The organism is Streptococcus parasanguinis CC87K (assembly GCF_000507765.1).
Classification (GTDB): Bacteria; Bacillota; Bacilli; order Lactobacillales; family Streptococcaceae; genus Streptococcus; species Streptococcus parasanguinis_J.
Genome location: NZ_KI669402.1, coordinates 1 through 57671, shown reverse-complemented (window position 1 = coordinate 57671; position 57671 = coordinate 1). Strand labels below are relative to the sequence as shown.

General features: G+C 42.7%; 52 protein-coding genes, 3 tRNA genes and 2 rRNA genes (1 of these 57 running past the window's edge). 54 read left to right on the top strand and 3 right to left on the bottom strand.

The window, feature by feature from the left end:
* The 37 genes from HMPREF1195_RS06800 to HMPREF1195_RS06615 all read left to right on the top strand — a co-directional run.
* On the top strand, nt 1-2855 hold the 3' portion of the coding sequence (locus HMPREF1195_RS06800) for a family 20 glycosylhydrolase (protein WP_023919344.1). The gene continues 673 nt to the left of window position 1, outside the view; only the last 2855 of its 3528 coding nucleotides appear in the window; the start codon falls outside the window, past its left edge; it ends in the stop codon at nt 2853-2855.
* Nucleotides 2856-3144: 289 nt separating this feature from the next.
* Complete coding sequence (gene truA / locus HMPREF1195_RS06795; RefSeq protein WP_023919343.1) at nt 3145-3891, top strand: tRNA pseudouridine(38-40) synthase TruA; 747 nt, start codon at nt 3145-3147, stop codon at nt 3889-3891.
* Complete coding sequence (locus HMPREF1195_RS06790; protein ID WP_023919342.1) at nt 3884-4645, top strand: bifunctional hydroxymethylpyrimidine kinase/phosphomethylpyrimidine kinase; 762 nt, start codon at nt 3884-3886, stop codon at nt 4643-4645. Before truA ends, HMPREF1195_RS06790 begins: the two co-directional genes overlap by 8 nt.
* Entirely contained in the window at nt 4635-5105 is a 471-nt protein-coding gene (locus tag HMPREF1195_RS06785; protein ID WP_003010175.1) for an ECF transporter S component, read from the top strand. Before HMPREF1195_RS06790 ends, HMPREF1195_RS06785 begins: the two co-directional genes overlap by 11 nt.
* Before the next feature lie 3 nt (nt 5106-5108).
* Nucleotides 5109-5672, top strand: coding sequence for a TIGR01440 family protein (locus HMPREF1195_RS06780; protein WP_023919341.1), 564 nt, complete (start codon nt 5109-5111; stop codon nt 5670-5672).
* 128 nt (nt 5673-5800) lie between these two features.
* Complete coding sequence (gene tig, locus HMPREF1195_RS06775; RefSeq protein ID WP_003004508.1) at nt 5801-7084, top strand: trigger factor; 1284 nt, start codon at nt 5801-5803, stop codon at nt 7082-7084.
* A gap of 226 nt (nt 7085-7310) precedes the next feature.
* Complete coding sequence (gene rpoE / locus HMPREF1195_RS06770) at nt 7311-7895, top strand: DNA-directed RNA polymerase subunit delta (RefSeq protein WP_021154455.1); 585 nt, start codon at nt 7311-7313, stop codon at nt 7893-7895.
* Nucleotides 7896-8156: 261 nt separating this feature from the next.
* A complete protein-coding gene (locus HMPREF1195_RS06765; protein WP_023919339.1) occupies nt 8157-8852 on the top strand; it encodes a B3/B4 domain-containing protein in 696 nt (231 codons plus the stop codon).
* A gap of 173 nt (nt 8853-9025) precedes the next feature.
* Nucleotides 9026-10639 carry a CTP synthase gene (locus HMPREF1195_RS06760; RefSeq protein WP_023919338.1) on the top strand — a complete coding sequence of 538 codons (1614 nt, stop codon included), beginning with the start codon at nt 9026-9028 and terminating at the stop codon, nt 10637-10639.
* A 266-nt stretch (nt 10640-10905) separates the two neighbouring features.
* Nucleotides 10906-10991 (top strand) — tRNA-Leu (locus tag HMPREF1195_RS06755).
* Between the two features lie 83 nt (nt 10992-11074).
* Nucleotides 11075-11527 carry a hypothetical protein gene (locus HMPREF1195_RS06750; protein ID WP_023919337.1) on the top strand — a complete coding sequence of 151 codons (453 nt, stop codon included), beginning with the start codon at nt 11075-11077 and terminating at the stop codon, nt 11525-11527.
* 191 nt (nt 11528-11718) lie between these two features.
* Nucleotides 11719-12600: a class II fructose-bisphosphate aldolase gene (locus HMPREF1195_RS06745; RefSeq protein ID WP_003013955.1), complete on the top strand. Its 882-nt coding sequence runs from the start codon at nt 11719-11721 to the stop codon at nt 12598-12600.
* Between the two features lie 84 nt (nt 12601-12684).
* Nucleotides 12685-13623: an alpha/beta fold hydrolase gene (locus HMPREF1195_RS06740; RefSeq protein ID WP_037599653.1), complete on the top strand. Its 939-nt coding sequence runs from the start codon at nt 12685-12687 to the stop codon at nt 13621-13623.
* Nucleotides 13624-13982: 359 nt separating this feature from the next.
* Nucleotides 13983-14975: an ABC transporter ATP-binding protein gene (locus HMPREF1195_RS06735; protein WP_023919335.1), complete on the top strand. Its 993-nt coding sequence runs from the start codon at nt 13983-13985 to the stop codon at nt 14973-14975.
* 1 nt (nt 14976) lies between these two features.
* Nucleotides 14977-15795 (top strand): ABC transporter permease, encoded by an 819-nt coding sequence (locus HMPREF1195_RS06730; RefSeq protein ID WP_023919334.1) that lies wholly within the window; start codon nt 14977-14979, stop codon nt 15793-15795.
* A 1-nt stretch (nt 15796) separates the two neighbouring features.
* Nucleotides 15797-16582, top strand: a complete 786-nt coding sequence (locus tag HMPREF1195_RS06725; RefSeq protein ID WP_023919332.1) for an ABC transporter permease — start codon at nt 15797-15799, stop codon at nt 16580-16582.
* Between the two features lie 38 nt (nt 16583-16620).
* Nucleotides 16621-17082, top strand: coding sequence for a GNAT family N-acetyltransferase (locus HMPREF1195_RS06720; protein ID WP_023919330.1), 462 nt, complete (start codon nt 16621-16623; stop codon nt 17080-17082).
* 46 nt (nt 17083-17128) lie between these two features.
* A tRNA-Thr gene (locus HMPREF1195_RS06715) sits at nt 17129-17201 on the top strand.
* A 200-nt stretch (nt 17202-17401) separates the two neighbouring features.
* Nucleotides 17402-17713, top strand: coding sequence for a LiaF transmembrane domain-containing protein (locus HMPREF1195_RS06710; protein WP_023919329.1), 312 nt, complete (start codon nt 17402-17404; stop codon nt 17711-17713).
* 299 nt (nt 17714-18012) lie between these two features.
* Nucleotides 18013-18459: a LytTR family DNA-binding domain-containing protein gene (locus tag HMPREF1195_RS06705; RefSeq protein WP_003004160.1), complete on the top strand. Its 447-nt coding sequence runs from the start codon at nt 18013-18015 to the stop codon at nt 18457-18459.
* Between the two features lie 4 nt (nt 18460-18463).
* Nucleotides 18464-19159, top strand: a complete 696-nt coding sequence (locus HMPREF1195_RS06700; RefSeq protein WP_023919328.1) for a LiaF transmembrane domain-containing protein — start codon at nt 18464-18466, stop codon at nt 19157-19159.
* A gap of 118 nt (nt 19160-19277) precedes the next feature.
* Nucleotides 19278-19466: a 50S ribosomal protein L28 gene (rpmB, locus tag HMPREF1195_RS06695; RefSeq protein ID WP_001140948.1), complete on the top strand. Its 189-nt coding sequence runs from the start codon at nt 19278-19280 to the stop codon at nt 19464-19466.
* A 311-nt stretch (nt 19467-19777) separates the two neighbouring features.
* Nucleotides 19778-20143: an Asp23/Gls24 family envelope stress response protein gene (locus HMPREF1195_RS06685; RefSeq protein ID WP_003004393.1), complete on the top strand. Its 366-nt coding sequence runs from the start codon at nt 19778-19780 to the stop codon at nt 20141-20143.
* Between the two features lie 2 nt (nt 20144-20145).
* A complete protein-coding gene (locus HMPREF1195_RS06680; protein ID WP_014712937.1) occupies nt 20146-21810 on the top strand; it encodes a DAK2 domain-containing protein in 1665 nt (554 codons plus the stop codon).
* Between the two features lie 284 nt (nt 21811-22094).
* Nucleotides 22095-22649, top strand: a complete 555-nt coding sequence (locus HMPREF1195_RS06675) for an SP0191 family lipoprotein (RefSeq protein WP_023919327.1) — start codon at nt 22095-22097, stop codon at nt 22647-22649.
* A 134-nt stretch (nt 22650-22783) separates the two neighbouring features.
* Entirely contained in the window at nt 22784-22975 is a 192-nt protein-coding gene (locus tag HMPREF1195_RS06670; RefSeq protein ID WP_023919326.1) for a hypothetical protein, read from the top strand.
* Nucleotides 22972-23169 (top strand): hypothetical protein, encoded by a 198-nt coding sequence (locus HMPREF1195_RS06665; protein ID WP_023919325.1) that lies wholly within the window; start codon nt 22972-22974, stop codon nt 23167-23169. Before HMPREF1195_RS06670 ends, HMPREF1195_RS06665 begins: the two co-directional genes overlap by 4 nt.
* A complete protein-coding gene (locus tag HMPREF1195_RS06660) occupies nt 23156-24073 on the top strand; it encodes an ABC transporter ATP-binding protein (protein ID WP_023919323.1) in 918 nt (305 codons plus the stop codon). Before HMPREF1195_RS06665 ends, HMPREF1195_RS06660 begins: the two co-directional genes overlap by 14 nt.
* Nucleotides 24042-24782, top strand: a complete 741-nt coding sequence (locus tag HMPREF1195_RS06655; RefSeq protein ID WP_023919321.1) for an ABC transporter permease — start codon at nt 24042-24044, stop codon at nt 24780-24782. Before HMPREF1195_RS06660 ends, HMPREF1195_RS06655 begins: the two co-directional genes overlap by 32 nt.
* On the top strand, nt 24779-25876 hold the full coding sequence (locus tag HMPREF1195_RS06650; RefSeq protein ID WP_023919319.1) for a sensor histidine kinase: 1098 nt from the start codon (nt 24779-24781) through the stop codon (nt 25874-25876). Before HMPREF1195_RS06655 ends, HMPREF1195_RS06650 begins: the two co-directional genes overlap by 4 nt.
* 1 nt (nt 25877) lies before the next feature.
* Nucleotides 25878-26477, top strand: coding sequence for a response regulator transcription factor (locus tag HMPREF1195_RS06645; RefSeq protein ID WP_023919318.1), 600 nt, complete (start codon nt 25878-25880; stop codon nt 26475-26477).
* A gap of 341 nt (nt 26478-26818) precedes the next feature.
* The gene (locus tag HMPREF1195_RS06640) at nt 26819-28519 is read left to right on the top strand and encodes an acetolactate synthase large subunit (protein ID WP_023919317.1); all 1701 of its coding nucleotides are present in this window, start codon (nt 26819-26821) and stop codon (nt 28517-28519) included.
* Entirely contained in the window at nt 28512-28988 is a 477-nt protein-coding gene (ilvN, locus tag HMPREF1195_RS06635) for an acetolactate synthase small subunit (protein ID WP_023919316.1), read from the top strand. The genes HMPREF1195_RS06640 and ilvN overlap by 8 nt, the downstream gene beginning before the upstream one ends.
* A 68-nt stretch (nt 28989-29056) precedes the next feature.
* Nucleotides 29057-30079 carry a ketol-acid reductoisomerase gene (ilvC, locus tag HMPREF1195_RS06630; protein WP_003004157.1) on the top strand — a complete coding sequence of 341 codons (1023 nt, stop codon included), beginning with the start codon at nt 29057-29059 and terminating at the stop codon, nt 30077-30079.
* A gap of 76 nt (nt 30080-30155) precedes the next feature.
* Nucleotides 30156-31406, top strand: a complete 1251-nt coding sequence (gene ilvA / locus HMPREF1195_RS06625) for a threonine ammonia-lyase IlvA (RefSeq protein WP_023919315.1) — start codon at nt 30156-30158, stop codon at nt 31404-31406.
* A 110-nt stretch (nt 31407-31516) separates the two neighbouring features.
* Entirely contained in the window at nt 31517-32410 is an 894-nt protein-coding gene (locus HMPREF1195_RS06620) for an SPFH domain-containing protein (protein WP_003010253.1), read from the top strand.
* A 108-nt stretch (nt 32411-32518) separates the two neighbouring features.
* Complete coding sequence (locus tag HMPREF1195_RS06615) at nt 32519-32734, top strand: capsule biosynthesis transcriptional regulator (protein ID WP_003004771.1); 216 nt, start codon at nt 32519-32521, stop codon at nt 32732-32734.
* 120 nt (nt 32735-32854) lie between these two features.
* Here HMPREF1195_RS06615 and HMPREF1195_RS06610 read toward each other — a convergent pair whose 3' ends face one another.
* Both HMPREF1195_RS06610 and HMPREF1195_RS06605 read right to left on the bottom strand, forming a co-directional pair.
* Nucleotides 32855-33595, bottom strand: coding sequence for an amino acid ABC transporter ATP-binding protein (locus HMPREF1195_RS06610; protein ID WP_023919314.1), 741 nt, complete (start codon nt 33593-33595; stop codon nt 32855-32857).
* Nucleotides 33595-35157 (bottom strand): ABC transporter substrate-binding protein/permease, encoded by a 1563-nt coding sequence (locus HMPREF1195_RS06605; RefSeq protein WP_023919313.1) that lies wholly within the window; start codon nt 35155-35157, stop codon nt 33595-33597. Before HMPREF1195_RS06605 ends, HMPREF1195_RS06610 begins: the two co-directional genes overlap by 1 nt.
* A 116-nt stretch (nt 35158-35273) precedes the next feature.
* Between HMPREF1195_RS06605 and HMPREF1195_RS06600 the strand changes: the two genes are divergently transcribed.
* The 9 genes from HMPREF1195_RS06600 to sufB all read left to right on the top strand — a co-directional run bounded on the left by HMPREF1195_RS06600 (nt 35274) and on the right by sufB (nt 45489).
* The gene (locus tag HMPREF1195_RS06600; RefSeq protein WP_023919311.1) at nt 35274-37181 is read left to right on the top strand and encodes a DUF2207 domain-containing protein; all 1908 of its coding nucleotides are present in this window, start codon (nt 35274-35276) and stop codon (nt 37179-37181) included.
* 108 nt (nt 37182-37289) lie between these two features.
* Nucleotides 37290-38126: an undecaprenyl-diphosphate phosphatase gene (locus HMPREF1195_RS06595; RefSeq protein WP_013904699.1), complete on the top strand. Its 837-nt coding sequence runs from the start codon at nt 37290-37292 to the stop codon at nt 38124-38126.
* 135 nt (nt 38127-38261) lie between these two features.
* Nucleotides 38262-38999 (top strand): adaptor protein MecA, encoded by a 738-nt coding sequence (gene mecA / locus HMPREF1195_RS06590; protein WP_003013950.1) that lies wholly within the window; start codon nt 38262-38264, stop codon nt 38997-38999.
* On the top strand, nt 38996-40153 hold the full coding sequence (locus tag HMPREF1195_RS06585) for a glycosyltransferase family 4 protein (protein ID WP_023919310.1): 1158 nt from the start codon (nt 38996-38998) through the stop codon (nt 40151-40153). The genes mecA and HMPREF1195_RS06585 overlap by 4 nt, the downstream gene beginning before the upstream one ends.
* Before the next feature lie 134 nt (nt 40154-40287).
* A complete protein-coding gene (gene sufC / locus HMPREF1195_RS06580; protein WP_023919309.1) occupies nt 40288-41058 on the top strand; it encodes a Fe-S cluster assembly ATPase SufC in 771 nt (256 codons plus the stop codon).
* Nucleotides 41059-41124: 66 nt separating this feature from the next.
* Nucleotides 41125-42387 carry a Fe-S cluster assembly protein SufD gene (sufD, locus tag HMPREF1195_RS06575; RefSeq protein WP_023919308.1) on the top strand — a complete coding sequence of 421 codons (1263 nt, stop codon included), beginning with the start codon at nt 41125-41127 and terminating at the stop codon, nt 42385-42387.
* 9 nt (nt 42388-42396) lie between these two features.
* Nucleotides 42397-43623, top strand: coding sequence for a cysteine desulfurase (locus HMPREF1195_RS06570; protein WP_023919307.1), 1227 nt, complete (start codon nt 42397-42399; stop codon nt 43621-43623).
* Nucleotides 43610-44044, top strand: coding sequence for a Fe-S cluster assembly sulfur transfer protein SufU (sufU, locus tag HMPREF1195_RS06565; RefSeq protein ID WP_023919306.1), 435 nt, complete (start codon nt 43610-43612; stop codon nt 44042-44044). The genes HMPREF1195_RS06570 and sufU overlap by 14 nt, the downstream gene beginning before the upstream one ends.
* Before the next feature lie 32 nt (nt 44045-44076).
* Nucleotides 44077-45489: a Fe-S cluster assembly protein SufB gene (gene sufB, locus HMPREF1195_RS06560; RefSeq protein WP_003010279.1), complete on the top strand. Its 1413-nt coding sequence runs from the start codon at nt 44077-44079 to the stop codon at nt 45487-45489.
* 56 nt (nt 45490-45545) lie between these two features.
* Here sufB and HMPREF1195_RS06555 read toward each other — a convergent pair whose 3' ends face one another.
* Nucleotides 45546-46787, bottom strand: a complete 1242-nt coding sequence (locus tag HMPREF1195_RS06555; RefSeq protein WP_023919305.1) for a serine hydrolase — start codon at nt 46785-46787, stop codon at nt 45546-45548.
* Between the two features lie 205 nt (nt 46788-46992).
* Here HMPREF1195_RS06555 and HMPREF1195_RS06550 point away from each other — a divergent pair, with 205 nt between their 5' ends.
* From HMPREF1195_RS06550 to HMPREF1195_RS06515, 8 genes are all read left to right on the top strand, one after another.
* Nucleotides 46993-48978, top strand: a complete 1986-nt coding sequence (locus tag HMPREF1195_RS06550; RefSeq protein ID WP_023919304.1) for a peptide ABC transporter substrate-binding protein — start codon at nt 46993-46995, stop codon at nt 48976-48978.
* Nucleotides 48979-49050: 72 nt separating this feature from the next.
* Nucleotides 49051-50550 (top strand): ABC transporter permease, encoded by a 1500-nt coding sequence (locus HMPREF1195_RS06545; protein ID WP_023919303.1) that lies wholly within the window; start codon nt 49051-49053, stop codon nt 50548-50550.
* The gene (gene oppC, locus HMPREF1195_RS06540; RefSeq protein WP_023919302.1) at nt 50550-51476 is read left to right on the top strand and encodes an oligopeptide ABC transporter permease OppC; all 927 of its coding nucleotides are present in this window, start codon (nt 50550-50552) and stop codon (nt 51474-51476) included. The genes HMPREF1195_RS06545 and oppC overlap by 1 nt, the downstream gene beginning before the upstream one ends.
* Nucleotides 51477-51487: 11 nt before the next feature.
* On the top strand, nt 51488-52555 hold the full coding sequence (locus HMPREF1195_RS06535; protein ID WP_003004369.1) for an ABC transporter ATP-binding protein: 1068 nt from the start codon (nt 51488-51490) through the stop codon (nt 52553-52555).
* Nucleotides 52556-52565: 10 nt separating this feature from the next.
* On the top strand, nt 52566-53492 hold the full coding sequence (locus HMPREF1195_RS06530) for an ATP-binding cassette domain-containing protein (RefSeq protein ID WP_003010296.1): 927 nt from the start codon (nt 52566-52568) through the stop codon (nt 53490-53492).
* Nucleotides 53493-53742: 250 nt separating this feature from the next.
* Nucleotides 53743-55290 (top strand): 16S ribosomal RNA (locus tag HMPREF1195_RS06525).
* Nucleotides 55291-55343: 53 nt separating this feature from the next.
* A tRNA-Ala gene (locus HMPREF1195_RS06520) sits at nt 55344-55416 on the top strand.
* A gap of 124 nt (nt 55417-55540) precedes the next feature.
* Nucleotides 55541-57671: ribosomal RNA gene (locus tag HMPREF1195_RS06515) — 23S ribosomal RNA — on the top strand; the annotation flags it as partial.

The following is a 57671-nucleotide window of genomic DNA, read 5'->3' as shown; positions in this document are numbered from 1 at the left end:
CTTACGCCAAATCGAAGAAAGTAGGTGTCATCCCAACCATTAATAGTCCAGGTCACATGGATGCGATTCTGACGGCCATGGAACAATTGGGTATCGAAAACCCTCACTTTAATTATTTTGGTACAAAGAAATCAGCTCGGACAGTTGATTTGGACAACCAAAAAGCCATAGACTTTACTAAGGCTTTGGTAGACAAGTATGTGGCTTATTTCAGCGGCAAGGCAGACATTTTTAACATCGGTTTGGATGAATATGCCAACGATGCCACAGATGCCCATGGTTGGCAGGTTCTCCAAGCCAGCAAGCATTGGCCAGGTGAAGGCTATCCAGAAAAAGGCTATGAAAAATTCATCCAATATGCTAATGATCTAGCAGCTATTGTGAAAAAACACAAGATGAAACCAATGGCCTTTAATGACGGAATCTACTACAATGGCGATACTTCCTATGGTACTTTTGACAAGGATATCATTGTCTCCTACTGGACAGGTGGCTGGAACGGCTATGATGTCGCATCTTCAAAACTCTTGTCTGAACTAGGTCATCAGATTCTTAATACCAATGATGCTTGGTATTATGTGCTTGGACGGGACAAGGCTGGATCTGGTTGGTACAACCTGGATCAAGGTCTCGAAGGAATTTCCAAGTCAGCGATTGATGTGGTTCAAAAAAATGATGGAGCTAAGGTACCCTTCATCGGTGGCATGGTAGCTGCTTGGGCAGATACGCCATCCGCAACCTACAAAAAAGACCTTCTCTTTAAGCTCATGCATGCCTTCGCGGACAAGAATGCGGACTACTTTGTAGCAGATCCTGAAGTCGTTGAAAAAGCTCTTTCGGAAGCTCCAACTGATTTGGACCACTATACAAAGGAATCTCTAGTAGCCTTTACGGCAGCTAAAAAAGCTTTAGAAGGGGCAGGAGCAAACACCACTCGAGCAGAGGCCAAAACTTTGATCGATCATCTCAAAGCAGCTCAAGATGCTTTGGTGTATACGGAAAGCTACGCGAAAGAAGTTGCTGCAAAAGAAGCAGCGGAAAAACTTACCATGAAGAAGGTCATCTCGATCGATGCGGGCCGCAAATACTTCTCACTGGATCAGTTGAAACGGATCGTCGACAAGGCCAGTGAGCTGGGTTATTCTGACTTGCACCTCCTGGTCGGAAACGATGGTATGCGCTTCGTCCTCGATGATATGACGGTGGAAGCCAATGGAAAAACCTATGCTAGTGATGATGTGAAAAAGGCCATTTTAGAAGGCACCAAGGCCTATTACGATGATCCAAATGGTCAAGCATTGACCCAAGCGGAAATGGATGAACTCCACGCTTATGCGACTGCGAAAGGAATCGGCTTGATTGCGGCAGTCAATAGTCCTGGACACATGGATGCTTTGTTGGTGGCCATGGAAAAATTGGGCATTGAAAATCCACAAGCCAGCTTTGATACGGTTTCAAAAACAACCATGGATTTGACCAATGAAGCAGCAGTCAACTTTACCAAAGCCTTGATTGGCAAGTACATGGACTACTTCAAAGACAAGTCTAAGATCTTTAACTATGGAACAGATGAATATGCCAATGACGCTACCAGTGCGCAAGGTTGGTACTACCTCAAGTGGTATGACCTCTATGGTAAATTTGCGGAGTATTCCAATAGTCTTGCAGCTATGGCGCGTGAAAAAGGCTTGCAACCAATGGCCTTTAACGATGGCTTCTATTATGGAGATGAAGATGATGTTGCCTTTGACAAGGACGTCTTGATTTCATACTGGTCCAAAGGATGGTGGGGCTATAACCTCGCATCTCCACAGTATTTGACAGATAAGGGGTATAAATTCCTTAATACCAACGGTGACTGGTACTATGTTTTGGGCCATAGAGGAGAGCAAAGCTATCCACTCGATAAAGCTCTTCAACATTCAGAAACCGTTCCATTTGAACAATTAGCTTCAACCAAATATCCTGATGTCAAGATACCGACATCCGGAAGTATGTTGGGAATTTGGGCTGATGAGCCGGCCAATGAATACAAGGAAGAAGAAGTCTTCCAGGTCATGGAAGCTTTTGCCAACCACAACAAGGACTATTTCAAGGCGGACTTCACTGCTCTTAGAAAAGCAGTTGCTACGGTGCCAACAGATCTAGCTATTTACACACCAGAATCGCGCGCAGCACTTGCGAAAGTCTTAGATAGCTTGAATTGGAATGTGAGCCGTGCTCATCAAGATCAGGTGGATCAAGAAGTGGCTGCTCTAACCCAAGCCCTTGCGGGGCTCAAGCCAATCACGCAAGTAGGTAGCTTGGCTGAAAATGACGTCAAAGCCCTAGTGGAAGACAAACCAAGTCTTGAAATCGTAGAAAAAGAACTTGACTTTGACCTTGTGGAACGGACTAATCCAGATCTCGCTAAAGGAGAACGCAGAGTGATCCAGGCTGGAGTTAAAGGGCAAGGCCTTGAGTATGTAGAGGTTTCGACACTTGATCAAAGTCGAAAAGTGATCACTACAGAAGTTGCCACAGAGCCGGTTGCAGAAATTGTTGAAGTCGGTACCAAAGAAGTCGTGATCCCAACAAGCCCTTCAGTAGAAGCACCAGTGAAGTCAGACGTGCTTGTTAACAAAGTGGTTTCAGATCCTTCAACACCTCAAGTGATCGCGAAGGCTCAACCTGTAGCACCAGTAAATACCCCAACGCCAATTCCAGCAGCTGTGGAAAAAGAGGTTCGTTCAGAAACAGTAAACTCTAACAAGCAACTTCCAGAAACAGGAGTGGAATCTGCACTTGGACTCGCTTTACTAGGAGCGATCTTGGGAGCAACAGGAATGGACTTGAAAAATAAAAAAAGAGACTGAGACCTAGTTGACTTGTAACAGGTCGAAGTTAGGAGAGTGGGACAGAAATCGGTAATTCGTTAGAATTCGATTTCGTCGTCCCACCTCCGCACAGTTGAGTAGGGCTGTAAAAGCTGATGAAATCAGCGTAGTAGAGCCCACTCAACCACTGCGTCTTGCTCGACAATCCAAAAATAATTGAGAGGCTAGGACTTTTGTCCCAGCCTCTTTTTGTGTTTACAAAACTGTACCCGGACAGTTTGGATTTTTCACTCTTGTAACCCCTTCTATATCCTGCTAAAATAAAACCATGACACGATACAAAGCAACCATTTCATATGACGGGACCTTGTTTGCAGGGTTTCAACGCCAACCGCATGCCCGTAGTGTGCAAGAGGAAATCGAGAAGACCTTGACGCGCCTCAATCAAGGAACCCCTGTCACCGTTCATGGAGCGGGGCGAACGGATTCAGGTGTCCATGCTCTTGGCCAGGTGATTCATTTTGATCTCCCCCAAGCGCGAGACGAGGAAAAGCTTCGCTTTGCCCTCGATACCCAAACCCCAGAGGATATTGATTTCATCCGAGTGGAGCAAGTAGCAGATGACTTTCACTCACGCTACCAGAAGCACAGCAAAACCTACGAATTCATCGTGGATTATGGTCGTCCCAAGAACCCCATGATGCGCCACTATGCCACCCACTATCCTTATCCTTTGGATGTGGAAAAGATGCAAGCGGCCATCCAAAAGTTGGAGGGAACCCATGATTTCACCGGTTTCACAGCTTCAGGAACCAGTGTGGAAGACAAGGTTCGCACGATTACAGAGGCTCGCTTGGTCGAGGATGCAGAACATCATCGCCTTGTCTTTACCTTTTCGGGCAATGGTTTTCTCTACAAGCAAATCCGCAATATGGTGGGAACTTTGTTGAAGATCGGAAATGATCGGATGCCAATCGAGCAGATCGATCTGATTTTGGAAAAGAAGGACCGCAATCTAGCAGGTCCTACAGCAGCGCCAAATGGCTTATATTTAAAGGAGATCCGTTATGAGTAATGAATTGATTCTAGCTATTTCAGGAAATGATATTTTTAGTGGGGGAGGTCTTCACGCAGACCTTGCAACTTATACGACTAATAAACAGCATGGTTTTGTAGCGGTAACTTGTTTGACCGCTATGACGGAGAACGGTTTTGAAGTGATTCCGGTGGATCCAACGACCTTTGCGCAACAGCTCAACTCTCTCAAGGATGTTCCTTTTTCTGCTATTAAACTCGGTCTTTTGCCAAATGTCGAAGTGGCAGACTTAGCCTTGGACTATGTCAAAGCCCATGCGGAGATCCCTGTAGTACTAGATCCTGTATTGGTCTGCAAGGAAAGCCATGATGTGGAAGTCTCAGCTCTTCGAGACGAATTGATCAAGTTCTTCCCTTATGTGACCATCATCACGCCAAACTTACCAGAAGCTGAGATCTTGACCCAAAGCAAGATTCAATCGCTCGACGATATGAAGGCGGCAGCGCGCAAGCTCCACGAATTAGGAGCAGCGAATGTCGTGGTCAAAGGAGGGAATCGTCTCAATAAAGAAAAGGCCATCGATGTCTTTTATGATGGGACAGACTTCACCGTTATTGAAGAGCCGGTCTTAGAAAAGAACAATACAGGAGCTGGTTGTACCTTTGCGTCTAGCATTTCCAGCCAGTTGGTAAGAGGGAAATCACCGCTTGAAGCTGTTAAAGCCTCTAAAGACTTTGTTTTCCAAGCGATTCAACATTCAGACCAGTATGGAGTAGTACAATATGACATCTAATCGAACTCAACTCATTGCCCGCCTTTCTATTTTGACAGCCTTGACAGTTGTACTCGGCTACTATACCAAACTTCCAACTCCGACAGGGATCGTCACCCTGCTAGATCTTGGCGTTTATTTCACAGCCTTCTATTTTGGGCGTAAGGAAGGTGCTATTGTCGGTGGTGTCGGAGCCTTCTTACTCGATCTGATTTCAGGCTATCCTCAGTGGATGTTCTTTAGCCTCCTCTTTCACGGGGGGCAAGGCTATTTCGCTGGCTTCAAGGGAAAAGCTCGTTACCTAGGCTTGCTCCTTGCGACAGTCGTGATGGTAGGCGGTTACGCACTAGCTTCTGCTCTCTTTTTAGGCAATGGCTGGGGTGCTGCTATCTCGGACATTCCGAATAACCTCGCTCAGAATTTTGTTGGAATGGCTTTAGGCTATGTGGTCTATTATGCATTTCAAAAGAAAGGAAGCTAATTCATGGATCTGGAGCAACTGAAGAAGGATACAAAAGAAATCTTGGTAGATGTCTTGGGAAAAAGCCGTCTCCACCAAGGACAGATTCTAGTTCTCGGGATGTCTTCAAGTGAAGTTGCAGGAGGGCAAATTGGAAAGGCCTCCAACATCGACATTGCTGAAGCTATTGTCCAGACCTTGCTAGATGAGTTGAATCCAAGGGGGATTTATCTGGCGGTACAAGGATGTGAGCATCTCAATCGCGCCTTAGTGGTCGAAAGAGAGTTGGCGGACAAGAAGGAGCTAGAAATCGTCAATGTCCTTCCGAGTCTCCATGCAGGAGGTGCTGGACAACTCGCAGCTTTCAAGTATTTTAAGGATCCTGTTGAAGTGGAATTCATCACAGCTCAAGCCGGGTTAGACATCGGAGATACCTCAGTAGGGATGCATGTCAAACACGTGCAAGTTCCGATTCGCCCTATCTTGCGTGAACTAGGTGGAGCCCATGTCACAGCCCTCGCCAGTCGGCCAAAATTGATCGGTGGGGCCCGTGCTCTCTACCTCGATGATCCCATCCGAAAATCATAATCAGAACTAGCTTTTAAGGGCTAGTTTTTTTGGATGAAAAGAGAGGCAAAAACGTTTTAAAACTTGCAATTTCAAAGTTTTGTGGTAAAATTATAAGGAATGACTATATTATTTTAAGGAGAGACAGAATGTCTGTATCATTTGAAAACAAAGAAACTAACCACGGTGTATTGACTTTCACAATCAGCCAAGAGCAAATCAAACCTGCTTTGGACCGTGTGTTTGAGTCAGTTAAGAAAACTTTGAACGTACCTGGATTCCGTAAAGGTCATATTCCACGTCCAATCTTCAACCAACGTTTTGGTGAAGAAGCACTTTACCAAGATGCTTTGAACGATCTTCTTCCAGCAGCATATGAAGCAGCTGTTAAAGAAGCTGGAATCGAAGTTGTAGCACAACCAACTTTCGATGTTGTATCTATGGAAAAAGGTCAAGACTGGACATTGACAGCAGCTGTTGTCACAAAACCTGAAGTAAAATTGGGTGCTTACAAAGACCTTGAAGTATCAGTAGAAGTTTCTAAAGAAGTAACAGACGCTGATGTGGATGCTCGTATCGAACGCGAACGCAACAACTTGGCTGAATTGGTTGTTAAAGAAGGTGCTGCAGCAGAAGGTGACACAGTTGTGATCGACTTCGTAGGTTCTATCGACGGTGTTGAATTCGACGGTGGTAAAGGTGACAACTTCTCACTTGGACTTGGTTCAGGTCAATTCATCCCAGGTTTCGAAGACCAATTGGTTGGACACTCTGCTGGTGAAACAGTTGACGTGATCGTAACATTCCCAGAAGACTACCAAGCAGCTGACCTTGCAGGTAAAGAAGCGAAATTCGTGACAACTATCCACGAAGTAAAAGCAAAAGAAGTACCAGCTCTTGACGATGAATTGGCAAAAGACATCGACGAAGAAGTTGAAACTCTTGACGAATTGAAAGAAAAATACCGCAAAGAATTGGCAGCAGCTAAAGAAGAAGCATACAACGATGCAGTAGAAGCAGCAGCAATCGATCTAGCAGTTGAAAACGCTGAAATCGTTGACCTTCCAGAAGAAATGATCCACGAAGAAGTACACCGTTCAATCAACGAGTTCCTTGGAAACATGCAACGTCAAGGTATCTCACCTGAAATGTACTTCCAAATCACTGGAACAACTCAAGAAGATCTTCACAAACAATACGAAGCAGAAGCTGAAAGCCGTACGAAGACAAACCTTGTGGTTGAAGCAGTAGCGAAAGCAGAAGGCTTCGAAGCAACTGAAGAAGAAATCAACGCTGAAATCGAACAATTGGCAGCAGATTACAACATGCCAGTTGAACAAGTTCGCAACCTTCTTTCACCAGAAATGTTGAAACATGACATCACAGTGAAGAAAGCAGTGAACGTAATCACAAGCACAGCAAAAGTAAAATAATTGAGATTAAAAAGAAGAGCCGTGAGGCTCTTCTTTTTTCTGATTTCGTGGAGAATCCTGGAATTTTCCTTTGACGAAAGGGGAAATTTATCGTACAATAGAGTGTAACGATAAAATGCGTGATAGATTTAGTGACGAGAAGTTTTCAATCTATCATTGAGGATAGGATGAGGTTGAAGACCGGATCCTTCTCCATTTAGGAAATGAAACATAAGGAGATTTACCCTTGGAATTAGAAGTATTTGCTGGACAAGAAAAAAGTGAACTTTCTATGATTGAAGTGGCGCGTGCGATTTTGGAATTACGCGGACGTGACCATGAAATGTACTTTAGCGATCTTGTAAATGAAATTCAAAATTACCTTGAAAAATCAAACAGCGAGATCCGTGAAGCCCTCCCATTGTTCTACACAGAATTGAATGTAGATGGAAGCTTTATCCCACTTGGAGATAACAAATGGGGTCTTCGTTCATGGTATGCCATCGATGAAGTTGACGAAGAAATCATCGCTCTTGAAGAAACAGACGAAGATGAAGCTCCTAAGAAACGGAAGAAAAAACGTGTCAATGCCTTCATGGATGGAGACGAGGATGCGATCGACTACAACGACGACGATCCAGAAGACGAAGAAGTTTACGAAGCAGATCCAGCTCTTTCATATGATGAAGAAAATCCAGACGATGAAAAGAGTGAAGTCGAAGCTTACGATGCTGAAATCAATGAAATCGTACCAGATGATTTGGGTGAGGAAGTTGAATTAAGCGAAGAAGACGACGAAGAAGAGGATTCTGAAGACGAGGAAGAAGAATAAATCATAAGAAGAGGCTGGGACAAAAGTCCTAGCCTCTCAATTGTTTTTGGATTGTCGAGCAAGACGCAGTGGTTGAGTGGGCTCTACTACGCTGATTTCATCAGCTTTTACAGCCCTACTCAACTGTGCGGAGGTGGGACGACGAAATCAAATTCTAACGAATTACCGATTTCTGTCCCACTCTCTTTTTGTTTGCATTGAAAAAAGTGGCGAAATGGCGTATGATAAACGTGTAAGGATTCCTAAATAGGAGGTGTTCAGATGGACTTTCGTTTAGATCAAAGTTTAGTAGCTCTTGGTATTGATACGGTTGTGGTCGGAATTGCTAGAAATGTGGATCCCCAAGCAGTCCTGCCCCCTTCTTTTCTTGAAAAGAAGAAAGCGCTTGAACAATGGGCGCTCCAGTGTCAGACAGAAGAAGTAGTGGCATCTCCTGTCATTAAAGGGTATACAGACCTCTTGCAAAAAGTAGGGCGTAGCATCAAGAAAAATCCCCCAACAGTCCTAGCTCTTATCCGAAACATCCAGCATCGAGGAGCTCTTCCTCAGATCAATAGCATCATCGATATCTATAATGTCGAATCTCTGAAGTCCTTTCTCGCAATTGGAGGACATGACCTAGATAAGATTGAGGGACCGATTGAATTTACAGTGAGTCAAAGAGACGATCTCTTCCTCCCTATCCTTTCTAGTGAAAAACATGTCGCACCGACAGATCCTGTCTACCGGGATCAAAAAGGAGTTCTGGCTTGGTTGGATGTACGCGATAGTGACCATTACAAATTTGAGGAGACTACGCAAAACGCCCTCTTTGTCATCCAAGGAAATACCGAGACGTCAGTCGAGATGCGTTTAGAAGCGCTAGAACGAATCCACAAGGACCTTGCTCTTTGCATGCCTCAGCTTCAATTTGAGAAATTTCTCGTCACACAAAATGGAGTGGAAAAGGTCGTGTAAACAGCGAAAATTATTTTCATGAAATTTTCAATTTGACAAAGTAGACCATTTGCGGTAAGATATTGTTCGGGCACCTCATTTTGAGGTCGGAGCTCCCTAAGGATTAGGGAGCTATTTTTGTTTTTTCTGCAAAGAGGAATGGCCTCTACAACATTAGAAGAAGAGGAAAGCACATGTCAACAAAATATATTTTTGTCACGGGTGGTGTCGTATCATCCATCGGGAAAGGGATTGTCGCAGCAAGTCTTGGTCGCTTGCTCAAAAATCGTGGATTGAAAGTGACCATCCAAAAATTTGACCCTTATATCAATATTGACCCAGGGACGATGAGTCCTTACCAACACGGGGAAGTATTTGTCACAGACGATGGCGCAGAGACAGACTTGGACCTTGGTCACTATGAACGCTTCATTGATATCAATCTGAATAAGTACTCAAATGTGACAACAGGGAAAATTTATAGCGAAGTCCTTCGAAAGGAACGTCGTGGAGAATACTTGGGCGCGACTGTACAGGTTATTCCTCATATTACAGATGCCTTGAAAGAAAAGATCAAACGAGCAGCGACGACGACGGATTCAGATGTCATCATCACAGAAGTCGGAGGAACAGTTGGAGATATTGAGTCCCTTCCATTCCTTGAAGCTCTTCGTCAAATGAAGGCAGATGTTGGTGCTGAAAACGTTATGTACATCCACACCACTCTTCTACCTTACTTAAAAGCTGCGGGAGAAATGAAAACCAAGCCGACGCAACACTCTGTGAAAGAATTGCGTGGTCTAGGAATTCAACCAAATATGTTGGTCATCCGTACAGAAAAACCAGCTGGTCAAGGAATTAAGAACAAGTTGGCTCAATTCTGTGATGTCGCACCTGAAGCAGTCATTGAGTCTCTTGATGTGGAGCATTTGTACCAAATCCCATTGAACTTGCAAGCACAAAATATGGACCAAATTGTTTGTGACCATTTGAAATTGGATGTTCCTGCAGCAGATATGACAGAATGGTCTGCGATGGTCGATAAGGTCATGAACCTTAAGAAGCAGGTCAAGATTTCCTTGGTTGGAAAATACGTGGAATTGCAAGATGCCTACATTTCTGTCGTTGAGGCCTTGAAGCACTCAGGTTATGCTAATGATGCAGAAGTCAAGATTAATTGGGTCAATGCCAATGATGTGACAGCTGAAAATGTGGCAGAACTCCTTGGAGATGCGGATGGGATCATTGTCCCAGGTGGTTTTGGCCAACGGGGAACAGAAGGAAAAATTCAAGCCATCAAGTATGCGCGTGAACAGGACGTCCCAATGTTGGGTGTCTGCTTGGGTATGCAGTTAACCTGTATCGAATTTGCCCGTCACGTTTTAGGCTTAGAAGGAGCTAATTCGTCCGAATTGGATCCAGGAACTAAGTATCCGATTATCGATATCATGCGGGACCAGATCGATGTGGAAGACATGGGAGGAACGCTCCGTCTCGGTCTTTACCCATCTAAACTCAAACGAGGCTCAAAAGCAGCAGCTGCCTATGACAATCAAGAAGTGGTGCAACGTCGCCACCGTCACCGTTATGAGTTTAACAATGCTTTCCGTGAACAGTTCGAAGAAGCAGGATTTGTCTTCTCAGGCGTTTCACCAGACAACCGTTTGGTCGAAATCGTTGAAATCCCAGAAAACAAATTCTTTGTCGCTTGCCAATACCACCCAGAATTGTCAAGCCGTCCAAACCGCCCAGAAGGACTTTACACAGCCTTTATCACAGCGGCAGTTGAAAACCACGATAGCAAATAAGAATCAAGGCTGGGCAATAAGTGTCCAGCCTTTGGACTATAATAGTAATAACTACATGACGCAGTGGTTGATTGGCATCTTTGTTCGCTTTTCAAGCTCCAAAGATGACCTAATCAACTGTGCGGGGGTGGGAAGACGAACTCTTTTTAATTAGTCGGAGTTCTTTCCCACTCCCTTTTTGTGAAAAAATGACAAACTCTGAAAAAAGTTTGAAAAAAATCTTGACAAAAAAGTCGTTGATTGATATACTAGTAAAGTACTCAATCGCGGGGATGGCGGAATTGGCAGACGCGCAGGACTAAGGATCCTGTGACCGCTTTAGGTCGTGAGGGTTCAAGTCCCTCTCTCCGCATCGGATAATCAAGATAGCTTCGGCTATCTTTTTTTGTTTTCAAATTTCTTTGTGGTAGAATAGGTGTGAGATGAGGTGAGAAAATGAAGAAAAAGGATCTGGTTTTGGCCGATGGCCTCTTTGCACTATTGGGAAGTGCCATTAATTTTTTCGGTCCTATCCTGATTTTAGCGATGGCGATAGGCGCATACAAGGATACTTTTAGATATTTTATTGCCTTAAACATATGGAATGTTTTCATTTTTTTAGTGGCGATTGCTTCTAAGTATCTGCTCAGAGATGAAAAAAGGCTGAAAAGATGGATTCCCAATCTCTTTTTGATAGCGGGCTTTATTCTCTTTATTGCCTCAATCCTTGCTGTGTGTGAGAATATTCCCTTTCTTGAGGGCTTGGTAAACGGGCTTCTTGGGAAAATGTTTACCGACAGTCAGTTATTTGCTGCTTATTTCTATTCTCAATGGGTCGCAGGTGGACTCCTTGTGATTTGCGGGATTGGCTGTCTCCTTTCACTAAAAAATTTTAAAGAAGAGAATTGAAGGGGGTGTAAGTCCCCTTCTTTTACTTGTTTGCTAGGATGAGAGTCTTAGGAGATAGGAGATTCCGTCCTATTTATCGGAAGAAATCGCTTAAAGCTACAGGAAAAGCTAGCAATTTCATCTAAAAAGTGATAAAATAAACAATGTAAGTGGGATTAACCCCACAAAAATTTATAGGAGGCCTATAACAAATGGCAATCGTTTCAGCAGAAAAATTTGTCCAAGCAGCTCGTGACAATGGTTATGCAGTTGGTGGATTTAACACAAACAACCTTGAGTGGACTCAAGCTATCTTGCGTGCAGCAGAAGCTAAGAAAGCTCCAGTACTTATCCAAACTTCTATGGGTGCTGCTAAATACATGGGTGGTTACAAAGTAGCTCGCAACATGATCGCTAACCTTGTAGAATCAATGGGTATTACTGTACCAGTTGCTATTCACCTTGACCATGGTCACTACGACGATGCTCTTGAATGTATCGAAGCTGGTTACACTTCAATCATGTTTGACGGTTCACACCTTCCAGTTGAAGAAAACCTTAAATTGGCGAAAGATGTCGTTGAAAAAGCTCATGCTAAAGGTATCTCAGTAGAAGCTGAAGTTGGTACTATCGGTGGTGAAGAAGACGGTATCATCGGTGACGGTGAATTGGCACCAATCGAAGACGCTAAAGCAATGGTTGCTACAGGAATCGACTTCTTGGCTGCAGGTATCGGTAACATCCACGGTCCTTACCCAGCAAACTGGAAAGGTCTTCACCTTGACCACTTGCAAAAATTGACTGAAGCTGTTCCAGGATTCCCAATCGTATTGCACGGTGGATCAGGTATCCCTGATGATCAAATCCAAGCAGCTATCAAACTTGGTGTTGCGAAAGTTAACGTTAATACTGAATGCCAAATCGCATTTGCAAACGCTACTCGTCAATTCGTACGTGAATACGATGCAAACGAAGCAGAATACGACAAGAAGAAACTCTTCGACCCACGTAAATTCTTGAAACCAGGTTTCGAAGCAATTACTGCAGCTGTTGAAGAACGTATCGACGTATTCGGTTCAGAAGGCAAAGCTTAATTAAAAACAGGAAAGCAAGGTCCCATGTGGATCTTGTTTTTTTGTATGGGAAAGGTTGCTTCCAGAGGTTAATTTTTGTACAATATGGCTATGAAAAAATTCAAACTGTGGAGCTGGATCGTTTGTGGCTTTCTCCTGCTCTTTTTAGGTGCTACATTTGTTTTTCATCAATTCAGTTTACGAAATGAAAGTAAGCTTCTCACACCCATTGGTAAACAAGTTACAGTCAATGGACATCGAATGAATGTCTCTGTTAAAGGAGAAGGATCTGAAACAATCGTTTTTCTTTCCGGTGCAGGTATCGCCTCTCCTATTTTAGACTTTAAGAATCTATCAGATTCCCTATCCAAAAAATACAAAGTTGTTGTCGTGGAGCGAGCAGGATATGGTTTTAGTGAAGATAGTGATCGTTCAAGAGATGTGATGGAGGTCCTTTCTGAGACCCGTCAAGCTTTGGCGCAAGCTCATGTTTCAGGTCCTTATGTGATTATTTCGCATTCTATGGCTAGTTTAGAGAGTCTTGCTTGGCAAGAGAAATATCCAAATGAAGTGAAGGCTTTGATTGGTCTGGATTGGGCCTTGCCAGCGAGTTATGAAGATTTAAAGGATAATCAGGCCTTGCTTACTGTGGCCTATTGGAGCAGTAAGATTGGCTTATTACGCTATTTCCCTGAGTCCTTTTATATAAAAAATCCAACTCTGACTGAAACTGAACGACAACAATATAAATTACTAGCATATAAGCAGTTGATGTCACAAGCCATGCTTCATGAATCCCGTTTGGCAAAGGAAAATGCCAAGAAAGTTCCATCTAGCATTAATCCGAAAATTCCAGCCTTACTCCTGGTTTCTAACGGTGAAGGCACGACCTTTAGCCAATCAGAGTGGCAACGTTATGCAGAGAGATTTGCAAGCGACCAGTCGAATATTCAAGTCGACTATATGGATGCGCCTCACGACCTCTATCATTATCAAAGCGATGCTATTGTTTCTCGTATTAAAGAATTTTTAGAGAATAATTGAGGGCTTAAAAATCCATTGAGACTGATGATAATAATTAAATGCTGAAGGATTAACAGTAGAATCGTTAATTTTCTCGATTAAAAAAATTCTTTTTCTTAACAATAAGCCTGCCCCTAAGGGCAGGTTTTTTGGTGTCTTAAGGAAACTATTTAACAGAATTTTTGATTAAAAGTTTCATTTTAAGAGAGAAATCTCTAATTTCATAATTAATAAGCAAACGCTTGCATTCCTATTTTTATTAGATTATAATAGGTTGGTATAAAGCCTTCTGTAATAATATTGAAAAAGTGTAGAAAGTAAGGATTTAGAATATTTGTAGTCAAAAATACAATGTTGCTTTTTACGATAGGGAGATAGATATGGCAATGATAGAAGTGGAACATCTTCAGAAAAATTTTGTGAAGACAGTTAAGGAGCCGGGGTTAAAGGGAGCCTTGCGCTCCTTTGTTCATCCTGAAAAGCAGACCTTTGAAGCGGTCAAGGATTTAACTTTTGAAGTTCCAAAAGGGCAGATTTTAGGATTTATCGGGGCAAATGGTGCTGGGAAGTCAACCACCATCAAAATGCTAACAGGAATTTTGAAGCCCACATCTGGCTTTTGTCGGATTAACGGCAAGATTCCCCAGGATAATCGCCAAGATTATGTCAAGGATATTGGAGTCGTTTTCGGACAACGCACCCAGCTATGGTGGGATTTGGCTTTGCAAGAGACCTACACGGTTTTGAAAGAGATCTATGATGTACCGAACTCGCTTTTCCATAAGCGCATGGACTTTTTGAATGAAGTTTTGGATTTGAAGGAATTTATCAAGGATCCTGTGCGGACTCTTTCACTAGGTCAACGGATGCGGGCGGATATTGCGGCTTCCTTGCTTCACAATCCCAAAGTTCTCTTTTTAGATGAACCGACTATTGGTTTGGATGTGTCGGTCAAGGACAACATTCGTCGGGCCATTACCCAGATTAATCAGGAGGAAGAGACAACTATTCTCTTGACTACTCATGATTTGAGTGATATTGAGCAACTCTGTGATCGGATTTTTATGATTGATAAGGGGCAAGAGATTTTTGATGGAACGGTTAGCCAGCTCAAGGAGACCTTTGGAAAGATGAAGACTCTCTCCTTTGACCTGACGCCAGGTCAAAATCATCTAGTCTCTCATTATGAGGGCTTGCCTGATATGTCCATTGATAGACAAGAAAATACTCTCAATATTGAATTCGATAGTTCCCGCTACCAGTCGGCCGATATTATCAAGCAAACCTTATCTGATTTTGAGGTCCGTGATTTGAAGATGGTAGATACGGATATTGAAGATATTATCCGTCGCTTCTATCGAAAGGAGCTCTAAGATGGTCAAATTGTGGAGACGTTATAAACCCTTTATCAATGCAGGGATTCAGGAGTTGATTAGCTATCGAGTCAACTTTATTCTTTATCGGATTGGCGATGTCATGGGTGCTTTTGTGGCTTTTTATCTATGGAAGGCTGTCTTTGATTCCTCCCAGGAGCCTTTGATTCAGGGCTTCAGTATGGCGGATATCACCCTCTACATCATCATGAGTTTTGTGACTAATCTTCTGACTAGGTCGGATTCTTCCTTTATGATTGGTGATGAGGTCAAGGATGGTTCCATTATCATGCGCTTGTTGCGACCAGTGCATTTTGCGGCTTCTTACCTCTTTACGGAGCTTGGTTCCAGGTGGTTGATTTTTATCTCTGTTGGACTGCCATTTTTAAGTGTCATTGTTTTGATGAAAATCTTATCTGGGCAAGGGATTGTAGAAGTGCTGGGACTAACTACCCTTTATCTCTTTAGCTTAACCCTGGCTTATCTGATTAACTTTTTCTTTAATATTTGCTTTGGATTTTCAGCCTTTGTATTTAAAAATTTATGGGGTTCCAACCTACTTAAGACTTCCATAGTGGCCTTTATGTCTGGGAGTTTGATCCCCTTGGCTTTCTTTCCAAAGGTCATTTCAGATATTCTGTCCTTCTTACCTTTCTCATCCTTAATTTACACTCCGGTCATGATTATTGTTGGAAAATACGATGCTAGTCAGATTCTTCAAGCACTTTTGCTTCAGCTTTTCTGGCTTATAGTGATGGTGGGCTTGTCTCAGTTGATTTGGAAACGAGTCCAGTCATTTATCACCATTCAGGGAGGTTAGTATGAAAAAATATCAACGCATGCATCTGATTTTTATCAGACAGTATATCAAGCAAATCATGGAATACAAGGTAGATTTTGTGGTTGGTGTGTTGGGAGTCTTTCTGACTCAAGGCCTGAACCTCTTGTTTCTCAATGTCATCTTTCAACACATTCCCTCCCTAGAAGGTTGGACTTTTCAAGAAATTGCCTTTATCTATGGATTTTCCTTAATTCCAAAGGGACTAGATCATCTCTTTTTTGACAATCTCTGGGCTTTAGGTCAACGACTAGTTCGAAAAGGGGAGTTTGACAAGTATCTGACTCGTCCTATCAATCCTCTCTTTCACATCCTCGTTGAGACCTTTCAGATTGATGCCTTGGGTGAACTCTTGGTCGGTGGCATTCTATTAGGAACAACAGTAACTAGCATCTCTTGGACTCTTCCAAAATTCCTGATTTTTCTAGTCTGTATTCCTTTTGCGACCTTGATTTACACTTCTTTAAAAATCGCGACAGCTAGCATCGCTTTTTGGACCAAGCAGTCAGGTGCCATGATTTACATTTTCTATATGTTTAATGATTTTGCCAAGTATCCTATTTCTATTTACAATTCGCTCCTTCGTTGGTTAATTAGCTTTATTGTACCTTTCGCCTTTACGGCCTACTATCCTGCCAGCTATTTCTTGCAGGACAAGGATGGACTCTTTAATATTGGTGGTTTGATTCTGATTTCCCTTGTTTTCTTTGTTATTTCCCTCAAACTTTGGGATAGGGGATTGGATGCTTACGAAAGTGCTGGTTCGTAAGAGGTAAAGTAAGACTAAAATCAAGAAAGGAACTTATGATGTTTGTAATTAAAGAAGTCAAGGGTGAAGATCAAAAAATGGCAGTTGTCGCTGAGATTTTAAGGGATTTGCCAGAATGGTTTGGAATACCAGAAAGCACGCAAGCCTACATTGAAGGAGCTAAGGATTTACGAGTTTGGGCTGCTTATCAAGAAAGTGATGTAGTAGGGTTTATAAGTTTATCATATTCGAGTGAAGATTGTGCTGAAATTGACTGTCTAGGCGTGAAAAAATCATTCCAAGGTCAAGGAATTGGAAGGAAATTAATTACGACTATAGAAAGAGAAGCAGTCAAACAAGTGGACTACCTACAGGTCAAAACAGTCGCAGAAGGTTCAAATAAAGATTATGACCGAACAAATGTCTTTTATCGCAGTCTTGGTTTTAAAAAATTAGAGATTTTTCCGCAACTATGGGATCCACAGAATCCATGTCAGATTCTGATTAAAAAGATCAACTAAAAGTGCTTGACATCCGCTATCAGAGTGCTATACTAAGAAGGTAATCGCCGATTTAGCTCAGTTGGTAGAGCAACGCACTCGTAACGCGTAGGTCACAGGTTCGATCCCTGCAATCGGCATAGAAAAAATCTGCTTTGAAGGAGCGAGACGATGAATAATGGTGATCACATATTCGTTCGGTCTCGCTCCTTCTTTTGACCACATAGGCGCCATTTTTGACCACTTAGTCAAAAGTCCTTGTCTCCGTAGGAGCTCTCTGCTATCATAGAATCATCAAAGGAAGAAATACTTCCGAATAATCAAAATGAGGTATATGATGATGAAAAAACTACTTGGACTTGGATTTATTTTGGTTGCTCTTGCGGTTGTCACAATGGGAATGGTTGGTTTTCCAAAGCTCGATGTGAACATCTGGCCCCTATTTCCCGTTCTCTTATTTGCTTTCTTTACGCTTGAAAATCTGTTGAAACAGGACTACAAGGCAAGTGTCATCTGTGCTTTAATTGCTCTGATGATTGCAAACGCGATCTACGATCTCTTGCCGGTTTCAAATGGCTTAGTGATCACAGCGGGTGTCCTTGCTTGCGTGGGTCTTAGTTTTCTTTTACCGGATAAGAATAGCAACAAATAAAGGAAGGAGGCTGGGACAAAAGTCCTAGCCTCTTAATTGTTTTTGGATTGTCGAGCAAGACGCAGTGGTTGAGTGGGCTCTACTACACTGATTTCATCAGCTTTTACAGCCCTACTCAACTGTGCGGAGGTGGGACGACGAAATCGAATTCTAACGAATGACCGATTTCTGTCCCACTCTCTCTTTACTTCTCAAAAACTACCTCTTGATGGGCAAAACGTGCCACTTACTGAAAAGCCCTTGTTTTGTTTTCAACAGCTGTTATAATGGTACTATCAAAACGTTGGGAAAGGAGTTTTATGAAAGTTAGAATCGAATTGGATCCATCAATGGACGAGCCTGAGATCTTGATTCGAGCCCCGCGCTTGACCCCGGAGTTGACCCAGCTGCAAGAGAGAATCCTAGAACAAAAAGTCGCTCCATTAGCCTTCTACAAGGATCGAAGTGAGTATTTTCTAGATGTAGCATCGATCCTCTTTTTTGAGACGGATGGGGAGAAGATTTTTGGACACACCAAGGATGAGGCCTATGAGGTCAAGCAGAAGCTCTATGAGTTGGAGGAGCTGCTTCCCATCGCCTTTTGTCGGATTTCCAAATCCACCATTGTCAACGCAAAGCAGATCTACTCTCTGGAAAAGTCTTTTTCAGGGACCAGCACGGTCAATTTCTACCAGACCCATAAGCAGGTCCACGTATCTAGACGCTACTATCAACTCTTAAAAGAACGACTAAATGAAATGAGGTAATATTATGAGAAAAAAATTAATCGGAGTATTCTTAATCCTATTAGCAGCCTTACTCCTCTTACAAGGCTATTTTGTAAAATGGGACATCAGCATCTGGACCTTAGCTTGGGTCACCTTGCTTGCAGTCCTGTCTCTCTCTAGTTTCTTGAAACGCCATTTTGGTTGGGGCTTCATCTATGGACTTTTAGCCCTCTTTTGTCTCAATGGGCAATACCATTTCCTTCCGGTGTCCAATTCGGTTGTCATCCTTTCTTCCATTCTCGCTGTGATTGGGCTCAACATCTTGTTCAAACCCTCTAAGAAAACAAAAGCCCGCCTAGCTTCCTATTCTGCTGGTTCGATGAGTAAGTCTGATGGCAATGACATCGATGTCACTTTTTCCACAGTGACAAAATATCTCAATGACCAACACTTTACCCACGGAAGTGCAGATGTAAGTATGGGAGAAGCTTCGGTTTATTTTGACAATTGCCGGATTGAGGGTCCTTCTGCTCAATTTGTTGTCGATGTTTCCCTTGGCAGTTTGAGCCTCTATGTACCAAGCGATTGGCGCGTCCATGTTAATGTGGATAATTCCCTCTCAGCGATCCAACATCAGGAAAATCCAAGTGCTCTGACAAGCAAGGATTTCTACATTACGGGCGATGTTTCCTTAGGAAATCTGGAAATTATCTATGTAGGTACGAATTCGTTTTCTTAAGCTAGAAATGAAAAACTTTGGCCAAAAGCTTGCCAAGAGAGATTTTTTTTGGTAATATAGTACGGTATGTGGTGCTAGCACATCCGTTATATTAGATCTAATAGGAGGAAACACAGAAATGGCTAAAGTATGTTATTTCACAGGTCGTAAGACTGTATCAGGTAACAACCGTTCACACGCTATGAACCAAACAAAACGTGCCGTAAAACCAAACCTTCAAAAAGTAACTGTCCTTATCGATGGTAAACCTAAAAAAGTTTGGGCTTCAGCTCGTGCATTGAAATCTGGTAAAGTAGAACGCGTTTAATAAAGAAAAAAGGCTGGGCATAAAGTGTCCAGCCTTCGCTTTTTGATAGGAATAGTAGCATGACGCAGTGGTTGATTGGAACTACTCATGTTTGAAACATTCGTACTTCCTAATCAACTGTGCGGGGGTGGGAAAATTGAAAAGGTTTGGGGAACCTTTTCAACTTTTTTTATTTTACGGAGTTCTTTCCCACTCCCTTTTCTTTTTCTCCAGAGACAGCTGTCACAGCGGGAGAAGAATAGTCCCTACCCTTTTACAGTTGACCTCTTTTATGGTAAAATAGAATATAAAATACTTTTGAGGTAGAAATTATGACAGTAAAAATCAATACAAAGGACGGTCAAATTGAATTGACTGATGAGGTTATCGCAACTGTTGTAGGCGGTGCTGCTACTGAGATCTTCGGTGTGGTTGGAATGGCCAGCAAAAATGCGATCAAAGATAATTTCCAAGCCCTCCTAGGGAAAGAAAACTTCTCTAAAGGTGTTGTTGTCAAAACAACGGAAGCAGGAACTATCGCAGTTGATGTTTACACTGTTTTGAGCTATGGAACAAAAATTAGCGAAGTCTCAAAAAATATTCAAGAACGTGTGAAATTTAGTTTGGAAAATCAACTTGGAATCACTACGGATACTGTGAATGTCTATATTCAAAATATCAAGATTGTGGGAGAATAATCGTGGCTAATATTACTACAAGTTTATTTCAAGAAATGGTTCAAGCGGGGGCTACGCGCTTAAATAAACAAGCGGAATATGTAAACTCTTTGAACGTCTTTCCTGTACCAGACGGGGACACAGGAACCAATATGGGAATGACCATCGAAAATGGGGCCAAAGAAGTATCGGACCGTTCTGCTTCAACTGTTGGTGAAGCAGCAGGGATCTTCGCTAAAGGACTATTGATGGGCGCGCGTGGGAACTCAGGAGTCATCACTTCTCAATTGTTCCGTGGATTTTCTCAAAGTGTTAAAGACAAGGAAGAATTGGATGGAGCAGCACTTGCAGCAGCCTTCCAGTCTGGTGTAGAAGTCGCTTATAAAGCCGTTATGAAGCCGGTTGAAGGTACCATTTTGACGGTTTCTCGTGGGGCAGCCATCGGTGCCAAGAAAAAAGCAGAATCCACCAATGATGCGGTAGAAGTCATGCGTGCAGCTCTTGAAGGTGCTAAAACAGCTCTTGCTAAGACTCCAGATATGTTGCCGGTCTTGAAAGAAGTTGGTGTGGTAGACTCTGGTGGTCAAGGTTTGGTCTTCATCTATGAAGGATTCTTGTCAGCCTTGACAGGTGAATTCATCGCTTCTGAAGAGTTCCAAGCAACACCTGCAACCATGTCAGAAATGATCAATGCAGAACACCACAAGTCAGTCGCTGGCCATGTCGCAACTGAAGACATCAAGTTTGGTTACTGTACAGAAATCATGGTCGCTTTGAAACAAGGTCCAACTTATGTCAAAGACTTCGATTACGATGAATTCCGTAACTATTTGAACAACCTTGGGGATTCCCTATTGGTGGTGAATGACGATGAGATTGTCAAAGTTCACGTCCATACAGAAGATCCAGGTCTTGTCATGCAAGAAGGTCTTAAATACGGAAGCTTGGTAAAAGTGAAAGTTGACAACATGCGCAACCAACACGAAGCGCAAGTTGAAAAAGAAGAGCGTCAAGCCAAACCAGTTGAAGAAAAAGAATATGCCATCATCGCAGTCGTTGCGGGTGACGGATTGGCTGATATCTTTAAAGCGCAAGGAGTTGATTACATCATCTCTGGTGGTCAAACCATGAACCCATCAACAGAAGACTTTGTCAAAGCGGTTGAAGAGTTGAATGCGCGCAACATCATTATCTTGCCAAACAACAAAAATATCTTGATGGCGGCTCAATCTGCAGCAGAAGTGATTGATCAACCTGCAGCAGTTGTTGAGACCAAGACTATCCCTCAAGGATTGACTAGTCTTCTTGCCTTTGATGAAAGCAAATCGATCGAAGAAAACTACGAACGCATGAGCGCTTCATTGGGTGATGTTGCGTCTGGTAGTGTGACAACAGCGGTTCGCGATACCACTATTGATGGGCTTGAAATCCATGAAAATGATAATCTTGGAATGGTCGATGGCAAAATCGTTGTTTCAAATCCAGATATGATGGAAACCTTGGAAGAAACATTCGCTCATATGTTGGATGAAGACAGTGAAATTGTGACCATCTATGTCGGTGAAGACGGCAGTGAGGAGTTGGCAAATGAATTGGCCCAAGCCCTTGCTGAAAAATACGAAGATGTAGAAGTGGAAATCCACCAAGGTGGCCAACCAGTCTACCCATACTTGTTTAGTGTAGAATAATTGAACAGAAGGTTCCTTTCGGAACCTTTTTTTGTATATAGAAAAACGAGGAGATTCCCTATGAAAGCAGCGTGATTCAGAGGGATTGAGATTGAAGCGACCCCTACACGGAAGCTTTATTCGTGAGAAAAAGGGGTTTCTGCAAAAAGTCTCACATTCATCAGATTTTTATTCAAATGGAAGAGCTTGAAAAGAGGGGGAAATGGTTTGAGCAGTGGAGTTTTTAGACAAGAAAGACGCGATATGTTATACTGGTATCAGTATGTGAAAGGAGAGTTATAAAAATGAAGAAATTTTTTGTAACCCTTGGGCTAGCCATTTTGGTATTGACTGGTTGTTCGCAATCCCAAACAAAGAAAACTACAACCGCTAGCTCATCTAGCAGTTCCTCTGTTAAAAAAGAAGTAAAAAATGAAGAAAAAACCACAACCTTAGTAGGAGATATCAATGGAACAAAACACCGGGATATTATCAAGTCTAAGGGAGATAAGGTTGAAAACCTTCGCATCGAAGTGACGGCTGATCTGCCCCAACAACTTGGGACCATCGCAGCAGAAAAGTCACCTGAAGAGCTCACAGCAGCCATTCAAGCTTTGCTGGAACAAAATGAAGACTATAAGAAGCTAAAAACCGTTCCTGGTTTTAGTTTGGAATACACAGTCACCCCAGAAAAGAAATTGCTCTCAACCAGTGTGATTGACCTCAACCAAATTGACGCCAAGTCTCTAGAAGAAATTTCTTACTTCAAAGATGCTGGTCTCAATGATTTGAAAAACATGAAGGCAGATGCCTTGGTGAAGGCCTTGAAACTGCATGGCATGAAAGAAGAAGGTCAGTAAGAAGAATAGAAAAAGTCGAGTGAAGTCACTCGGCTTTTTTTAGTGACATTTGTCATGTGAGCGAGTGACAAAATCATCTAGTTGCTTCTTCTTTCTTTTCATATAATAAAGTCAGAAAGTAAGAGGGTTGAAAAATGAAACAATGGTTTTATAAAGTGTTTACGTTAACAGTGGTGGGGATGGTCGTCTATTTGATCTTTTCAAAGGATGATAGTCTCTATTACCATTTTCCTTGGGAATTATTTGCTGGGATTGGCATCATGAGCTGGGTGGTTCAAGAAGGATTGAAAATGATCAAGGCTGTTAAAAAGGAGATGGAGCAATGAAAAAGAAGTTTGAAATTGGATTGGTAGCTGTTTTGTGTTTGCTCCTTTGGGCAACTGAGATGATGACGGGCTGGTTTTCTGCCCATTTTCCTAGCTGGTTTTTCCAAACGGTTTGGGGAGTGACCTTGGTCGTCTATGTCCTCATTCCAGCTGGCCAGATTTGGTTGAAAGGAGAGTCTCATGAGTGTCATTAGAGTAGAGAACTTGAACAAAAGTATCAAAGGAAAGGTGATCCTAGAAGATCTTTCTTTCACAGTTGAACGGGGGGATTGCCTGGCCTTGATTGGGCCAAACGGAGCTGGGAAAACAACCTTGATGAACTGTCTTCTGGGAGATATGAAGGTGACTTCTGGAATCGTTGAAGTAGAGGGAAAAGCTCCTGGTCATCCTCAGTTAAAGGCTAGTGTCTCTTATCTCCCTCAAGAGAATGCCATCGTGCAAAAGCTAACCGTGCAGGAACTGATCAGTTTCTTTCGCTCCATTTATCCCAACCCTTTAACGGTCAATGCCATCGATGATTTATTGCGTTTTACTCCAGAACAAAAGAAGCAATTAGCCAGTAAGCTGTCTGGTGGGCAAAAGCGTCTTTTATCCTTTGTGTTGACCTTGATTGGTCGTCCCAGTCTCCTATTTTTGGATGAGCCAACGGCTGCCATGGATACGTCCACTCGCCAACGCTTTTGGGAGATCGTCGGGCATTTAAAGGACCAAGGTGTGACTATAGTCTATTCTTCCCATTACATCGAGGAAGTAGAACATACAGCTGATCGGATTTTGGTCTTGCACCAGGGCCATTTGCTTCGGGATACGACACCTCTCGCTATGAGAAGCGAAGAGGTAGAAAAACATTTTACCCTGCCCCTACGCTACCAAGCTCTAGTGGCCGAGATGGAAGGGATTGGTCAAGTGACGGTCAAACCCGATGCTCTTCAGGTCGTTACAGGCAATGCCAATCGTTTGTGGAGGCGATTGCAGGAAGAAGGATGTTCAATCCAAGAGATCGAAGTGACCAATCGAAGTTTATTGGATTCTATTTTTGAAAATACAAAGGAAGTAGGTAGAGAAGATGAAACGCATGAAAGCTCTCGGCGTGGTTGAGTGGCATTTAACTAAACGCCAAGCCATTTATTACTTGTTATCAATTGGGATGCCAACGGCCTTTTATCTCTTCTTTTCAGGGATGTACCAGGACACACCAGGGGCACCCGCTCACTTTATGAGGGATTATCTCCTTTCTATGACGGCATTTTCTATGATGTCTACGGCTATCTTTTCTTTTCCAACAGTTCTTGAAACCGATCGACTCAACAATTGGCAAAAAGTCTTGCGCCATACCCCGGTATCTATGGTAGAATATTATCTAATAAAAGTTGTGGGTCTCTTTGTCGATTTTCTCCTATCGATTGGAGTTGTCTTTACCGTGGGCCATGTGGTGCGCCATGTGAATATGTCCCTACAAGATTGGGTCTTGTCGGCCTTTATTCTCATCCTAGGAAGCCTAGCTTTTGTGGCTCTCGGTCTGGTTTTGACCTTGCTTCCTTCTAGTCAATTGATGTCTGTTGTGGGTAATCTCCTTTACATGGGGTTGGCTGTCATGGGTGGCCTTTGGATGCCCATTAGTCTCTTTCCAGAATGGATGCAAGCCATCGGCAAATGCCTACCAACCTATCAATTGATGGAGCTGATCAAGACCTTTTTAAACAAGGGGCAGATCAATGTTCTCGCTAGTGTCTATTTAACCTTGTTTACCCTGGTCTTGTTTACCCTTGTCATTGTTTATCGTCGTCATTCTGAGGTTCGTTCATGATTGAAAAACTCAAGCGTATCCATTATATGTTTTACGCTAGCCTAGTCTTTATGGGCTTTCCCTTTATCTCTATTTTATTAGGGGAGGTCCCCTACTGGCACTTCTTTTTAGCCCTCTTGTTTATTGCTTCCTATCTAGGAGTCTTGATTACTGAAAACAAAAAGCTGACCTGGATTTGTTGGCTATACCTCCTAGCCTATGTAGCAGGAAATACTCTTTTTATTAACGCCAACTATTTTTGGTTTTATTTCTTCATCAGCAACCTATTGGTCTATCACTTTGAGATTCACAATTTTCGCTCTCCCTATCTTTGGACAGTTTTTCTATCGCAATTCCTGCTTTTTGGGGCCATCTTTTTCAAACAGAGTGCGATGGAGTATGAATGGGTATTTTTAATCATTATTTTCTTTTTTACTCATGCCATGACCTACGGCATGATTCGGATTCGGATGGTGGAAGAGTTGAAAGCTGATCATGCCAAGCAAAATGCCCAGATCAATCTTTTGCTGGCAGAAAACGAGCGCCATCGGATTGGCCGCGATCTGCATGATAGTCTAGGCCACACCTTTGCCATGCTCAGTGTCAAGGCAGACCTGGCTGATCAATTCTTAGCATTGGGTCAAGTTGAGAAGGCGCAGGAGCAGGTGCAAGAGATTCAAACCATCAGTCAGGAGTCCATGCACCAAGTCCGAGAGATTGTGGAGAACTTGAAGCAGCGAACCCTGACAAGAGAGCTAGAAACTGTCCAGCAAATGCTAGAAGTGGCGCAAGTCAAAGTGGAGATTCAGAATGAGCTCGATACAGCTAGCATCTCGCCGATCCTAGAGTCTGCTCTGGCCATGGTGTCTCTGGAATTAGCCACTAATATGATCAAACATGCCAAAGCGACGCAGGCCTTTCTCTCTTATTGCTCCACCGAGACAGGTGTAGAAATGGTTGCAGAAGACAATGGCATCGGCTTTAGTAAAGTTTCCGATAAGGATCTGCACTCGATCCGCGAACGGATTGCCTTATTGGGAGGAGAGTTAGAGATCAGTCGTCGTCACAAGCCAACCCGCATAGAAATACGGATCCCCTATCAAGAAAGGAAATAAGATGCGCTTATTAGTTGCTGAAGACCAAAGTATGTTACGCGATGCGCTCTGCCAGCTCTTGCTCCTACAAGAGGATGTGGAAGATGTCTTGCAGGCTGGCGATGGGCAAGAGGCCATTCGTTTACTCGAAACACATCCAGTCGATATTGCGATTTTAGATATCGAAATGCCCATCAAAACTGGGTTAGAAGTGTTGGAATGGGCTAAAAGTCAAAAACCCCAGCTCAAGGTCGTCATCGTTACCACCTTTAAGCGACCGGGCTATTTTGAGCGGGCCCTCAAGGCTGGAGTCGATGCCTATGTCTTAAAAGAACGCCGCATTACGGATTTGATGGCCACTCTGCATACCGTTTTAGCAGGGCAAAAAGAATATTCGCCTGAATTAATGGAAGGGATTTTGACCCATCCCAATCCTCTAAGCCCTCAAGAAAAGGCAGTTCTAAAAGAAGTCGCAAAAGGGGCTTCTAACCAAGAAATTGCTGATCGCTTATTTCTCTCAAACGGGACCATCCGCAATTATATGTCAGCCATTCTGACCAAGTTGGATGCGGAAAACCGGACCGAGGCGGCGAAGATCGCCCAAGAAAAGGGATGGTTATAAGAAAGAAAAGAGAGTGGGACAGAAATCGGTAATTCGTTAGAATTCGATTTCGTCGTCCCACCTCCGCACAGTTGAGTAGGGCTGTAAAAGCTGATGAAATCAGCGTAGTAGAGCCCACTCAACCACTGCGTCTTGCTCGATAATCCAAAGACAATTGAGAGGCTAGGACTTTTGTCCCAGCCTCTTTTTTGATTGGATTTGTCATTGTTTTAGGAGAGCTCTCATTATTCGGATTTGGATAGAAAATTCAGAAAATTTACTATTTTTCCTTGAAATATTTTCTAAAAATGGTATGATAGTAGCATGCTAATTTGATATACAAAGTACTGGAAAGGAGAGACATGGAGAAAATTACCTTAGAAACTGCAAAAACCGGTTCAGAGCTCGTTCTTGAAACCCTGCGTGATTTGGGCATTGACACGATTTTTGGTTATCCTGGTGGAGCGGTTTTGCCTTTATACGATGCCATCTATAGCTTTGAGGGTATCCAGCATATCTTGGGTCGTCATGAACAAGGATGCTTGCATGAGGCTGAAGGCTACGCCAAATCAACTGGAAAGCTGGGTGTCGCAGTCGTCACTAGTGGACCGGGGGCGACCAATGCCATTACAGGGATTGCAGATGCCATGAGCGATAGCGTTCCCTTATTAGTCTTCACTGGTCAAGTCAATCGTGCTGGGATCGGGAAAGACGCCTTTCAAGAAGCGGATATCGTGGGAATTACCATGCCCATCACCAAGTACAACTATCAAGTACGTGAGACGGCAGATATTCCACGAATTATCACAGAAGCTGTCCATATTGCGACGACCGGCCGTCCTGGCCCTGTGGTAATTGACCTTCCAAAGGATGTGTCTGCTTTAGAGACAGATTTTATCTATGAACCAAGTGTGAAGCTTCCAAGCTACCAGCCTACCATTGAACCCAATGAATTGCAGATCAAAAAGATTTTGAAGCAATTGAGTAAGGCTAAAAAACCAGTTCTTCTTGCTGGTGGTGGAGTGAGTTACGCTGGAGCTGCAAAAGAGTTGATTGCTCTAGCAGAGCGCTATCAGATTCCAGTAGTGACTAGTCTTTTAGGTCAAGGAACGATTGCGACCAGTCATCCTCTTTTCCTAGGGATGGGAGGAATGCACGGATCCTTCGCGGCCAATATCGCTATGACAGAGACGGATTTCATGATCAGTGTAGGTTGTCGATTTGACGACCGTTTGACAGGGAATCCAAAGACTTTCGCTAAAAATGCTAAGGTTGCCCATATCGACATTGATCCTGCAGAGATTGGTAAGATCATTGCTGTCGACATTCCTGTTGTTGGCGATGCAAAGAAAGCCTTGCAGCAGTTGCTAGCAGAGCCGACGGTTCATAACAACACAGAAAAATGGATCGAAAAGGTGACCCAAGATAAGAACCGAGTTCGTTCATACGACAAGAAAGAACGGGTTGTGCAGCCACAAGCTGTGATTGAACGCATCGGAGAGTTGACCAAGGGGGACGCTATTGTCGTCACAGACGTTGGACAACACCAAATGTGGGCAGCTCAATACTATCCTTACCAAAATGAGCGCCAATTGGTGACATCTGGTGGTCTAGGAACGATGGGATTCGGTGTTCCTGCAGCTATCGGAGCGAAAATTGCCAATCCAGATAAAGAAGTTGTTCTCTTTGTCGGAGATGGTGGTTTCCAAATGACCAATCAAGAATTGGCAATCTTAAATATTTATAAGGTTCCGATCAAGGTCGTTATGCTCAACAACCACTCGCTTGGAATGGTCCGTCAATGGCAAGAAGCCTTCTATGATGGTCGGACGTCAGAGTCAGTCTTTGATAGCCTTCCAGATTTCCAATTGATGGCGCAAGCCTACGGGATCAAGAATTATAAATTTGATAATCCTGATACTCTGGAGAAGGATTTGGAAGTCATCACAGAAGATGTACCAATGTTCATCGAAGTAGACATTTCTCGGAAAGAGCATGTCTTACCGATGGTACCAGCTGGTAAGAGTAATCATGAGATGTTGGGGGTGAAGTTTAATGCGTAGAATGTTAACAGCCAAACTTCAAAACCGATCAGGTGTTCTGAACCGCTTTACTGGAGTCCTGTCGAGACGTCAAGTCAATATCGAAAGCATCTCTGTTGGTGCAACAGAAAACCCTAATGTATCGCGGATTACCATTATCATTGATGTTGCTTCGCATGATGAAGTAGAGCAAATCATCAAACAGCTCAACCGTCAGATTGATGTGATTCGCATTCGTGATATCACTGACAAACCACACTTGGAGCGCGAAGTGATCCTGGTGAAAGTTTCTGCACCAGCTGAGAAGCGGGCAGAAATCTTGGCCATTATTCAACCTTTCCGTGCGACCGTGGTCGATGTGGCCCCAAGCTCTATCACCGTTCAAATGACGGGAAATGCAGAAAAGAGCGAAGCCCTCATTCGTGTTATTCGACCTTATGGGATTAAAAACATCGCCCGCACCGGTGCAACCGGATTTACTCGAGATTAATTCTCGCCTTAACATTGTTAACCCCGCCTTAAAAAGGCAAATAATATAATAGAAAAGAGATTTTACTTATGGCAGTTCAAATGGAATACGAAAAAGACGTTAAAGTACCAGCACTTGATGGTAAAAAAATCGCCGTTATCGGTTATGGTTCACAAGGTCATGCACACGCACAAAACTTGCGTGATTCAGGTCACGATGTCATCATCGGTGTACGTCCTGGTAAATCATTCGATAAAGCAAAAGAAGATGGATTTGAAGCTTACCCAGTTGCAGAAGCAACTAAATTGGCTGATATCATCATGATCTTGGCACCAGACGAAATCCAAAAAGATATCTACAAAGATGAAATCGCTCCAAACTTGAGCGCTGGTAAAGCTCTTGGTTTTGCCCATGGTTTCAATATCCACTTTGGTTACATCAAAGCTCCTGAAGACGTAGATGTCTTCATGGTTGCACCAAAAGGACCAGGTCACTTGGTACGTCGTACTTACACTGAAGGATTTGGTGTACCAGCACTTTACGCTGTCTACCAAGATGCTACTGGTAATGCGAAAGACATTGCAATGGACTGGGCAAAAGGTGTTGGTTCAGCACGTGTTGGTCTTCTTTCAACAACCTTCAAAGAAGAAACAGAAGAAGATTTGTTTGGTGAACAAGCCGTTCTTATGGGTGGTTTGACAAGCTTGATCGAAGCTGGATTTGAAGTTTTGACAGAAGCTGGTTATGCACCTGAATTGGCTTACTTCGAAGTCCTTCACGAAATGAAATTGATCGTTGACTTGATCTACGAAGGTGGCTTCAAGAAAATGCGTCAATCATGTTCAAATACTGCAGAATTTGGTGATTTCGTAACTGGTCCTCGTGTTATCGGTCCAGAAGTAAAAGAAAACATGAAAGCTGCCCTTGCTGATATCCAATCAGGTAAATTTGCACGTGAATTCGTTGAAGACCACGATGCTGGTTTCCCACGTTTGAAAGCCTTCCGCAAACAAGCTGAAGAACTTGAAATTGAAAAAGTTGGTGCTGAATTGCGTAAAGCAATGCCATTCGTTGGTCAAAACGACGATGACGCCTTCAAAATCTACAACTAATTGTCTGTAGAAGACTAAGCAAGTTGGGACACCCTGGCTTGCTTTTTTGATCAATACACAGCAACAGAGGTATGAAATGATAACAGCAAAAGATGTGGCCAAGGCCCATAAAATATTAAGTGGAGTCGTTGTCAATACGCCCCTTGAATACGACCACTATTTATCTGAAAAATATGGGGCAAAGATTTATTTGAAAAAAGAAAACGCCCAACGTGTTCGTTCTTTCAAGATTCGTGGAGCGTATTTTGCAATTTCTCAACTCTCAAAAGAAGAGCGTGAGCGTGGTGTAGTGTGTGCTTCTGCGGGAAACCATGCGCAAGGGGTTGCTTATACTTGTAATGAAATGAAGATTCCAGCAACCATCTTCATGCCGATTACAACACCGCAACAAAAGATCGGCCAAGTCCGCTTCTTTGGTGGGGACTATGTAACGATTAAGTTGGTGGGGGATACCTTTGATGCATCAGCTAAGGCGGCCCAAGAATTTACTCTTGCAGAAAAACGGACCTTTATTGACCCGTTTGATGATCCACATGTACAGGCTGGCCAAGGAACAGTGGCCTATGAAATTCTTGAGGAAGCTCGAAAAGAATCGATTTCTTTTGATGCTGTCCTTGTCCCTGTCGGTGGAGGAGGCCTCATTTCAGGTGTTTCTACCTACATCAAAGAAACAGAGCCTCGGATTGAGGTCATTGGGGTAGAGGCTGAAGGAGCGCGCTCCATGAAGGCTGCTTTTGAAGCAGGTGGTCCCGTCAAATTACCAGAAATCGATAAGTTTGCAGACGGGATTGCTGTGCAAAAGGTGGGACAATTGACTTATGAAGTGACCCGTCAACATGTGGAAACCCTGGTTGGGGTCGATGAAGGCTTGATTTCAGAGACCTTGATTGATCTTTATTCCAAACAAGGGATCGTAGCTGAACCAGCAGGAGCGGCCAGTGTGGCATCCCTTGAAATCTTGCGCGAATACATCAAGGGGAAAACCATTTGTTGTATTATCTCAGGTGGGAACAATGACATCAACCGTATGCCTGAAATGGAAGAACGGGCTTTGATCTACGATGGAGTAAAACACTACTTTATCGTCAACTTCCCACAACGTCCAGGGGCCCTTCGCGAATTTGTAAATGATATCTTAGGACCAAATGATGATATCACACGTTTTGAATACATCAAGCGTGCTAGTAAGGGAACTGGCCCTGTCTTGATTGGGGTTACTTTGGCCAATAAGCATGACTATGCAGGCTTGGTTAACCGTATCGAGCGTTTTGATCCGTCTTTCATTAACTTGAACGGCAATGAAACTCTCTATAATATGCTGGTCTGAGTATCATGCAGAAATAATCGACTATTTAAGCAATATATTTTTATGGAATATATTGCTTTTTTATCAAGACTTGTGATATGATATGCGTAAATTAAAAGGAGGAATTTTTTATGCCTGGATTTTTTATCTTTATTTTATTCTTGCTAATGGTTGCAGGATTCATTGTGATTAGCTCACTATATGTGGTCAAGCAACAATCCGTTGCCATCATCGAGCGTTTCGGACGTTATCAAAAAATTAGCGATAGTGGCATTCATATGCGAGCGCCTTTTGGTATCGATAAAATTGCAGCACGAGTTCAATTGCGCGTCTTGCAGAGTGAGATCGTGGTTGAAACAAAAACTCAGGATAACGTATTCGTTACCATGAATGTGGCGACGCAATACCGAGTGAACGAAAGCAACGTAAAGGATGCCTACTACAAACTCATGCGTCCAGAATCACAGATTAAATCATACATTGAAGATGCTCTTCGTTCTTCTGTGCCTAAGTTGACCTTGGATGAATTATTTGAGAAAAAAGATGAAATCGCTCTTGAAGTTCAAAAACAAGTGGCAGAAGAAATGTCAACTTATGGATATATTATTGTTAAAACCTTGATCACCAAAGTTGAGCCAGATGCCGAAGTGAAACAATCCATGAACGAGATCAATGCAGCGCAAAGAAAACGCGTGGCGGCTCAGGAATTGGCAGAAGCAGATAAGATCAAGATCGTGACTGCTGCCGAAGCTGAGGCGGAAAAAGACCGTTTGCACGGGGTTGGTATTGCCGAGCAACGGAAGGCCATTGTCGATGGATTGGCAGACTCTATTAAAGAGTTAAAAGGTGCGAATGTAGACTTGACCGAAGAACAAATCATGTCTATTCTCTTAACCAACCAGTACTTGGATACCCTAAATAATTTTGCAGATAAAGAAGGGAATAATACGATTTTCCTACCAGCTAACCCAGATGGGGTCGAAAACATTCGTACACAAATATTATCAGCCCTGAAAGCAAAGTAAACTATTTCTCATTTTTTAAAAAAGGTTCGTATTTTCAGCGATTTTAGTTGACAAAATGTGCAAAACAATTTATATTAGTATTGGAAATAATAATATAGGAGAAAGATCATGGCTAAATCGAACTTTGAAAAAGTAGAATCAGTTGTTGGATGGGTACGCGATAAGAAAATTACGGGATATCGTATCAGTAAAGAAACAAATGCCCGTGAAATGTCTATCATTGCCTTGGCTCAAGGACGTGCAAAAGTGAAGAACATCTCGTTTGAAACTGCACTCGGATTGATTGATTTTTATGACAAAAATCATCAAAAATTCGAAGATTAATTTGTTGTTCCAATTAAAAACCAGAGAGTTTGCTCTCTGGTTTTTTTCTATGCCTTAAAAGAAGAGGAGGTACAAAAAAACAGCTTGCTTCCATACTGGTAAGCAAACTGTTTCAAGAGATTAATGTAAGAAGCGTTGAAGAAATTCCTTGGTCCGTTCTTCTTTGGGATTGGTAAAGATTTCTTTTGGATCTCCTTGTTCAGCAATGACACCCTTGTCCATGAAGATGACATGGCTAGAGACATCGCGAGCAAATTCCATTTCGTGGGTGACAACAATCATGGTGAGACCTTCTTTTGCCAGGTCCTGCATGATTTTCAAGACTTCTCCAACCATTTCTGGATCTAGGGCAGAAGTGGGTTCATCGAAGAGAATGGCATCAGGATCCATAGAGAGGGCACGTGCGATAGCGACCCGTTGCTTTTGACCACCTGAAAGTTGTTTCGGACGGGCAGCCCAATATTGAGATCCCATACCGACTTTTTCAAGGTTTTCTTTGGCAACTTTTTCTGCGGTTTCACGATCACGCTTGAGGACGGTTGTTTGTGCAACGATGGTATTTTCCAAGACGTTTAAATTTTCGAAGAGATTAAAGCTTTGGAAAACCATTCCTAATTTCTCGCGGTAGTGGGTAAGATCATACTCAGGATCAAGAACATTTTGTCCACGATAGAGAATCTCTCCAGCTGTAGGAGTTTCTAGAAGATTGATGGAGCGAAGGAAGGTTGATTTTCCGCTACCAGAGCTCCCGATGATGGAGATCACCTCTCCTTTTTCAACCGTAAGGGAAATATCTTTCAAGACTTCATTTTGACCATAAGATTTTTTTAAATGTTGAATTTCAAGAATTTTTTCTGACATTATTTCACCTCATTGACTTGCATTTGATTTGCACCTGTAGTATAAGTATCAGAATCTAAGCGACGTTCGATGTAGCGAAGGATTCGTGTGATGGTAAAGGTGAGAACGAAGTAAATCACAGCGATGATCGTAAATGTTGGGAAGTATTGGTAGTTTTGAGTTGCGACCGTATTTCCTGTAAAGTACAGTTCAACTACAGAGATAACATTCAAAACAGATGTATCCTTGATGTTAATAACAAATTCATTCCCTGTTGCTGGCAAGATATTGCGAACAACCTGTGGAAGGACGACCTTGCGCATGGTTTGTCCATGGGTCATTCCTAGAGCAGTCGCTGCTTCAAACTGACCTGGATCCACTGCTAAGATCCCACCACGAACAATCTCACTCATATAAGCTCCGGTATTGATGGATACGATAAAGATGGCGGCCCAGGTACGATCCAAGGAAATGTTAAAGGCTTGGGCGGAACCGTAGAAAATGACCATGGATTGAACGATCATCGGAGTTCCACGGAAGATTTCAATGTAGACATTGAGGAACCAACCAAAGGCAGTTTGGCATCCAGCAAGGAATTTATTTTTAGCCTTCGGAGCTGTCCGGAAGACACCGATTAACAAACCGATAATCAACCCAGCGATAGTTCCAGTCATAGAGATTAAGAGGGTCATTCCAGTTCCCCGTAAGAACTGTGGGCCATTATCCTTTAAAATCTTCATCATTTGGCTAAAGAATGTCTGCTTATCATCACTAGCATCACTGGAAGCTGGTTGCTTCTTAATCATATCATCCATGAGTTTGACTTGGTCTTCAGACGAAATCTTAGCTAGTGCGGCATTGACTTGGTCAATTCTAGTGTCACCCTTCTTCATCCCGATAGCGATGGTCGCATCTTCTTCCCCAACTTCAAATCCTTTTTTGAATTGAATCATTTTAAATTTAGAATTAGCGGACTCGGCGGTTAGGGCTTCGGGACGTTCAGAAACATAGGCATCAATAACACCCGATTCTAAAGCTTGACGCATCTGGGCAAAATCACCCATTGCAGTTTCTTGTTTCACACCCTTGAGTTGGGAAATGAGAGAATAGAGGTAGACCCCTTGTTGAGAGGTGACCTTTGCATCCTTAAAGTCATCTAGACTAGTGGCGTTTGCATAATTTCCATCTTTACGAACGAGCATGACCGGTTCACTGGTATAGTAGCTCTTTGAGAAGGCGACCTCTTTTTTACGTTCAGCGGTTGGACTCATCCCAGCGATAATCATATCGATTTTACCAGAAGTGAGGGCTGGAATTAAACCGTTCCAAGATGTTTTTACGATCAGAGGTTTTTTACCTAACTCCTCAGCAACTTTTTTGGCGATTTGGACATCGTACCCATTGGCATATTGATTGGTACCGTCAATTTTAACAGCTCCATTTGCATCATCTTCTTGGGTCCAGTTGAAAGGAGCGTAGGCCGCTTCCATTCCGATTCGTAAATAGTCATCTGCATGAGCAACCTGTGTGATGCCTAGGCAAATGAAAAGCCCTGTTAAGAGCGCGAATAATGTTTTTTTCATTTTTTCTCCTCTTCCTTATTTTAACTTCTCTATTGTACAGTAAAATAGGCTGCATTTCAAACATGGTCCTCTTTTTATTTAAAAAATGCTATAATAATACAAAGGAGCGTGATCAAATGAAAAAGTATTTGTATGTTTTTTTCGCCTTTCTGGCCTGCCTTTTTGTCAGTCAGAATGTCCATGCATCTAGTCCATCTTATGATGTACTTTACTATGGTGGAACCTTGACCTTGGACACCTGGGACGACGCCACCTATGAGGAAGAACTGGTTTATTATTTCAAAGATTCTTATAGAGGGCAGTATGTTAGCCTAGGAACTGCGGGCAACATGCCACAAGGGTTTGCAATTGAGATACCGCCAAAGGTTGAGGTGGAAGGTCGTGATCTTCAAAGAGAACCCGAGATTACGAATCTAGGTGATGGCTACCGAGTGAAAATTTATAACAGTGGTGTAGCGACAGATACTGTCAAAATTAAAGTTACATGGAAATTAAAAAATCTCCTCTATTCACACAAGGATATCTTGGAGTTGAACTGGAAACCGATCACAGATGGCGATCAGAAGGTGGATGAAGTTCAGTTTCGTGTCATCCCTAAGTTTGCACCAGCTAATGCCCAATCGGAACTGTATATCCATACAGCCTTTATGGGACCGGATGTGACTGTAAAGAAAGAAGATGGAATCTATTCTGCCACTTTCTATAACCTAGGCAAAGGAAAGGCTGTGGAGTTGTATGGTTACTGGTTGAAGTCAGATCTAACTACTTTGTATGATTCTGGTCGAAATACAGGATTAACCAAATTGGATGAATTTCACAAGAACCAAGCTAAAATTGAACAGGAAAAATACTGGACACGCATGTTTTGGAACTGGATCTTGCCAGCCTTCATTATTGCACTCTGGCTTCTTTCTCTCTTGGGTCGCAATCGGTTCAAAAAAATGATTTGGCCTGGTGTGACCTATCCGACTGATACTCGTCTTTACGAGATTCCACAGGATATTGCACCTCTTGTTATGAGCTCGGTTGTTTATTCAGCCGAATTAGACGAGGCCTCCCCGACCAATAAAGAGAAGGCAACTCCTCCAGTATTCACATTTGAAAAAATGCTTCAAGCTACTTTGCTGGATTTGATGGATCGTGGAGTGATTGTCTACGAGCAACAAGGAAATGAAGTCGTTTTGACGAGAAAGTCTCATGGACATGTGGATGATTTTGAACGCTCCTTTATGAATATGGCTTTTGGGGATCAAGTTTCCTGTCCTGTTAACCGTCTCTTTGAGAATTATAAATTTAGTGATGATGTATACAAACATGCCAAAAAAGCAGATCAAGATGCCATTCGTTCACTAGGAAGTTGGGCTCAGGGCCGCTTTGATACGGCTGTCAACCAAGTGGCCCGAGATGTTCATCGCAAGGTGGAAGATCTCCATTTGCCAAGCTACTATCGCCCTTTAGAAGCAAAAGAAGAAGCGCAAGCTAGACGAAGTCTCTTCTTTGGTTGGGCTGCTTGGTTTATCGCTCTTGGAGCAGAAATCTTTGCCATCTTTGGGATGGGTTGGTTCTCTGTTCCTTGTTTGATAGGGATCCTCATACTTTGGTTTATGCCAGTGCGCTTCAATGGTGTCTTTAAAGCCTGCCTACGAGATGGAGTTGTCAATCTTGCGGGTGCTGAGCAACGCTATTACTGGGATAGTTTTGGTCGGATGTTGAAAGAGATTGCCCACCTCAATGATGCAGAGTTGCAGTCTCTGGTCCTATGGAATCGCTTATTGGTCTATGCGGCCTTGTATGGTGTAGCTGATCAGGTCACAAAGGTCATGAAGCTTCGGAATATTCATTTAGAAAATCAAGCCTTAAACGCCTTCGTTTATACTCCGTTCTATCATGATGTGACCCACTCAAGTCATGCCATGTCTACTTATGGATCGACAGCATCGACAGCTAGTCATTTCACAGTTTCCTCTGGTAGTGGAGGAGGTTTCTCTGGCGGAGGAGGCGGAGGAGGCTTTGGTGCCTTCTAAGCAGCACTAAGAATGGTCTTGGTCGCTCTTTCCCTTCTAGTTTAGAAGGTCTGGTCCAGTCCATAGATTTATGATATAATAGAGCAAATGTAAGTTTAGGAGAAAAAGATGTTTCTGATCGAATTAATCAAGGCGGTTCTTTTTGGGATTGTCGAGGGGATTACAGAATGGTTACCGATCTCAAGTACAGGTCACTTGATTCTGTTACAGGATTTTGTGCAGTTTAAAAATCAAGATCCAGCCTTTATGGAGATGTTCAATGTCGTGATCCAATTGGGTGCGATCCTAGCGGTTGTGGTGATTTATTTCGATAAATTGTATCCCTTCAAACCGGGGAAATCTCCACTAGAAGTACGTCGAACTTGGCAATTATGGGCAAAAGTTGCGGTTGCAACGCTCCCGCTTGTCTTTGTTTTTAAATTGGATGATTGGTTTGAGGCGCATTTTCACAATTCGATTTCCGTTGCGATTATGTTGATCACCTACGGGATTGCCTTTATCTATCTGGAAAGACGAGAACAGGTTGAGCCAGCAGTAACGGAATTGCATAAGCTCCCTTATCGAACAGCTCTTTATATCGGACTCTTCCAAGTTTTATCGCTATTTCCAGGAACAAGCCGTTCAGGTGCTACGATTGTAGGCGGCTTGATCAATGGTGTTAGTCGTCCAGTGGTGACAGAATTTACCTTTTATTTAGGGATCCCAGCCATGTTTGGCGCTAGCCTCTTAAAGGTTGGAAAATTCGCTCTTGGCGGACATTCACTAGCACTGGGGCAACTCTTTATTCTACTGGTAGCGATGGGAGTGGCCTTTGTGGTCAGCATGTACGCTATCCGCTTCTTGACAGATTATGTGAAAAATCATGATTTCACCGTCTTTGGGAAATACCGGATTGTTCTTGGTTCCATCTTGCTATTGTATGGACTCTTCCGTGTTATTTTCTAAGAGAACGGTTGAACTTGATCAAATTATTTTTCGAGGTTGGAGACTTTTGTCCCGACCTCTTTTCGATGCATCCTTTTTTTGAATTCTATCCAATTTTTTAGTATAATAGTAAGACTAGAAGTATGAGGTTATGCTATGAAGATGAAGCAAATTAGTGATTCAACTATTAAGATCACGATCCAACTAGAAGACTTAGAAGAACGTGGGATGGAAATTGCTGATTTCCTTGTCCCACAAGAAAAAACAGAAGAGTTTTTCTACGCCATTTTGGATGAACTCGAAATGCCAGAAAGCTTCCTGGATAGCGGGATGCTTAGTTTTCGTGTGACACCAAAACCAGATAAACTGGATGTTTTTGTTACCAAATCAAAAATTGACCAACAATTGGATTTTGAGGATTTATCAGATCTTCCTGATATGGAAGAGTTGTCGCGCATGACGCCAGATGAATTTATCAAAACCCTGGAAAAAACAATCTCTGATAAGACAAAAGGGGATGCAGAAGCTATTCACCATTTGGAACAAGAAGAGTTGCGGGACAATCAAGAACAAGATCCGACACCTGAAGCGCCAGTAAGTCAGTATATTTATTACATTTTGCGTTTTTCAAATATCCAGCAAGCAGTTGCCTTTTCAAAAACGGTCAGCTTTCCAGTGGATACCTCTGAATTATACAAAATGGGGTCTGATTATTATTTAACTGTCTTGATCGATACAGAGGATCAACCAAATCAATATCCAACCTGGTTGCTTGCCATCATTCGGGAGTATGCAGATGATTCAGAAGTGACACGAGCTGTTCTGCAGGAACATGGTCACTTACTAATGGTGTCTGGTGCGATTGAGAATTTGAAGAAAGTTGCTAGCTTATGATGTCCTTTTCCTTGCAATTTGTTCTGGTGCTGATTGGAACTTTTATGATTGCCTTGGTATTGACGCCCTTGGTTCGCTTGTTCTCCTTTAAGATTGATGCTGTAGATTATCCGAATGCGCGTCGGATCAATACCAAGCCCATGCCAAGTGCGGGTGGACTGTCTATTGTGATTGCTTTTTCAATTGCGACTCTTGTGTTTATTCCTATGCTGACATCCACTACCGCACCAATCAAAAGTTACCTATCTTATACCTTGCCGGTCGTGGGCGCAGGATGGATTATCGCGCTAACAGGCTTGATCGATGATGTAAAAGAGTTGTCTGCCAAAAAAAAGATGATCGGCATCCTGCTGGCAGCGAGTCTGGTCTGGTTTTTGACAGATTTTCGTCTAAATGATTTTAAGATTCCGTTCGGTGGGCCCTTACTTCATTTTGAACCATGGCTTTCTTATCTTTTGACAGTGATTTGGATTGTTGCTATTACCAATGCGGTCAATCTGATTGATGGATTAGATGGATTGGTGAGTGGAGTCTCTATTATTTCCCTAGTAACAATGGGGATTGTGTCCTATTTCTTTCTACCAGTACCCAATCTCTTTCTGACCATGACGATCTTTGTCTTGGTTGCGTCCATTGCAGGTTTCTTTCCCTTTAACTACCATCCGGCCATTCTCTATTTGGGAGACACCGGTGCCTTGTTTATCGGATTTATGATTTCTGTCTTGTCCTTGCAAGGTTTGAAAAATGCGACAGCTGTTGCGGTAGTCACACCAATGATTATCCTCGGAGTACCGATTACAGATACCTTTTTAGCCATTATCCGTCGGACCCTATCTGGTCAAAAATTTTATAAACCGGATCGCAATCACTTGCACCACCGACTTCTTTCTCTGGGCTTGACACATCGGGGAACTGTACTTGTGATCTATGGGATTTCGATGATTTTCTCCTTGATTTCTCTCTTGCTCAACATCTCGAGTCGCATTGGGGGTGTCCTACTTGTGATCGGGCTCTTGTTTGGAGTAGAGTTGTTAGCAGAATTGATTGGGGTTTTAGGGCCACATCATAGTCCTTTGTTAAATGTTCTGCGCTATATAGGGAATTCTTCCTACCGGGAGGAAGTTCGTCAAAAACGAAAAGAAAAAACTAAATAAGAATAGTTCTAATCAAAAGAAAAGCCATTTAGGCTTTTTTTTGATATACTTGAAAGGTAAAAAAATACTTTGTGATGAAGGAATCGATGCTTTGAGAACCTTCTAGACTTCAAAGTAAAAAGAAAGGGAATGCAATGTCGACATTAGAAATTAAAGACCTTCACGTTGAAATTGAAGGCAAAGAAATTTTAAAAGGTGTAAACCTGACCCTAAAAACTGGTGAGATCGCAGCCATCATGGGACCAAATGGAACAGGGAAATCTACTCTGTCAGCTGCCATTATGGGAAACCCAAATTATGAAGTAACCAAAGGGGAGATTCTCTTTGATGGTGTCAACATCTTGGAATTGGAAGTAGACGAACGTGCACGGATGGGCTTGTTCCTTGCTATGCAATACCCTTCAGAAATCCCAGGGATTACCAATGCAGAATTTTTACGTGCAGCCTTGAATGCTGGTAAAGAAGAGGACGAGAAGATCTCTATTCGTGATTTCATCAAAAAATTGGATGAAAAGATGGAACTGCTCAACATGAAAGAAGAAATGGCAGAACGCTATTTGAACGAAGGATTCTCTGGTGGTGAGAAAAAACGCAATGAAATCCTTCAATTGTTGATGTTGGAACCAACATTTGCCCTTTTGGATGAAATTGACTCTGGTTTGGATATCGATGCTCTTAAGGTCGTATCTAAAGGGGTTAATGCAATGCGGGGTGAAGGTTTTGGAGCTATGATCATCACCCACTACCAACGTTTGTTGAACTATATTACTCCTGACGTCGTTCATGTGATGATGGAAGGCCGTGTTGTGCTTTCAGGTGGGCCAGAATTGGCTGCACGCTTGGAACGTGAAGGCTATGCACAACTTGCAGAAGAACTCGGTTACGACTATAAAGAAGAACTATAACCTGATGACAAGTGATCTAATGTTGTCATAAAATCAAACAGATAGTATCTTTATTAGGAGAAAAAAATGAGTATTGAAAATATTACCCTCTTTTCGGAATTGCATGCTGAGCCAAGCTGGCTGCAAGATTTACGAAAAAAAGCTTTTGACAAGATCGATCAGTTGGAATTGCCAGCCATTGAACGCGTCAAATTCCACCGCTGGAATCTTGGGGATGGAACGATCACAGAAAGCGAGGCTTCTGCCAATGTTCCCGATTTTACAGCCCTCGATTCAAACTTAAAATTGGTCCAAGTTGGAACCCAAACTGTATTTGAACAGGTGCCACAAACCTTGGCAGACCAAGGAGTCCTTTTCACAGATTTCCATTCTGCCCTAGAAGAAATTCCGCAGATGGTGGAAGACTACTTCATGTCTTCAGTCAAATACGATGACGACAAGCTAGCAGCTTACCACACGGCTTATTTTAATAGTGGGGCTGTTCTCTATATTCCAGATAACGTCGAAATTTCAGAACCAATCGAAGGTATTTTCTACCAGGATAGTGATAGTGATGTACCTTTTAACAAACACATTTTGATTATTGCAGGCAAAAACAGCAAGTTCAGCTATTTGGAACGCCTAGAATCAAAAGGTGATGGCTCAGCAACAGCAACTGCTAATGTGACGGTTGAGGTGATTGCCCGCTCAGGTGCCCAAGTGAAATTTGCGGCGATTGACCGTCTGGGTGAAAATGTCACAGCCTACATCAGTCGACGTGGAAAACTAGGTCAGGATGCCAGCATTGATTGGGCTATCGGTGTTATGAACGAAGGCAACGTGGTTGCAGATTTTGACAGTGACTTGGTTGGAAACGGAAGTCATGCAGATTTGAAAGTCGTTGCCTTATCAAGCGGTCGTCAGGTGCAAGGAATTGACACCCGCGTGACCAACTTTGGTTGCAACTCGATCGGAAATATCTTGCAACACGGGGTTATTCTTGAAAAAGGAACCTTGACCTTCAATGGAATTGGTCATATTATCAAGGGGGCTAAAGGAGCTGATGCTCAGCAAGAAAGCCGTGTTTTGATGTTATCGGACCAAGCGCGTTCAGATGCCAACCCAATCCTCTTGATTGATGAAAATGACGTTACAGCAGGCCATGCTGCATCGATCGGTCAAGTGGACCCAGAAGATATGTATTACCTCATGAGTCGTGGCCTGGATCAACACACAGCGGAACGCTTAGTGGTGCGTGGTTTCTTGGGATCTGTTATTGTTGAAATCCCAGTTCAAGAAGTACGTGATGAAATGATTGCTACCATCGAAGAAAAGTTATCTCAACGCTAAGGAGAAACAATGCTAGATAAAAATACGATTGCTCAAGATTTTCCCATTCTCGATCAACTAGTCCACGATGAGCCTTTGGTTTATCTAGATAATGCAGCGACGACGCAAAAACCTAAACGTGTTCTTGAAGCAGTCAATCACTATTATTTGCAAGATAACGCCAATGTCCATCGTGGAGTCCATACCTTGGCTGAACGAGCGACAGCTGCTTATGAGGCGGCGCGTGAGAAAGTCAGAAAATTTATCAACGCTTCATCAACCAAGGAAGTGCTCTTTACAAGAGGAACAACGACCGGACTCAACTGGGTAGCCCGCTATGCAGAAGAAGTCCTAAAGGAAGGGGATGAAGTCCTGATTTCCATCATGGAACATCACTCCAACATCATTCCTTGGCAGCAAGCCTGCAAGAAAACAGGAGCAAAACTGGTCTATGTCTATCTAAAAGATGGCTTACTGGATATGCAGGACTTAAAGAGCAAGCTTAGTGAGAAGACAAAATTTGTCTCTATCACCCATGCTTCAAATGTCTTAGGGGTGGTCAATCCGATCAAGGAAATTGCTCGATTAGCTCATGAAGTTGGAGCGATAATGGTCGTAGATGGGGCTCAATCAACCCCTCATATGGCCATTGATGTACAAGACTTAGATGCGGATTTCTTTGCTTTTTCTGGCCATAAGATGGCTGCACCAACAGGGATTGGTGTCCTCTATGGGAAGGAAGAAATCTTAGAGCAAATGTCTCCGATCGAGTTTGGGGGCGAGATGATTGACTTTGTTTACGAGCAATCTGCCTCTTGGAAGGAATTACCTTGGAAATTTGAAGCTGGAACCCCTAATATGGCGGGTGCAATTGGACTTGGTGCAGCAATCGATTACTTAGAAGAGCTGGGGATGGAACAGGTAGAAGCGCATGAGCAAGAATTGATTGCCTATGTGTTTCCAAAATTACAGGCTATCGAAGGCTTGACCATCTATGGTTCCCAAGACTTAGCCCAACGTTCTGGCGTCATTTCCTTTAATCTAGGAGATCTCCATCCGCATGACTTGGCAACAGCATTAGATTATGAAGGGATTGCTGTTCGTGCAGGTCACCACTGTGCACAACCGCTCCTTCAATACCTACAAGTTCCGGCGACAACGAGAGCAAGTTTTTATATCTACAACACCAAAGCGGACTGTGATAAATTAATTGAGGCATTGATCAAAGCAAAGGAGTTTTTCAATGGCACTTTCTAAATTAGATTCGCTGTACATGGCGGTCGTAGCTGACCATTCAAAACACCCGCATCACCAAGGGCAGATTGAAGATGTTGATAAGATCCAACTCAACAATCCAACTTGTGGAGATGTGATCCAGTTAAGTGTGAAATTTGATGAGAATGACAGGGTGGAAGATATTGCCTTTGTGAATTCAGGCTGTACGATCTCAACAGCTTCAGCTAGCATGATGACAGATGCTGTAATGGGAAAAACAAAAGAGGAAGTTGAAGAATTGGCACAGGTCTTTTCAGAAATGGTCCAAGGGAAGTCAGATCCTCGACAAGAGGAATTAGGAGACGCAGCATTTTTATCTGGAGTCTCAAAATTTCCACAACGGATTAAATGTGCGACCCTCTCCTGGAATGCTCTTAAAAAAGCGATCGAACGTAGCAAATAGTTAAAAGAAGAAACAGAGAAAGAAAGGAAATTATGGCTGAAGAAAGAGTCGAACCGAAACCAATTGATCTCGGTGAATATAAATTTGGATTTCACGATGACGTTCAACCCATTCTCTCTACCGGGAAGGGATTGAATGAAGCGGTTATTCGTGAATTGTCTGCAGCAAAAAATGAACCAGAATGGATGCTCGAATTCCGTTTGAAATCTTTTGAAACCTTCAAAAAGATGCCCATGCAAACCTGGGGAGCCGATCTATCAGAAATTGACTTTGATGATTTGATCTATTATCAAAAACCTTCGGATAAACCTGCCCGTTCATGGGACGAAGTTCCAGAGAAAATCAAGGAAACCTTTGAGCGTATCGGGATTCCTGAAGCAGAACGTGCTTACTTAGCAGGGGCTTCTGCTCAGTATGAATCAGAAGTGGTTTACCACAATATGAAAGAAGAGTTTGAAAAGTTGGGGATTATCTTCACCGATACGGATTCTGCCCTAAAAGAATACCCAGACCTTTTCAAACAGTATTTTGCGAAGTTAGTACCACCAACGGATAACAAATTGGCTGCCCTCAACTCAGCAGTCTGGTCTGGTGGAACCTTCATCTATGTACCAAAAGGCGTAAAAGTAGATGTCCCCCTTCAAACTTACTTCCGTATCAACAATGAAAATACAGGTCAGTTTGAGCGTACCTTAATTATCGTGGATGAGGGAGCAAGTGTTCACTATGTAGAAGGCTGTACAGCACCGACCTATTCAAGCAATAGCCTCCATGCTGCGATTGTTGAGATCTTTGCCTTAGATGGTGCTTATATGCGTTACACGACCATCCAAAACTGGTCTGACAATGTCTACAACTTGGTCACCAAGCGGGCTAAAGCTCAAAAAGATGCCACAGTTGAGTGGATCGATGGGAACTTAGGAGCCAAGACAACCATGAAGTACCCATCTGTTTATCTGGATGGGGAAGGAGCGCGTGGGACCATGTTGTCCATTGCCTTTGCGAATGCAGGTCAACACCAAGATACAGGTGCCAAGATGATCCACAATGCCCCTCACACTAGCTCGTCTATCGTGTCGAAATCCATCGCGAAAGGTGGCGGAAAGGTAGACTACCGTGGACAAGTAACCTTTAACAAAAATTCCAAGAAATCAGTTTCTCACATTGAGTGTGACACCATTATCATGGATGATTTATCTGCATCAGATACCATTCCATTTAATGAAATTCACAACTCACAAGTTGCTTTGGAGCACGAAGCTAAGGTTTCAAAAATCTCAGAAGAACAACTGTATTATTTGATGAGTCGTGGTTTATCTGAATCAGAAGCGACAGAAATGATTGTCATGGGATTTGTAGAGCCCTTTACAAAAGAACTTCCAATGGAATATGCCGTTGAGTTAAACCGACTCATTAGCTACGAAATGGAAGGATCTGTAGGATAATTCATTTTCATCAATCAAAAATCACAATGGATTTGACTCCATTGTGATTTTTTTGCTTATAATTTTTCGTTGACATAACGGACGAATTCATTCCACCAAACTTTTAAGAAGAAGCTTTTCTCAATGGTTCTTCCTGCTACCATATCGACCGTTGGCTCTTGATCTTCTAAGTAGCCACGTCCGATTTTATCTGGATCAGTGTAGTGTAATTTTCCAAGATTAGTGCCTGATTTGACAGGTGCTCGGAATGATTCTTGGTCACTCTTGAATTGAATTTTTGGTTCCGCTTGACTACCTTGTTTTTCGACGATATAGAAGTCTTTTTTTGCAACAGCTAAAACAGTCTCTGACTTCCCATCCATGATAGTTGCCTTACTTTTTCCGTAGGGATCTCCTTCTTTGACGACAATGGAAGAAACAAAGGTTCGTACCACGTAGTTCATCAGAGAAGAAGTAGCCACAAAGCGTGCATATGGATCACCGTCAACTGCCTCCACTCCTAGGACAACTGTGATCATATGGATGCCATTTTGCGTCGTCGATGCAGCAAAGGTGATGCCTCCTTTGGTAGAGTTGCTGACCCGAAGGCCGTCAACGCCCGAACGGTAATTTGGCATGCCTTCTAGCATCAGGTTGGGGTTTTCAATCTGCGTGTTTGAAAAAAGAGCAGTGGGCTTTGAAGTATATTTGGTCACTTCAGGGAAATCCTGAAGTAAGTGCTTGGCAATAACAGCAATATCATAAGCACTCAATTGATTTTCGTCTTCTTTCCCGTCGGAATCTCCGCTGATGGTTTGAGTATTTAATCCGGTAGCATTGATTAAATGAGGAGATTGAATGCCCCATTCAGCAAGTTTTTGCTTCATTTTTTCAACGAAGCTTTTCTCAGAGCCACCTACTTTCTCAGCTAAGGCCAAGGCAGCGGTGCTAGAATTTCCAACTAAAAGAGCAGTCAATAACTGTTCAACCGTATATTGGTTCGCTTCCATAGGAAGAGAACCAGCACCTTCGATATCATTTAAGGCTAGAGCTTTCTCAGACAGTTTGATAGGATCTTTTAGAGAAAGTTTTTTTTCATGAATGGCTTCGAAAATCAGATAAGTGGTCAAGAGTGTAGATAGTCCCCCCACATCTCGCTTTTTCTCTGAATCCTTTTCATATAAGATTTTACCTGTATCAGCTTCAACAGCAATAGCACTTTGAGCAGGAAGTTCTAGCTCGTCTGCTAGAACGACTTGATAAGGTAAACTGCATAACAGCAAGATAAAAGTTAAAAAAGAAAGAAAGAATTTTTTCACAGTTGTTTCCTCGTTGCTTAGTCCTCTCTATTGTATCATACAAATGATTAATGGAAAATCGTAAAATCATCAATTAGGCTAAAAAGTCAGTCATAGCAAGGTTTTTGAATAGTGATAAATCGAATATTCAGAAAATTTAGTTTACTTTTTTTTCTACTTGTGATATAATCTTAAACAAATCTAAAAAAACTATTGGAGAATTCCTATGAAAAAAGGTAAAGTATTTGCAGTTGCCGGAGTAACACTTCTTGCAGCTGGATTGTTGGCTGCATGTTCTAGTTCAAATACTAGCAAAGCAAGCTCAGGCGAAGACAAGAACTATGGTTATGTCTACACAGATGATCCTCAAACTTTGGACTACACTGTATCTTCTAAAGCTGCTACACACGATATTACTACAAACGTCGTAGATGGTTTGATGGCAAATGACAAGTATGGTAATCTCGTACCATCACTTGCAGAAGATTGGTCTGTTTCAAAAGACGGTTTGACTTATACCTACAAAATTCGTAAAGGGGTTAAGTGGTACGATGCAGACGGTGAAGAACATGGCGAAGTGACAGCTAAAGACTTTGTAACAGGTTTGAAACACGCTGCTGATAAAAAATCGGAAACTCTTTCACTAGTTCAAGGCTCAATCAAAGGCTTGGATGATTATGTACAAGGAAAAACTACAGACTTTAGCCAAGTTGGTGTCAAAGCGGTTGATGATTACACACTTCAATACACATTGAACAAACCTGAAACCTTCTGGAACTCTAAAACAACAAACGGAATCTTGTTCCCGATTAGCACAGATTTCTTGAAGAGTAAGGGAGATGATTTTGGTCAACCAAACGATGTGAAGTCAATCCTTGCAAACGGACCTTTCCTTCTTAAATCTATTACGTCAAAATCATCTGTTGTATTTGAAAAGAATGACAACTACTGGGATAAGAAAAACGTTCACCTTAAAGAAGTGAAACTTACCTACTACGATGGATCAGATCAAGATTCATTGGCGCGTGGCTTCTCTGATGGAGCTTATACAGTTGCTCGTCTTTTCCCAGCAAGCTCAAACTTTGCTACAGTAGAGAAAAAATATAAAGACAACATTTACAACACACCGGCTGGTTCAGGTGTAGCAGTCCTTGGTTTCAACATTGATCGTCAATCTTACAAACACACAGCTAAGAAATCAGATGCTGAAAAATCTTCTACTAAGAAAGCAATCTTAAACAAAGATTTCCGTCAAGCTATCACCTTTGCTTTGAATCGTGAAAACTATTCAGCGCAAGTAAATAGTAAAGCATTTGCTAAACCAGCTATCCGTAATACCTATACAGCTCCTGCTTTTGTACAAGTTAATGGGAAAGACTTTGGAGATGTGGTTGCAGATAAGTTGACTACTTATGGAGACCAATGGAAAGGTGTCAACCTTGCAGATGGTCAAGACGGTCTTTACAACAAAGACAAAGCAAAAGCACAACTTGAAAAAGCAAAAGCTGAACTTCAAAAAGATGGCGTTCAATTCCCAATTCATATTGACGTACCAGTAGCACAAAACTCTACAAACTTTGTTTCACGGATGCAATCATTGAAACAAACAGTGGAAGATACTCTTGGTAAAGACAATGTCGTTCTTGACCTTCAAATGATGGACCAAGACGAAGTGTTGAACATCACATTGAATGTTCCATCAGCTGCAGATGCAGATTGGGATCTTCAAGGATTGGTCGGATGGAACCCAGACTACGATGATCCATCAACTTACCTTGATACTCTTCAACCATCATCAGAAGACCAAACAAAAGTTTACCTTGGTTTTGCAGGTGGTGTAGATAATGCTTCAGCCAAAGCAGTTGGCTTGGATGAGTATGCGAAACTTCTTGCAGATGCTAATAGCGAATCACTTGATGTAGCTAAACGTTACGAAAAATATGCTACTGCTCAAGCTTGGTTGAGTGATAGTGCCTTAGTAATCCCAACAATGTCAAGCACAGGCGCAGCAACAGTTGTTTCTAAAGTGGTTCCATTCTCTGGCCCATCAGCTCAAACAGGTAACAAAGGATCTGCTTACTTCAAATATGTAGAAGTTCAAGATGAACCTGTTACTAAGAAACAATACGAACAAGCACGTGAAAAATGGCAAAAAGAAAAAGCTGAGTCAAACAAAAAAGCTCAACAAGATCTTGAAAAACACGTTAAATAATTAATTATTGCTTTTCATTAGAACTTTCTCTTCTAGGGGAGAAAGTTCTTTTGGACATTAAAGGAATGAAATATGAAAAAATATGTTTTTATGCGTATTTTGCGTTCGTTAGTGTCGATCTTTCTCGTCACGACATTAACCTACATGATTATCTATACGCTAACACCGAGAAATCTCATCTTTAAAAATGACCCCAACTACAATAAAGTAGCGAAGACAAAAGATTCGAAGATCAACTACGAAAATACTGTCTACGATCGCATGGGTTATTTGGAATACATGGATTCAAAGAGCTTGCAACAAAAAGCAAGTAAAGAAGATTCTTCTGTAACAGTTGATGCGACAACTGCCAATGAAAAGATCTATAAGGAATACATTAACAAATTAGGTCATGGTTGGCAGTTGAAACGTTTCCCAGAAAGTAAGTCTTTCTATGCGGTGCGTGAAATTCCAGTTTTTGAACGTGTCGTCAGCTTCTATGCGAATTTGATTCAATTTGATCATCCAGGTTGGGTGAAAGATGCTTCAAATCCAAACCTCAAACGCTATATCCGTATTGAAAATGATCCGTCTATTGGTTGGTCAGTTGTAGGTTCTGGTACGAAACACAAATACCTCTTGTACTTTAATGGTCAATTCCCATATGTACACCAAAACTTTGTGACCTTAAACCTTGGAAATTCATATCCAACTTATTCAAATACCCCTGTTCTTCAAGTTATTACACAAGGACAAGGAACAACTAAGAAGAGTGAAGTGAACTTCCCAACAGGTAAAAAGACATCTTCCATCGATATCTACTCACGTACCTACAAATCACCAAGTAAGGCAGACTCACAAGATATCAGTCGATTTGGTAAAGGGGACGCTTATACAGCAACGTTGAGCAACTATGAGAATCCATCCATGATTGCATCTTCTTCAATCATTGGTTTGATTGGTATTGCAATTTCTTATTTGATTGCGATCCCATTAGGATCTTACATGGCTCTGTTCAAGAACTCATGGTTTGATAGCATCTCAACAGCTGCTTTGACATTTATGATGTCTCTTCCAACCATTGCTTCGGTCTACATTGTCCGTTTAGCAGGTTCATTCTTTGGGCTTCCAGACTCATTCCCAGTTCTTGGAGCACAGGACTGGCGTTCATATGTATTGCCGTCTCTGATTCTTGGTTTATTGAGTGCACCATTTAACGCCGTTTGGATTCGTCGTTACATGATCGATATCCATTCACAAGATTTCGTCCGTTTTGCTCGTTCAAAAGGATTGTCAGAACGTGAGATTTCAAAAAAACACATCTTCAAAAATGCGATGGTTCCATTGGTATCTGGTATTCCGACATCTATTATTGGAGTTATCTCAGGTGCGACACTTACTGAAACAGTCTTCGCTTTCCCAGGTATGGGTAAAATGTTGATTGACTCTATTAAAGCATCAAACAACACCATGGTTATCGGACTTGTCTTCATCTTCACATCGCTTGGTATCTTTGCTGCCATGTTAGGTGATATCTTGATGACAGTGCTTGATCCACGGATTAAATTAACGAATACGAAAGGAGGCAAATAATGGCTACAATCGATAAAAATAAATTTCAGTTTGTAAAACGCGATGACTTTGCCTCTGAAGTAATCGATGCTCCAGCGTATTCATACTGGAAATCTGTATTCAGACAATTCTTTAAAAAAAGAACCACGATCATTATGCTTGCTGTTTTGATTGGGATTCTCTTGATGAGTTTTATCTACCCGATGTTTTCAAATTTTGATTACAACGACGTAAGTAAGGTAAATGACTTTTCAGCACGTTTGAATCCACCAAGTGCCAAAGCTTTCTTTGGTACAGATAACAACGGTAAATCCCTCTTTGATGGAGTTTGGTTTGGTGCTCGAAATTCGATTATCATTTCCTTTATCGCAACTGTTATTAACGTGGTGGTCGGAGTCATCGTTGGTGGAATTTGGGGAATCTCAAAATCCATCGACCGTATCATGATGGAAGTTTATAACGTTATTTCAAACATTCCATTTATGTTGATCGTTATCGTCTTGACTTACTCAATGGGATCTGGTTTCTGGAATTTGATTCTTGCCATGTCCTTAACAGGATGGATCGGAATTGCCTACATGATTCGTGTTCAAATCATGCGTTACCGTGATTTGGAGTACAACTTGGCCAGTCGAACATTAGGAACACCAACGTTGAAAATTGTTACGAAAAATATTTTACCTCAATTGGTATCTGTAATCGTGACCCAGACATCACAAATGTTACCAAGTTTTATTTCTTACGAAGCTTTCCTTTCCTTCTTCGGACTTGGTCTTCCAATCACAGTTCCAAGTTTGGGACGGTTGATTTCTGACTATTCTCAAAACGTAACTACAAATGCCTACCTATTCTGGATTCCACTTACTGTTTTGATTTTAGTATCCTTGTCATTCTTTATCGTCGGACAAAACTTGGCCGATGCCAGCGACCCACGTACACATAGATAGGAGGAGTAGATATGACATCAAATAACAATATTATTTTATCTGCTCAAGATATCGTAGTGGAATTTGACGTGCGCGATCGCGTACTGACAGCGATTCGTGGCGTATCGCTTGAGCTAGTAGAAGGTGAAGTTCTTGCCTTGGTTGGTGAGTCAGGTTCAGGGAAATCAGTTTTGACAAAGACGTTCACCGGAATGTTAGAAGATAATGGCCGTATTGCCCAAGGTTCGATTAAATACCGTGGTCAAGAATTGACAGATTTGAAATCGAATAAAGATTGGGAAAATATTCGTGGATCTAAGATCGCTACAATTTTTCAAGACCCAATGACAAGTTTGGACCCAATCAACACAATTGGTTCACAAATTACAGAAGTCATTATCAAACACCAAGGGAAAACAGCTAAAGAAGCTAAAGAAATGGCTTTGGACTATATGGAGAAAGTTGGAATTCCAGATGCGGAACGTCGTTTTGATGAGTATCCATTCCAATATTCAGGTGGGATGCGTCAACGGATCGTTATTGCCATCGCCTTGGCCTGCCGTCCAGATATCTTAATCTGTGACGAACCAACAACAGCCCTAGACGTAACCATTCAAGCGCAAATCATTGATTTGTTGAAATCCCTTCAAAAAGAATACCAATTTACAGTTATCTTTATCACCCACGACTTAGGTGTGGTTGCAAGTATTGCAGATAAAGTAGCCGTTATGTATGCTGGAGAAATTGTTGAGTTTGGTAAAGTAGAAGAAATTTTCTACGATCCAAAACATCCATACACATGGAGCTTGCTTTCAAGCTTGCCTCAATTGTCAACCTCAGATGGTGATCTTTACTCTATTCCAGGGACTCCGCCATCATTGTATGCTCCAATCAAAGGAGATGCCTTCGCACTTCGTTCAGATTATGCGATGCAGATTGATTTTGAAGAAGAGGCACCTGCTTTCAAAGTGACCGATACTCACTGGGCTAAGACATGGTTGCTCCATCCAGATGCACCAACAGTTCATAAACCAGAAGTAATCGAAAACCTTCACGAAAAGATTGGCTCAAAAATGGGCTTCACTCACATTACAGAATAGGAGGAAGGAAATGACTGAAAAATTAGTTGAAATTAAAGATTTAGAAATTTCCTTCGGTGAAGGAAGTAAAAAATTCGTTGCTGTTAAAAACGCCAACTTCTTCATTAATAAGGGAGAAACGTTCTCTCTTGTTGGTGAATCAGGAAGTGGGAAGACAACAATTGGACGTGCGATCATCGGTTTGAATGATACAAGTGCTGGAGAAATTATTTATGACGGTCGCAAGATCAACGGAAAAAACTCTCATAGTGAAAAATCAGAGTTGATCCGTAAAATTCAAATGATCTTCCAAGACCCAGCAGCAAGTTTGAATGAACGTGCAACTGTTGATTATATTATCTCTGAAGGTTTGATCAACCACCATTTGTTTAACAGCGAAGAAGAACGTCAGGAAAAAGTAAAAAATATTATGCATGAAGTTGGGCTTCTAGCAGAACATTTGACACGTTACCCTCACGAATTCTCAGGTGGTCAACGTCAACGGATCGGTATTGCCCGTGCACTTGTCATGGAACCAGAATTTGTCATTGCGGATGAACCAATCTCAGCCCTTGACGTTTCAGTACGTGCACAGGTCTTGAACCTTTTGAAAAAATTCCAAAGAGAATTAGGCTTGACCTATCTATTTATCGCCCATGACTTGTCAGTTGTGCGCTTCATTTCTGACCGTATTGCAGTTATCTATAAAGGGGTTATTGTAGAAGTAGCAGAAACTGAAGAGCTATTTAACCACCCAATCCATCCATACACCCAATCCCTACTTTCAGCGGTCCCAATTCCAGATCCAATTCTAGAACGTAAAAAAGTTCTAAAAATCTACGATCCAGAACAACATGATTATTCTGAAGATAAACCACAAATGGTTGAAATTAAACCAGGTCATTATGTATGGGCTAACAAAGCTGAAGAAAACAAATACAGACAAGAATATAAATAGAGAGGCATTCCTCTCTATTTTATTTTTTTCAAAAAAACTTTCAAAAAAATAAATTTTTTTGAAAAAAGTATTGACAGTAAGGGTAGGTCATGATATACTAATATAGTTGTCGCGCGAGAGCGACAAAGACCTTTGAAAACTGAACAAGACGAACCAATGTGCAGGGCACTATAACGAAAGTTATAGTAACTGAACAATAAAAAAACAATAAATCTGTCAGTGACAGAATGAGTTTAAGACAAACAATTATTTTAATGAGAGTTTGATCCTGGCTCAGGATGAACGCTGGCGGCGTGCCTAATACATGCAAGTAGAACGCTGAAGCTTGGTGCTTGCACCGAGCGGATGAGTTGCGAACGGGTGAGTAACGCGTAGGTAACCTGCCTCTTAGCGGGGGATAACTATTGGAAACGATAGCTAATACCGCATAAAAGTCGATATCGCATGATATTGATTTGAAAGGTGCAATTGCATCACTAAGAGATGGACCTGCGTTGTATTAGCTAGTTGGTGAGGTAACGGCTCACCAAGGCGACGATACATAGCCGACCTGAGAGGGTGATCGGCCACACTGGGACTGAGACACGGCCCAGACTCCTACGGGAGGCAGCAGTAGGGAATCTTCGGCAATGGGGGCAACCCTGACCGAGCAACGCCGCGTGAGTGAAGAAGGTTTTCGGATCGTAAAGCTCTGTTGTAAGAGAAGAACGAGTGTGAGAGTGGAAAGTTCACACTGTGACGGTAACTTACCAGAAAGGGACGGCTAACTACGTGCCAGCAGCCGCGGTAATACGTAGGTCCCGAGCGTTATCCGGATTTATTGGGCGTAAAGCGAGCGCAGGCGGTTAGATAAGTCTGAAGTTAAAGGCTGTGGCTTAACCATAGTACGCTTTGGAAACTGTTTAACTTGAGTGCAGAAGGGGAGAGTGGAATTCCATGTGTAGCGGTGAAATGCGTAGATATATGGAGGAACACCGGTGGCGAAAGCGGCTCTCTGGTCTGTAACTGACGCTGAGGCTCGAAAGCGTGGGGAGCAAACAGGATTAGATACCCTGGTAGTCCACGCCGTAAACGATGAGTGCTAGGTGTTGGGTCCTTTCCGGGACTCAGTGCCGCAGCTAACGCATTAAGCACTCCGCCTGGGGAGTACGACCGCAAGGTTGAAACTCAAAGGAATTGACGGGGGCCCGCACAAGCGGTGGAGCATGTGGTTTAATTCGAAGCAACGCGAAGAACCTTACCAGGTCTTGACATCCCTCTGACCGCTCTAGAGATAGAGTTTTCCTTCGGGACAGAGGTGACAGGTGGTGCATGGTTGTCGTCAGCTCGTGTCGTGAGATGTTGGGTTAAGTCCCGCAACGAGCGCAACCCCTATTGTTAGTTGCCATCATTGAGTTGGGCACTCTAGCGAGACTGCCGGTAATAAACCGGAGGAAGGTGGGGATGACGTCAAATCATCATGCCCCTTATGACCTGGGCTACACACGTGCTACAATGGCTGGTACAACGAGTCGCGAGTCGGTGACGGCAAGCTAATCTCTTAAAGCCAGTCTCAGTTCGGATTGTAGGCTGCAACTCGCCTACATGAAGTCGGAATCGCTAGTAATCGCGGATCAGCACGCCGCGGTGAATACGTTCCCGGGCCTTGTACACACCGCCCGTCACACCACGAGAGTTTGTAACACCCGAAGTCGGTGAGGTAACCATTTGGAGCCAGCCGCCTAAGGTGGGATAGATGATTGGGGTGAAGTCGTAACAAGGTAGCCGTATCGGAAGGTGCGGCTGGATCACCTCCTTTCTAAGGAAATGGAAACCTGTACGTTGGTCTTGTTTAGTTTTGAGAGGTCTTGTGGGGCCTTAGCTCAGCTGGGAGAGCGCCTGCTTTGCACGCAGGAGGTCAGCGGTTCGATCCCGCTAGGCTCCATTAACACTTTAAAGGGTGTTAAGATTGAACATTGAAAATTGAATATCTATATCAAATAGTAACAAGAAAATAAACCGAAACGCTGTAAATATTTAAAGAGTTTAGGTCGCAAGACCAAAAATAAGGTTAAGTTAATAAGGGCGCACGGTGGATGCCTTGGCACTAGAAGCCGAAGAAGGACGTGACAAACGACGAAATGCTTTGGGGAGCTGTAAGTAAGCGACGATCCAGAGATGTCCGAATGGGGGAACCCACTAGCTGATGGCTAGTACTCCTATCTGTTAAGGATAGGTAGAGGAAGACGCAGTGAACTGAAACATCTAAGTAGCTGCAGGAAGAGAAAGCAAAAGCGATTGCCTGAGTAGCGGCGAGCGAAACGGCAGGAGGGCAAACCGAAGAGTTTACTCTTCGGGGTTGTAGGACTGCAATGTGGACTTAAAGACTATAGAAGAATGACATGGGAAGGTCAGCCAAAGAGAGTAAGAGCCTCGTATTTGAAATAGTCTTTATACCTAGCAGTATCCTGAGTACGGCGGGACACGAGAAATCCCGTCGGAATCTGGGAGGACCATCTCCCAACCCTAAATACTCTCTAGTGACCGATAGTGAACCAGTACCGTGAGGGAAAGGTGAAAAGCACCCCGGGAGGGGAGTGAAATAGAACCTGAAACCGTGTGCCTACAACAAGTTCGAGCCCGTTAATGGGTGAGAGCGTGCCTTTTGTAGAATGAACCGGCGAGTTACGATATGATGCGAGGTTAAGTTGAAGAGACGGAGCCGCAGGGAAACCGAGTCTGAATAGGGCGCTTTAGTATTATGTCGTAGACCCGAAACCATGTGACCTACCCATGAGCAGGTTGAAGGTGAGGTAAAACTCACTGGAGGACCGAACCAGGGCACGTTGAAAAGTGCTTGGATGACTTGTGGGTAGCGGAGAAATTCCAAACGAACTTGGAGATAGCTGGTTCTCTCCGAAATAGCTTTAGGGCTAGCGTCGACATTAAGATTCTTGGAGGTAGAGCACTGTTTGGGTGAGGGGTCCATCCCGGATTACCAATCTCAGATAAACTCCGAATGCCAATGAATTATGGTCGGCAGTCAGACTGCGAGTGCTAAGATCCGTAGTCGAAAGGGAAACAGCCCAGACCACCAGCTAAGGTCCCAAAATAATTGTTAAGTGGAAAAGGATGTGGGGTTGCACAGACAACTAGGATGTTAGCTTAGAAGCAGCTATTCATTCAAAGAGTGCGTAATAGCTCACTAGTCGAGTGACCCTGCGCCGAAAATGTACCGGGGCTAAAACAATTTACCGAAGCTGTGGATACCTTTATAGGTATGGTAGGAGAGCGTTCTATGTGTGGAGAAGGTGTACCGTGAGGAGCGCTGGAACGCATAGAAGTGAGAATGCCGGTATGAGTAGCGAAAGACAGGTGAGAATCCTGTCCACCGTAAGACTAAGGTTTCCAGGGGAAGGCTCGTCCGCCCTGGGTTAGTCGGGACCTAAGGAGAGACCGAAAGGTGTATCCGATGGACAACAGGTTGATATTCCTGTACTAGAGTATGTAGTGAAGGAGGGACGCAGTAGGCTAACTAAAGCGTGCGACTGGAAGTGCACGTCTAAGCAGTGAGGTGTGAATTGAGTTAAATGCTTAATTCTGTAACATTGAGCTGTGATGGGGAGCGAAGTTTAGTAGCGAAGTTAGTGACGTCACACTGCCAAGAAAAGCTTCTAGCGTTAATCATACTCTACCCGTACCGCAAACCGACACAGGTAGTCGAGGCGAGTAGCCTCAGGTGAGCGAGAGAACTCTCGTTAAGGAACTCGGCAAAATGACCCCGTAACTTCGGGAGAAGGGGTGCTGGCTTTCAGTCAGCCGCAGTGAATAGGCCCAAGCAACTGTTTATCAAAAACACAGCTCTCTGCTAAATCGTAAGATGATGTATAGGGGGTGACGCCTGCCCGGTGCTGGAAGGTTAAGAGGAGTGCTTAGCGTAAGCGAAGGTATGAATTGAAGCCCCAGTAAACGGCGGCCGTAACTATAACGGTCCTAAGGTAGCGAAATTCCTTGTCGGGTAAGTTCCGACCCGCACGAAAGGCGTAATGATTTGGGCACTGTCTCAACGAGAGACTCGGTGAAATTTTAGTACCTGTGAAGATGCAGGTTACCCGCGACAGGACGGAAAGACCCCATGGAGCTTTACTGCAGTTTGATATTGAGTGTCTGTGCCACATGTACAGGATAGGTAGGAGCCAT

Excerpts from the sequence above, each read along its gene's own strand:
- truA (WP_023919343.1), top strand. The coding sequence starts at position 3,145 with ATGACACGATACAAAGCAACCATTTCATATGACGGGACCTTGTTTGCA.
- HMPREF1195_RS06790 (WP_023919342.1), top strand. The coding sequence starts at position 3,884 with ATGAGTAATGAATTGATTCTAGCTATTTCAGGAAATGATATTTTTAGT.
- HMPREF1195_RS06785 (WP_003010175.1), top strand. The coding sequence starts at position 4,635 with ATGACATCTAATCGAACTCAACTCATTGCCCGCCTTTCTATTTTGACA.
- HMPREF1195_RS06780 (WP_023919341.1), top strand. The coding sequence starts at position 5,109 with ATGGATCTGGAGCAACTGAAGAAGGATACAAAAGAAATCTTGGTAGAT.
- tig (WP_003004508.1), top strand. The coding sequence starts at position 5,801 with ATGTCTGTATCATTTGAAAACAAAGAAACTAACCACGGTGTATTGACT.
- HMPREF1195_RS06765 (WP_023919339.1), top strand. The coding sequence starts at position 8,157 with ATGGACTTTCGTTTAGATCAAAGTTTAGTAGCTCTTGGTATTGATACG.
- HMPREF1195_RS06760 (WP_023919338.1), top strand. The coding sequence starts at position 9,026 with ATGTCAACAAAATATATTTTTGTCACGGGTGGTGTCGTATCATCCATC.
- HMPREF1195_RS06750 (WP_023919337.1), top strand. The coding sequence starts at position 11,075 with ATGAAGAAAAAGGATCTGGTTTTGGCCGATGGCCTCTTTGCACTATTG.
- HMPREF1195_RS06745 (WP_003013955.1), top strand. The coding sequence starts at position 11,719 with ATGGCAATCGTTTCAGCAGAAAAATTTGTCCAAGCAGCTCGTGACAAT.
- HMPREF1195_RS06740 (WP_037599653.1), top strand. The coding sequence starts at position 12,685 with ATGGCTATGAAAAAATTCAAACTGTGGAGCTGGATCGTTTGTGGCTTT.
- HMPREF1195_RS06735 (WP_023919335.1), top strand. The coding sequence starts at position 13,983 with ATGGCAATGATAGAAGTGGAACATCTTCAGAAAAATTTTGTGAAGACA.
- HMPREF1195_RS06730 (WP_023919334.1), top strand. The coding sequence starts at position 14,977 with ATGGTCAAATTGTGGAGACGTTATAAACCCTTTATCAATGCAGGGATT.
- HMPREF1195_RS06725 (WP_023919332.1), top strand. The coding sequence starts at position 15,797 with ATGAAAAAATATCAACGCATGCATCTGATTTTTATCAGACAGTATATC.
- HMPREF1195_RS06720 (WP_023919330.1), top strand. The coding sequence starts at position 16,621 with ATGTTTGTAATTAAAGAAGTCAAGGGTGAAGATCAAAAAATGGCAGTT.
- HMPREF1195_RS06710 (WP_023919329.1), top strand. The coding sequence starts at position 17,402 with ATGAAAAAACTACTTGGACTTGGATTTATTTTGGTTGCTCTTGCGGTT.
- HMPREF1195_RS06705 (WP_003004160.1), top strand. The coding sequence starts at position 18,013 with ATGAAAGTTAGAATCGAATTGGATCCATCAATGGACGAGCCTGAGATC.
- HMPREF1195_RS06700 (WP_023919328.1), top strand. The coding sequence starts at position 18,464 with ATGAGAAAAAAATTAATCGGAGTATTCTTAATCCTATTAGCAGCCTTA.
- rpmB (WP_001140948.1), top strand. The coding sequence starts at position 19,278 with ATGGCTAAAGTATGTTATTTCACAGGTCGTAAGACTGTATCAGGTAAC.
- HMPREF1195_RS06685 (WP_003004393.1), top strand. The coding sequence starts at position 19,778 with ATGACAGTAAAAATCAATACAAAGGACGGTCAAATTGAATTGACTGAT.
- HMPREF1195_RS06675 (WP_023919327.1), top strand. The coding sequence starts at position 22,095 with ATGAAGAAATTTTTTGTAACCCTTGGGCTAGCCATTTTGGTATTGACT.
- HMPREF1195_RS06670 (WP_023919326.1), top strand. The coding sequence starts at position 22,784 with ATGAAACAATGGTTTTATAAAGTGTTTACGTTAACAGTGGTGGGGATG.
- HMPREF1195_RS06665 (WP_023919325.1), top strand. The coding sequence starts at position 22,972 with ATGAAAAAGAAGTTTGAAATTGGATTGGTAGCTGTTTTGTGTTTGCTC.
- HMPREF1195_RS06660 (WP_023919323.1), top strand. The coding sequence starts at position 23,156 with ATGAGTGTCATTAGAGTAGAGAACTTGAACAAAAGTATCAAAGGAAAG.
- HMPREF1195_RS06655 (WP_023919321.1), top strand. The coding sequence starts at position 24,042 with ATGAAACGCATGAAAGCTCTCGGCGTGGTTGAGTGGCATTTAACTAAA.
- HMPREF1195_RS06650 (WP_023919319.1), top strand. The coding sequence starts at position 24,779 with ATGATTGAAAAACTCAAGCGTATCCATTATATGTTTTACGCTAGCCTA.
- HMPREF1195_RS06645 (WP_023919318.1), top strand. The coding sequence starts at position 25,878 with ATGCGCTTATTAGTTGCTGAAGACCAAAGTATGTTACGCGATGCGCTC.
- HMPREF1195_RS06640 (WP_023919317.1), top strand. The coding sequence starts at position 26,819 with ATGGAGAAAATTACCTTAGAAACTGCAAAAACCGGTTCAGAGCTCGTT.
- ilvN (WP_023919316.1), top strand. The coding sequence starts at position 28,512 with ATGCGTAGAATGTTAACAGCCAAACTTCAAAACCGATCAGGTGTTCTG.
- ilvC (WP_003004157.1), top strand. The coding sequence starts at position 29,057 with ATGGCAGTTCAAATGGAATACGAAAAAGACGTTAAAGTACCAGCACTT.
- ilvA (WP_023919315.1), top strand. The coding sequence starts at position 30,156 with ATGATAACAGCAAAAGATGTGGCCAAGGCCCATAAAATATTAAGTGGA.
- HMPREF1195_RS06620 (WP_003010253.1), top strand. The coding sequence starts at position 31,517 with ATGCCTGGATTTTTTATCTTTATTTTATTCTTGCTAATGGTTGCAGGA.
- HMPREF1195_RS06615 (WP_003004771.1), top strand. The coding sequence starts at position 32,519 with ATGGCTAAATCGAACTTTGAAAAAGTAGAATCAGTTGTTGGATGGGTA.
- HMPREF1195_RS06610 (WP_023919314.1), bottom strand. The coding sequence starts at position 33,595 with ATGTCAGAAAAAATTCTTGAAATTCAACATTTAAAAAAATCTTATGGT.
- HMPREF1195_RS06605 (WP_023919313.1), bottom strand. The coding sequence starts at position 35,157 with ATGAAAAAAACATTATTCGCGCTCTTAACAGGGCTTTTCATTTGCCTA.
- HMPREF1195_RS06600 (WP_023919311.1), top strand. The coding sequence starts at position 35,274 with ATGAAAAAGTATTTGTATGTTTTTTTCGCCTTTCTGGCCTGCCTTTTT.
- HMPREF1195_RS06595 (WP_013904699.1), top strand. The coding sequence starts at position 37,290 with ATGTTTCTGATCGAATTAATCAAGGCGGTTCTTTTTGGGATTGTCGAG.
- mecA (WP_003013950.1), top strand. The coding sequence starts at position 38,262 with ATGAAGATGAAGCAAATTAGTGATTCAACTATTAAGATCACGATCCAA.
- HMPREF1195_RS06585 (WP_023919310.1), top strand. The coding sequence starts at position 38,996 with ATGATGTCCTTTTCCTTGCAATTTGTTCTGGTGCTGATTGGAACTTTT.
- sufC (WP_023919309.1), top strand. The coding sequence starts at position 40,288 with ATGTCGACATTAGAAATTAAAGACCTTCACGTTGAAATTGAAGGCAAA.
- sufD (WP_023919308.1), top strand. The coding sequence starts at position 41,125 with ATGAGTATTGAAAATATTACCCTCTTTTCGGAATTGCATGCTGAGCCA.
- HMPREF1195_RS06570 (WP_023919307.1), top strand. The coding sequence starts at position 42,397 with ATGCTAGATAAAAATACGATTGCTCAAGATTTTCCCATTCTCGATCAA.
- sufU (WP_023919306.1), top strand. The coding sequence starts at position 43,610 with ATGGCACTTTCTAAATTAGATTCGCTGTACATGGCGGTCGTAGCTGAC.
- sufB (WP_003010279.1), top strand. The coding sequence starts at position 44,077 with ATGGCTGAAGAAAGAGTCGAACCGAAACCAATTGATCTCGGTGAATAT.
- HMPREF1195_RS06550 (WP_023919304.1), top strand. The coding sequence starts at position 46,993 with ATGAAAAAAGGTAAAGTATTTGCAGTTGCCGGAGTAACACTTCTTGCA.
- HMPREF1195_RS06545 (WP_023919303.1), top strand. The coding sequence starts at position 49,051 with ATGAAAAAATATGTTTTTATGCGTATTTTGCGTTCGTTAGTGTCGATC.
- oppC (WP_023919302.1), top strand. The coding sequence starts at position 50,550 with ATGGCTACAATCGATAAAAATAAATTTCAGTTTGTAAAACGCGATGAC.
- HMPREF1195_RS06535 (WP_003004369.1), top strand. The coding sequence starts at position 51,488 with ATGACATCAAATAACAATATTATTTTATCTGCTCAAGATATCGTAGTG.
- HMPREF1195_RS06530 (WP_003010296.1), top strand. The coding sequence starts at position 52,566 with ATGACTGAAAAATTAGTTGAAATTAAAGATTTAGAAATTTCCTTCGGT.